Below are 47,951 nucleotides of genomic sequence, written 5' to 3' on the forward strand. Positions count from 1 at the left end.
AAATAAGGATACTTTTTTCCTCCCCGATTCAAACGGGGGTGTCTATTTTCGAAATAACGCCAGTTCATTTCGTATGGACGGTGATGGAATTTACAACTGGATTGAAAAATTAATGCCCATGTTTAGCGGTAATTACTCTTTAGCAGAAATAACCGACGGTCTCCCTCTCCCCTATCAAAATCGTGTATTTGAAATCGGAGAGATTTTATATGAAAATGGTTTCGTTCGAGATGTAAGTCAAGATGCACCTCATGAATTAAATAGCGCCTTACTTGATAGATACGCTTCACAAATTGAATTTTTAGAAGCTGATTCTCATTCAGGCGCTCTAAAATTCGAAACGTATCGCGGGGCAAACGTCCTTATCATTGGTTCTGGAGATATGCTTACTTCCTTAGTTGCTTCTTTATTAGAATCAGGATTACCTACCTTTCATTACCTTGTTACAGATTATGAGGAAACAAATTACGACCGCATTCATGAGCTAGTAGAACTTGCATATGAAGTTGATGATACTGTACTTGTTCAAGAAATTGATACGACAATTGATCGTCCCCTACATGAAGTGTTCGAGCCTTTCGACTGGATTTTGTACGTTTCTCAAAATGGAGATATTGAAGGTTTAAGAGCAGTTCACACGATTTGTAGAGAAATAGGAAAGAACTTCATACCAGCCGTCTGTTTATCAGCACTTGGTATAGCTGGTCCTATCGTAACAGCTACTCATGAAGAATGCTGGGAATCCGCATGGCACCGGCTACATGAAACGACTTTACAAAATGAACATTCATCAGCATCATTTTCACCACTTCCATCTGCAATGTTAGCAAATATAATTGTATTTGAATTACTTAAGCATGTCGCTGATGATTCTTACCGAGAAAAAGAACCACAATTCTTTTTATTAAATTACGAAACACTCGAAGGAGCATGGCATCCTTTTATAAAACATCCTCTCGCAACTGATGAAAGTTTTACAATTGATACGATAGAAAATCTTTCTGAACAACTTGAGCATCGGTCCAACCAACATACTTCAACTGATTTATTCCGCTTTTTCGACTCATTAACTTCTAAAGAAGCTGGTTTATTCCATGTATGGGATGAACAAGATTTATATCAATTACCGTTATCACAATGCAATATTCAAGTAGCTACTCCACTATCAGATGGTCCTGCTTCCCTCCTGCCTCTTATGACTTGCGGAGGTTTGACTCATAATGAAGCACGCCGAGAAGCTGGTTTAGCAGGAATTGAAACATATATAGCAGAAATTATGCACCGCCTTATTCCAGAACATAATGATATCGGTATTGGCGCTGGAGAAACGATGACAGAAGGTGTATACCGGGCGCTACAACAACATTTAAATAACAAATTGTATGAGCGACAATCACATATGCTAGAAGAAATTACGACGGTCGACTTAACCGAAATTCATGATAAACATTGTAGATTTTATTACGATGCTCTCGCTACAATTCATGAAACACCTAAAATAGCAGTAAGTGAAGAGATTCTCAGCTTTCCAGTCGTTTGGATCGGTATAAATGATCGATGGTACGGCGCATCTAATATTAATACAACGTTAGCGTTACGAAACGCACTACAACTATCCCTTCTTCATATTCAAAATGAAGAGACTCCATACCGAGCTAATATCTTGCCGGAATCCTCTATTATTTTATATGACACGGATTCTTTTAGGTTAGAAATACAAGCGGAAGAAGAAATTCCGAGCACACAATCTGTACAGCTTGCCTTGCAACATTTAGAAGAACATAATTTTTATCCATTCGTGTTTGATTTAGCTATTGAATCATTTTTGAAAGAGAACTTAGATGGTGTGTACGGAGTATTAATTGCAAAGGAGGACAGTCTATGACTCAAAATATATTGCTTATAGGAGATGGCTTACTTGCAAACTATGTACATGATCAACTATGCAAACAATATTCTATCATTCGTCAACATAGCCTTACAGAAGAACTCCCTGAACATATTCATCTCGCTCTCGTACTACATGATGGCTCTCCTTCTTCTCTTCATCATGATGCTGAGCTAATGTTTCGATCGAATCATATTCCATGGCTACGTGCATTCACTTCATTTGGTGAAGGTATTATCGGTCCTTACATTCATCCTCTTGCAACTGGCTGTTCCAACTGCTCTGATGGACGCCGGTTTATCGCTGGCTTTGATCAACAGGAAATGTGGGAACTACAGCGGAAATATGCGTTAAAGGCAGATAATGTCACAAGACGTGATGTACGTGCCACCCAAAATGGCATGTTACAAATGTGCCATCTTATTCGTGCAGAAACAGAGAAAATATTAACTCATCACCATTCTTCTTTAGAAAACGAACTCATTTTACTAAATTTACAAACACTGCAATGTACGCGGCATTCTTTTCTTCCCGATCCGCTCTGCCCTGTATGTAGCAATTTGCCTGACGATACGGCAGATGCCGCAGCAATTTCGTTACAACCGAGCTTAAAAACAAGCGAAGCAACGTATCGCTGTCGTTCCATTCATGAACTAAACACATTTTTAACGAGAGATTATTTAGATTATCGGGTCGGTATGTTAAACGGAAAAATGCAGCATTCTTTATTACCATTTGCTGACGTTATTATCAACATGCCATTAATGTTTGGAAATGAAGGTGTTGCAGGCCGAACTCATTCATTTGCAATGAGTGAAGCGACTGCTATTTTAGAAGGTTTAGAACGATATTGTGGTATGTCACCTCGAGGAAAAAAGACAAATGTACACGGCAGTTTTCGTGAGTTAGAGGATCATGCACTGAATCCCCTCTCACTCGGTGTACATACAAATGAACATTATAATCGGAATAGTTTTCCGTTTAAACCGTTTGATCCTGACTATGAACAAAACTGGGTATGGGGCTACTCTTTATTACAAAACCGGCCGATTTTAATTCCTGAATCAATCGCTTATTATAGCCTCGGTCATCGAGATGCTTACGTATATGAAACATCAAATGGATGTGCTATTGGTGGTAGTTTAGAAGAAGCAATTTTTCACGGCATTTTAGAAATTGTAGAGCGTGACGCCTTTTTGCTCACTTGGTATGCCGAATTACCTCTCCCCCGCCTTGATCTTAGTTCAGCAAATGATACAGAATTACAATTAATGATTCAGCGGCTATACACGATTACCGGCTATGAATTGCATGCCTTTAACGCAACGATGGAACACGGCATCCCAAGCTTATGGGTAATCGCGAAAAATACGCGTGAAAATGGAATGAACGTCGTTTGTGCGGGAGGCTCTCATTTAGACCCTGTCCGCGCTTTAAAGAGTGCCATCCATGAAATAGCAGGCATGTTACTAATAACAGACGATGAACTCGAACAAAAAAGAGAGCACTACGAAAACTGCTTACAAGATCCTTATCTTGTAAACAAAATGGAAGACCATAGTATGCTGTACGGATTGAAAGAAGCGGAAGAACGTCTTCACTTCCTTTTACGTGACGATGCACCGGTGCAAACGTTCCAAGAAATGAACGGGTTACAATCATTTGATCTAGATTTAACATCCGATCTTCATCAACTTTTAAACCGCCTAGAACAAGCTGGACTTGAAGTAATCGTTGTAGATCAAACAGTACCTCTTATAGAAAAAAACGGATTACATTGTGTAAAAGTCATTGTTCCAGGCATGCTACCGATGACGTTCGGTCACCATCTCACTCGTGTTACAGGGCTAGATAGAGTGTATACCGTACCCATGACGCTTGGATATAGTGCTGAGCCTTTAACGAATGAACAATTAAATCCACATCCGCACCCGTTTCCATAGTAAAGGAGGGGATTCTATGCAGCTGGGTACTTTTTTACATCATCTCCATTTTTCTATAGACGAAATTATGCCGAACCATGAAGTGGACTGGGAGGATGCACCACTTCCTTATAAACTATATCGAAACGTACCTGTCATCCCTCTCCCTTTAGAAATACCATTGTCTTTACCTAACTCTTCTACTACACCTACTTTGAAGGAGATTGGTCATTACCTTTGGGCCTCATTTGGTTTAACACAATTATGTCAGCTAAATAGCGAGAAAATTTTATTCCGAAGATCTATCCCTTCAGGCGGCGCTTTATATCCAAATGAATTGTATATATATTTAAAGATTGATGACTATCCAGACGGTATTTACCATTACGACGCTGCGCACCACCGACTTATTTTACTTCGCGAAGGAAATTTCGATTCTTATCTTTCGGAAGCACTCGGCAATCGTTGTAACATACAGTCTTGTTTTGGTGCTGCATTCGTATCCACTATGTTTTGGAAAAACTTCTTTAAATACAATAATTTTTCATATCGTCTTCAAGGACTAGATAGTGGTGTTCTCATCGGTCAATTACTTGCATGTGCCAAACAATTCGGTTACACAAATGGCGTATATTTTCAGTTTCTAGACCGTGCAATCAATCATTTACTCGGACTGTCAGAAGGCGAAGAAAGTGTGTATGCCATTGTTCCTTTAAGTACAGAACCGCAAAATGATTGGTTTCACAATGGTGATCATGATACTAACACGGTTACTTCTCATGAATTACTGCAGCAATTTCCGCCGTTAGCACACGAACATTTCGTTCGATCAAAGCAAGTAGATAAACATCCTATGATAACAAAAATAAATGAAGCTTCTATGATCGAATCGACAGCACACTTCCAAACACTACATCATGAAGAGCACTATCAACATCATGCGCACGCTGTACAGTTGCCGAAAGTAGAGCGATTATCGTATGATTTCTTACAACTTTGTAAAGAACGATATTCCCCTGACGCTGACTTTACTTTAACGAAATGGGATGCAGCAGAGCTCGCTACTTTACTACAAGAAGCGAGCCTCTCCTTCCCTTATTACAACGATCTTGATGGTCAGTATGTAAATGAAAATGCACGAGTCTCCTTATATGGATGTTTTTATAACGTAAAAGATATAGAAAACGGCGCTTATTCTTATAACAGTAAATCACATTCCATACAGCCACTTCGATATGGAGACCTTCGTTATCCCCTTCAATCCAGTATGACAATGGATAACGTAAATCTTTTTCAAGTACCACTTTGCCTACATGTGGTCGGAAAGAAAGATTACTATACACGTGCATTAGGCTATAGAGGATACCGTATTCACCAAATGGAAGCTGGTATACTCGTTCATAAACTCGTTTTCGCCGCAACCGCGATGGGAATGGGCGGGCATCCATTACTAAGTTTTGATACAAATTCATGTGATCAGTTGTACGGGATAGATGTGGAAAATGAAACGTCTCTCATTCAAATTCCTGTTGGAGCGTATCGGGCGCGGAATTGGCTAAAAGGGGATTTACGTAATTAGAAGCACGCCGGTGGACGGCGTGCTTTTTTACTAGATTAATTTAAAAATACTCTTAATTTGTCTCGCGAATAACCAATTTTTCGTACCGTAGTTATCATTTAAACTATCTAAATTGATAGATTGTCCGTTAGCAAACTTTAATTCTAACGTTGTGTTTTTGTCATTTGTTTTTAAGTTGCTATTTGTAATGGCATCATACTTTAGTTTTTCAATTTCAATATATTCGTCTTTTTCTTGTCCGATCACGACATGGTCTTGGAAGAAGAATAATACTTCTACTTTCTTACCGAAACAAAATACATTTTTCGTATAAATTAATGTCGCATTATCAAGTCCGACGCATACTTCTTTCATCTCTTCCACAACATGTCCAAAGTCTTCTTCTTGTCTTGCGTTTGATTCAGCAATCCATTCTTCGATTGTTTTCATGTTAATTGCCATACTGTGCCCCCTGGTTCGTTCATTGCTTTATTTAAAAATAAATACTATATGAAAATATAAGCGATAAGTACTATGTTTTCAAGGGCGAATGGTATATTCGAAATAAAGTTAAATTTCAAAGTAATATACTAGGAGCATCGATTTCATTATATTTTAAACGTTTGAACGAGACATTCTTCATCATCGATTAACTGTTTTTTCTCATCAAATTCGATGTTTAGCTCCCTATATACTTTCTTCCAAAAAGAAACTGCTGGTACATTTTTCACAAGTTCGATAACGAAATACTGCCCTCGTTTCTCTTTTAATACATTCTCAATAACTTGTTTACCGATTCCTTTTCCTTTGTACTGATTCAATATGAAAATGTCATTTATGCTAAAGTCGTTTTCCTTCTTCAAAAACGGGCGTTCCAACAATAATAAAAATCCTACAATACTATTTTCAGCTTTTATAAAATACGGAGTGATTCCATCATTTTCCCAAAACATGTGCAAATCTTCGTATTCAAAAAATCCATTTTCCCCAATCGTTATATTAAGAGTGAATGTCGAGAGGTCATGAAGATATAGTGCATACAAATTACGCAATATTTCTTTTTCTGATTCTTGAACTGTTTGCAGTGTTACAAACATTTTTAATGATCCCCTTCCTTGTACGTAACTATTTCCAATTCTCTTCATTCGACAAAAATAATGATTCCCCTTTAACGAAAAAAATAGCACTTAAAAAGTGCTATTCCGCTCGCCTTGCCGCTTGCTGAATTGGATCCCAAACGCTGTTATATGGTGGTGCGTAACTCAAATCAACATCTTCTAACTCGTGAATACTCATTTTATTAAAAAGTGCCATTGCGATCACATCAATTCGTTTATCTACACCTTCTTCTCCAATTACTTGTCCGCCTAATAGTTGTTTCGTATCAGAGCGATATAGTAATTTCAAATAAAGTGGTTTGGCATTTGGATAATAGCCCGCCATATTTGTAGAATCTACTTTGACTGTTTTATACGGGATATGTAACCCTTTTGCTTCTTTTTCATTTAAGCCTGTTCTTGCCAGCGTCAAATCCATAAATTTAATAATACCTGTACCTAACGTACCTTTAAAAGCCCTTCGCTTATCAAGCATATTCAGTCCAGCGAGTCGCCCTTGTTTATTCGCAGTCGTTCCTAGCGGGATATGGTCATGAATTTCTTTTATAACGTGGTAATGTGTTGCGCAATCACCAGCTGCATATACGTCCTGCACATTCGTTTGCATATATGCATTTACTTCGATTGCCCCTTTATAATTTGTACGTATATTTGTTCCTTCAAGAAAATCAGTATTTGGCTTCACTCCAACCGACACTAAAACAAGATCTGCTTTATACGTTCCTTTATCCGTTTCAATTTGTTCCACTCTTTCATTTCCTTTAAATGCTTTTACATTTTCATTCGTTAAAATTTCAATATTATGTTTCCCTGCTTCTTTATGTATATATGCAGCCATATCTGCATCGTAAATCGTACCGATATGATCATTTCGCTCAATCATTCTTACTTTCTTACCAAGTTCGACGAATGTTTCTGCCATCTCCAGCCCAATCGCACCGCCGCCAATAATGGTTACATCCTCAACTTTATTCGTTTCTAACGTTTTTAATATGCGCTCAGCATCCGGAATTGTTTTTAAAAGGTGAACGCCTTGCAAATCTCGCCCTTCCCATTCTGGCATAACAGGATGCACTCCAGTCGCAATTAATAAACGATCGTACGGAAATTCAAAAACATCTTTCGTCTTCGTATGCTCTGCGTACACCATTTTCTTTTCCGTATCTACTTTCGTTACTTCATGTCGTACTTTCGCATCAATCCCATATTTATCACGAAACGTCTTTACATTACGCGCAATTAATTTTTCCGTAGAAGCGATAGCACCACTAATGACATATGGTAAACCACACTGCGCGTACGAATAAATTTCACCTTTTTCTAACGTCACAACATTTGCAGTTTCATCGTTTCTAACAATTTGCATCGCTGCGCTCATACCAGCTGCATCTCCGCCAATAATGACATAGTTCACTTTACCACTCCTTCTTTTTTACATACTCTTTACGTTTTCCATATTTTATAGAAATAACACCTACTTCCATTGTAAAGAAAGAGAATTTCATCTTCAAATTTGGTGCACAAATCTATGCCTTACTAGGTAGCTGTCGTGTCTTATAAACAACATATTTAATATGCTATAACAGTAATAATCGAAAGTAGAGGTGAAACATGTATGTGTGCCGGCCTTCTCGCTCAAACTCCAGAGGAACCGCAAGAACCGAAACCCGCCGTCTCGCTTGATCAAGAATTTTCTATTAATGCAACATTATACAGCGCTCGCGCTTGGTTATCTAATGATGAGACTTTCGCACAAACGATTTGGAAAGGCTCTCACTTCGCTTCAGCATCACACGCTGGCAAGTCCATCTTACCAATCGGTACTATAAAAATTTTGAACTTATCTGATGATACAATAACAGTTACTGCATCATCAGAATCAGATGATGCCCTCAAAATAGTCGTACCGCCTCATTCTGAAGGTGTTTTAACATCTAGTGCATTATCTGATGTGCAAGCAAGCACATCAGGAGGAGCAAGTAAAGTCACATTCCTCTTTCATATCTTTTTCTCAAGGGATCCTGGTCCAGCTAAAAAACCATAGAAAAGGTACAGTTATGCACTGTACCTTTTTCACGTGTTTTATTCTCTTGATTTGATGAGTTCAGCATTATAAGATTCAATATCCGTTAGCTTTCCTGTAAAATACGGATTTTCCCTATACCAAGACTGGTTTGAAAAGTACGCTTGCATATCTTTCGTTTGAAACATATGTCCATGCCTTGCGTATATTTCGTTTCTAGCAATTTTCAACTGTTCTTTCGATAAATATGTTAAGTCTGCACTCGTTAATTTTCGAATATCACTATCCGGGAAGATGAAACCATTATATACATACCGAGTCGTGGGCGCTGGAGTAACATTATAAACAACTGTTTTTTCTGTACTTTGCTTTTGGAATGGAAGATTATAAGAAGGAAGTGCCGTTACCGTTTCTACCGTCGTCGTTTCCCTTCCATTTTCTCCATTTCGTTCTAAATAAATCGTCGCACTTCCATCAGTTGCTACCGGTCCCCACGTAATTTCTTCTCCCGCTAGCGCTGTGACTGGTTTTTGATTCACGTACAATGTTGCACCAGGTGCATTCGTTTGCACTGTAATATATTGCCCTTGCAACGTTAAATCTATCGTTACGTTATTTTGACCTTGTTTCATAAGTACAACCTTTTCTTCACGTGATAGTTTTACATAATCATTTTTATATTCTGATTGAAACACTTGAGCTCCTGGAAGAAACGGCCCATATTGCTTCTCAAACTTTTTATCATCTGTTTTATCAATTTCTTTTCCGTTCATTTTTAAAGATGTACCTTTTTCACTTGAAAGTAAAGTCGTATAGTATGTCTTCGCTTTCAATTTATACCGATCAAATAAAAAGAAATACTTCCCGTCTTTCGTTAACGAAAAATCTGCTCTTTCGGTTCCGTCCCCTCGTTTTTCACCTTGCCTCAAATATTCTTTCAATTCATTCACGTAAGATGGGTTTTCTTTTATATACGAAAATAGTGGCATTAAACTCTCTCTCGTTACAATAACTGATGGATCATCTGCCGTGACGATTTCAGCTAACTTCTCCCCGTCCCGCTCTTGTACAATAGTAATCATCCGGTCTACTTGCGCAGTCTGCGTATAATACGACGATCCATATACATACAAACCGACAATCGCTATAACAAGTAGTACTAAAAGTGTAATGCCAACTTTTGTACCGCTGCTCATTTTCTTCTTTATTACAGGGTTCTCCCTCTTCTTACCGCAGTTTTGACAAAATTGCACACCGTCTTCAAGCTGAGTCCCACACTTTGTACATACATTCATCCATTCAACCACCTTTTCGTTAGAAGCCAGTTAATCCTCCCGTAAATGTTTGAATTATCATGTTAAAGTAAGACCAGAATATAATCCATATTGCGATTCCGTTTAAAACATTTGCGATAAGAAGAGTGTAAACAAGATCTAATCCACCGTTATCTAGTTTTACTATAGCTACAATTATACTAATTGCCATATAAGTTGTAGCTACTGATAGAAATAGCGGTAAGAAAAAGATTAATAAAAAGCTAAAAAGAAAAGAAAGAACTAATATAGCGATAGCTGGTGTCGCTATCGTCCCCCATATACCGAATACTTCAAGAAACGAAAAAGATGATTTCATCATCTTCCCACTTACAAAAATAATAAATCCGACAAATAAAGTTAAAATTAGTAAAAATAAAAAGACTTTTATAGACTCTCCAAAGAAAGAAGGCGTAGATACATCCGGTGCAAATGTTCTTGTAACATTCGCCGCTGCGCTCATTATTCTATAAAAAATACACGCTCCTAAAAAACAAATAAGTACAAGGCTTGTAATTCCATTTCGTACTTCAACATTTCCACTTTTCATAATCGCTGTCGGTGTTTGTAATGCGTGTTTAAAGAACTGAAAATAGCCACTTGCAAACCGCTTCGCTTGCTCTACCGTTTCATTTGGTCGAGTTTCCTTTGCTTGTGTCGCGCGCGCTTGTTGCTCATCTTCTTCCTGTGCACCACTCGCTACTACTTCCTCCGTCAACGAATGTCCACAATTCCCACAAAACTTTGCCTCTGCTGCATTTTCCGTCTGACACGCCGGACATTTCATTCTCTTATCCCTCCTTGAGCATATACCATATAGGGTGTTACAAATTCAATATATGACTTTGTACATAAAACATGACTACAAGAAAAAGATTCTGAAATCCTTCTTTCAAAAGAAATATATGTGCTAGCAATCTTGAAAAATAATGCTATTATGAAACAGAACAAATAACATTTTTAACAGATTGGATGACTGGCAATGGAATTGGTAAACTCAATTTTTCAAATACTCCTTACAAGCGTAAGCCAATTATTTTCTTTAATTGGCGTTATCATTGTAATTGGATTTCTATTAGGCTATTTAGAATCTCTCACACGCATGTATTGGTCGAGAGCTTTCGGGAGAAAAGGATTCCTTTTAACAGCTTGGATTGGTGTCCCTATTCACGAACTTGGACATGCCATTATGTGTGTACTATTTCGTCATAAAATTGTAGCAACGCAGTTTTTCCCAACAGATACAAGTCAAGGTGCTTTAGGCTACGTACAACATCAATACAATCAAAAAAGTGTATATCAACGAATTGGGAACTTCTTCATTGGAATCGGTCCTATTATTTCCGGTATCACTGCATTAATCCTTTTAATGCGCTATTTCGTACCAAATTCATACTTTTTATTTAATACAACTCTCGAAAAAACAATTACTTCTACTTCTATTAATATAGAAATGGTTCAAAACATGCTCTTGTCGACGTTTGTATTATTGAAAAGCCTATTTACAATAAGTAATGTATTGAATCCTTCCTTTTGGCTATTTTTATTTATCGCCATTTGTATTTCTGCACATATCGCTTTAAGTAAACCAGATATTAAAGGATCAATAGACGGTGTGATCGTCATGTTTATCGTATTATTTTTATTCAATATAATCGCAGGACTATTTCAATACAACAGTAATCAGCTAATTGGCAAAGTGATGAAATATAATATGTACCTCATTGCATTTTCTAGTGTGGCACTGCTATTTTCTTGTATTTCTACACTTGTTAGTTTTGGATTTTATAAAATAAGAGGAGGGCGTTCGTTTTGAACGCCCTCCTCTCCTCAATTATTCCCCCTTATAATCACAATGCTCAACCGGAACACGAGCATGTCCCTCGTCATCTGTACACCATGACTGCGACTGGAAGGCAAGAAAGATACCAGCCCATTCTTCTTCCTTTTCAAAGTGAATGATTATTCCTCCGTCTTGCCATATACCATTATCACCTTTCCATTTCTCTACATTCCCTTGATTCATATGAATATCGTGTATACCGTTTCCTGGCTCGAAATGAAAGTAAGAATCAGGTGTATTTTCTTCTGGTCCCCATCTTTCACCGAACGCATAAATAATTGCCTTTTCTTCTATCGCTCGTTTTATATAACGTTCTATTTTTTCGTTTAAATCATTATCTGTTCCTGCTTTTTCGGGAGGTAAAGGAATCATTTGTGTTGAGTCAAATAGATTTCCTCTTACATAATCTAAAGCCACTTTCGGCTCATTATTTTTTACTTCCGTAAAACCAAATGGTAATGTCGGTAAAATATGAATCGCCTCTGACCTAATATTGTTACTCGCAAAATATAAAACTTCTGACGGATAACTTTGCGATTTTACGTTAATTGCAATACGATAATTTACTCCCGCTTCATCTTGTAAATGAACTTGATAATGAGGTGTTCTCCCTTTTCCAATCTTTGATTGTATAACTGTACCTTTTAACACGCCGTAGTTTTTTAGGGGCATACATTTCATCTCCTATTCATTTAGTAGAAGCTTTACATATTTAAAACATTATCCAACCATAAAAAAAATCCTCCTATGTTAGGAGGATTTTTAATTTCTCAACATATACCAAAAAATAACCTCTACCACTACAAGTAACACCGCACCAAAAATCATTAACGTCGTCTTCTTTAATAGTTCATTTTCACGATACGGGATGTTACATAAGTAAGCGCCAAGTGTAATCCTTGACGGGCAAGCGATTGTCGCTACCGATGATGCGGTGTTTTGCAATGTTGTGACGTATTGCCACGGAAGTGCTACGTTTTGCGCCGTTTGCATTTGTAGTTTTATAAACATCGCATTTGATCCTGCGTTACTACCTGTTAAAAAGCCACCGATTCCACCGATGAACGGAGCAACGAAAACGAAAAATGTACCGAATGTTTCACCAGCTGTTTTTGCCAGTAATGAATGCATGCCAGATGCACCCATTAGTTCTGAAATGGCGATAAACATTGTCGTTGTAATAGCAAATGGAATCCATTGTTTTATCGTTTGCGAGAGTGATTGTTTAATAGTATGAGATGGAATGCGGAAGAAAATAATAGTAAATAAGCAAGTCATACCGAGCCAAAATCCTGGTGAATACAGCATTTCTAATTTGTAAGAGTATGATTTTAAATCAAGGACTGCATATGATCTGGACAAGTCATGTAATGCAGGAACGAGGCGAGAAAGTAAAATACAAACGGTTAAGAATATATAAGGGCTAATAATTTTTATAATAGATACTTCTCTCTCCGTTGCCGCAGCATGTTCTGTTATTAGATTTTGTTCATTTTTCCCTTTTACTTTAATGATAAGAAAGCCAAATGTAATTGTAACGATAGAACTTAATATACCGGCTAGTTCAACACTTACGTATGCGTTAGAAAGATAGATTCCGAGAGAGAATAATAGAAAGAAACCAAATCCTTCCTTCCACTTTTCCATAACGGCCTGCCAGCCACCAACAACGTGCAAAGAAAGAATGACGAAATAAACAAACATCGGAATGCTTAGTAGTGCCGTATTTGTGCCAAGTGTTGTAAGCGGCATATTTATAAGCTGCGAACCGATAATCGTACCAGTTGCCATTGCGCCCCATGAACTAGCTAGTAAACCAATAAATGAAAGTAGTACAGCTTGAAACGGTTTATAGCCTAATGAGAGAAAGATAGGTGCTGCAACCATGAAACCAATTCCGAATCCACTTACTGATTCAATTAGTGGGCAAATACCAAAACACATAAGGAGCATTTGTAATAAACGATCGTGCGTCACTTCTTCTAAAAAACGCGCTACTTGATCGATGTACCCCATTTTGTTCATGAGGTGAAATAAAAAAATACCGAAAAACAAAACGTACCCGACAATAAAACAAATTAACCAACCTTTAATCGTTGCGCGCACAGTTTCACTTATCCCTAATTGAAACGTTGGCGAGAGTAAAACGATTCCAACAGACACAACGTAAGCAATTAACGAGGACCGTAACGACGTTTGTTTAAATAAAAATAAACAAATAAAAATCATCATAATTGGGATAAGTGCCAACAATATGGCCATGTTATCATCTCTTTTCATTAAAAATACAATTTTTAACTATTATATAACAGATTTCATATTTTTCAATTGTTTTTATAACAGATTCAAAAAAGGAGCCAAACGGCTCCTTTCACTCCCATTTTCTTTTATCCTGAAAAACGCTCTGCTGCCTGATTATTTTGTCTAACACAACAAACACAATATAAGCACATATTACTTGCAATACAACATTTCCAAATTTCATTAATTCAAATGAATGGATCCAGCGAAATAATTCGTTTAATAATACAATCGAAACGATACTAAATAGTTCTATACTAATCGAAAATATACATATTTCTAAAATAGATTGCTCTTGAATACGATTTAAGTTGGAAAAAATGAATACATATCCTAAAAATAGAGCCATCACCTCTATTTTCGTCATGCTAATGAGCCAAGCGTATAGTGGTACAGTTAAAAGAAGATATAGTAGTTTCCGTCTTAGCATGCTTTCTCACCCTCTAAGTTATATGTATTTTCTGTATATTTTAACATTTATTACGTAAAACAAAAAGAAGAGACTTATGCCTCTTCTTTTTGTTTTGTTGCCTGTATTAATTCACATATTTCTTCTCGCTTTTCATTTTCTAACAGCTCAATGACTTTACTTCCAACGACAACTCCATCACATATTGTAATCATTTCTTCTACATGTTCCTTTGTTGAAATACCGAACCCTGCCACGACCGGTAAATGTGTATGGGATTTTACTTTTTCTAAGTAACTATGAATCTCACCTTTAAAGTTTTGACGTACTCCTGTTACGCCCGCTACTGTAACGGCGTAGACGAATCCTTCTGATTCACTCGTAATTTTTTCGATTCGCTCAATTGGGCTCGTTACTGTAACGAGTGGAATTAGCGCAATGTTTGCCTCTCGAAGTAACGGTGCAATAATATTTTGTTCTTCATACGGTAAATCCGGAACGATCATACCGTCTACCCCTGCTTCTATACAGTTTTCGATAAATCGTTCTTTTCCGAATGCGAGTACTGGATTTAAATATGTCATGAGTACGAATGGAATTTGTACTTCTTTCCTTACCTCTATTAATGCTTGAAAAATGCCTTTTACTGTTACGCCGCTATCTAGCGCTCTTTTCCCTGCTCTTTGAATCGTTGGACCGTCTGCGACTGGATCTGAAAACGGAATACCGATTTCAACGATGCTTGCTCCTGCTTCGTCTAAAAAACGAATTCTTTCTTTTAATTTTTCAAGGCCACCATCTCCGCCCATTACGTACGGAATAAATGCTTTCTTACCATTTTCAAACGCTGCTGTAATTTTTTCTACTCCCATTTTTTACACCTCTTCCATATAACGTTTTATACTCTCTACATCTTTATCACCACGGCCAGATAAGCAAATGACAAGTCCTTCTTCTTTCTTCATTTGCGGCGCTAATTTTAATGCATATGCGACAGCATGCGAGCTTTCTAAAGCCGGAATAATCCCTTCTTTTTTCGTTAATAATTGAAATGCTTCTAACGCTTCATCATCAGTAATGGAATGATAAGAAACGCGGCCAATATCTTTTAGCAAGCTATGTTCTGGCCCAACACCCGGGTAGTCGAGTCCTGCTGAAATAGAATGAGCTTCTTGAATTTGTCCTTCTTCATTTTGCAGAAGGTACATCATCGATCCGTGTAAAACGCCAACGCTTCCTTTCGTTAAAGTCGCTGCGTGCTTTTCTGTATGAACGCCTTTTCCAGCTGCTTCGACGCCGTAAAGAGCAACTTCTTCATCGTGTACGAACGGATAAAACATGCCCATCGCATTACTACCACCGCCAATACAAGCAACGACTGCTTCTGGTAATTTCCCTTCTAACGCTTCATATTGTTTTTTCGTTTCGTTCCCAATTACACTTTGGAAATCACGAACAATTTGCGGGAATGGATGCGGTCCGAGAACAGATCCCATAATGTAGTGCGTATCGTGCACATGTGAAACCCAGTAGCGAAGCGCCTCGTTCACCGCATCTTTTAATGTGCCGCTACCTGCTGCTACACTTTCTACTTTCGCTCCGAGTAATTCCATTCGGAACACATTTAATTTTTGACGTCTCACATCTTCTTCTCCCATAAAGATGACGCATTCTAATCCGAGTAGGGCACATACAGTAGCGGTTGCCACTCCGTGTTGTCCTGCTCCTGTTTCAGCGACAACTTTTTTCTTGCCCATTCGTACTGCAAGTAGTGCCTGACCGATTGTATTATTAATTTTATGAGCTCCTGTATGGTTCAAATCTTCACGTTTTAAATAAATCTTTGCACCGCCGCAATACTTCGTCATATTTTCAGCGAAATAAAGCGGTGTTTCTCTTCCGACGTACGTTGTTAAATAATGATTTAATTCCTTTTGAAACGCTTCATCTTGCATCGCCTCTTTATATGCTTCTTCTAGTTCTAATACAGATTGCATTAACGTTTCTGGAACGTATCGTCCCCCGTATATACCGTAGTGACCTTTTTCATCTGGATATGCGTAGTTCATTTGGAACACTCCTTTGCTTTTATAATAAATTGTTTTATTTTCTTTATATCTTTCTTTCCTTCTGTCTCTACTCCGCTACTTACATCGACCATGTATGGCTGAATAGCTCGAATCGCTTCTTCTATATTAAGAGCGTTTAATCCACCAGCTAATATCGTTTTCTCTCGCAATTCTTTTGGCATATGCACAAGTAGTTCCCAGGAAAATGTCTTTCCATTTCCTCCGTGAAACTTTTCTTTCGGACTATCAAACAATATATAATCCGTTTCATATGTTTGAGCGTTTTTCATATCGTCCTCTGAAGTTACTCCGAGTGATTTTATAGACGGAATATTCAATCTTCTGATTTGATGATTATCTTCATCCCCATGTAGTTGCACATGCGTTAACCCGCATTCATCTGCAATTTTCTGGATCTCTTCTACTGATTCATTTACGAAAACACCGATTTTTAATACGGTTGCTGGAATCTCCTGAATGATTTCTTTCGCTAGCCTTGGAGTGATTTTCCGCTTACTCTCTGCAAAAACAAATCCAATTGCATCAGCTCCATATTCACAAGCACGTTTTGCCGTTTCAACATCAGTGATCCCGCAAATTTTCACTTTCATATGTTCACCTTACAATCTTCAAAAAAGGTACGAATAGAAGATGATGTCATAAGTGCTTCTCCAACTAATACACCTTTCGCTCCAGCTCGTTTGACACGAATAATATCTTCTTTTGAATGAATCCCGCTTTCACTAATCCAAAGTAATTTCTCCTCGTTTAATCGTTTCCCAAGCTTTTCTGTTTGGCTTAAATCGACTTCGAATGTTTTTAAATTACGGTTATTAATACCGATAACGTGCGGATTTAATTGGATCGCAATTTCTAATTCCTGTTCATCATGAACTTCAACTATTGCTTCTAACCCTTTTTCTATTACGTAGCTATACAACTCTTTTAACTTCTCTTTCGTTAACGCCGCTACGATTAGTAAAATAATATCTGCGCCAGCTTCATACGCTCTATCAATTTGAATCGTATCGATTATGAAATCTTTACATAAAAGCGGAATGTTACTTTCTACTCTTGCCGTTTGTAAATCATGAAACGACCCTTTAAAAAATTGACCGTCTGTTAAAACAGAAACTGCTCCTGCGCCGCAGTCTTCATATGTTTTTACTTGTTTTCGTACATCAACGTGTAAATTGATATCTCCTTTTGATGGTGATGCTCGCTTTACTTCTGCAATGACAGTAAACTGCTGTAATGCTTCTACAAGTGAATGTGTCTTTCTACTTTCTTTTAATGGTGTATATGTTTCATATAATGCCGCAACTTCCTTTTTCTTTTGGTCTACAATTTTGTCTAAAATCGTCCCCACTTTAATTCACCCTTTCTAATTTTTCATGACTTGCTGCAATTAATAAGTTTAGTTTGGCTAATGCTTTTCCAGAGTCAATACTATGTGCCGCTAGTGTAATTCCTTCTTCAATCGTTTCTGCTTTTCCATTTGCGAAAAGAGCTAGACCTGCATTTAATAAAACAGTATCGCGGTAGACACTCTTTTCTCCGCTTAACACGCCAAGCGTAATCTTTACATTTTCTTTCGAATCTCCGCCTCTAATCTCTTCGTTTTTTACTATTGAGAAACCATATTTCTCAGGTTCAATACTCGTTTCTACTATTTCATTATCTTTTAAAATGACAACATGATTCTCTCCTTGTAATGATGCTTCATCTAAAAATCCACTTCCGTTTACGACAAGCGCTTGTTTTCTGCCTAGTTTCTGTAATACTTGCGCAACTGGTAGTAACATATCTCGTTTATAAATGCCAACAAATTGTGTTTCTAAATTCACCGGATTTGTTAAAGGGCCAATTAAATTAAAGATCGTCGGTACATTTAATTCTTTTCTTATTTTCATAATGCGCCTTAGTGCCGGATGCATCGCTGGTGCGAATAAAAATGCAATGCCGACATGCTCTAATAAATAATCAATTTCGTTTGGCGTACTACTAATATTTACACCGAGTTCTTCTAATAAATCTGCACTTCCTGTTTTACTAGAAACAGCTCGGTTACCGTGTTTTGCAACCTTTACGCCAGCTCCTGCCAGTACAAATGCCGATGTTGTACTAATATTAAACGTTTGGGCACCATCACCACCCGTCCCGCAATTGTCCATTGCTCCTTGTATATGGTTCGAAAACGGTAATGCCTTTTCACGAAGAGCTCGAACGAGACCGTATATTTCTTCTGCCGTTTCACCTTTCGCTTTTAGTAAGACTAAGAAGGCTGCAATTTCACTTTCCAATATGTTTTCATTTAATAAAAGAAGCCCTGCTCTATACATCTCCTCTTCTGTTAAATGTTGTCCCTCCACTAATTTACGAAGATAGTTATTCATACTCTTTCCTCCTCCTTCACTTCTGTTAAAAAGGCACGTATTAACTTTCCGCCTTCTTCTGTCGCGATTGATTCCGGATGAAACTGTAATCCGAATAGCGGATAATAATTGTGACGAACTGCCATAATTTCTCCGTCATCCATCGCTGTCGCTAGTATGTCAAAACACTGTGGCAAACTCGTTTGCGCTGCAACAAGGGAATGGTAACGCATCGCTGTTAACGGCTGGGTAACGTATGAAAAAATTGACGTTCCGTTATGTTTCACACGGGATGTTTTTCCGTGTTTAATACGTTCTGCTCTTACAATGTCTCCTCCAAATGCTGATATAATCGCCTGATGGCCAAGGCAAATACCTAATATGGGAACGTTCTTATAAAAATGACGAATCACTTCGATACAAATACCAGCATCCTCTGGTTTTCCTGGTCCTGGTGAAAGTACAATTCCTGTTGGATCCATCCCTTCTAGCTGTTCTATCGTTATTTGATCATTCCTTACGACAATAATATCTTCTTCATATTCGCCTAACAGTTGATACAAGTTATATGTGAATGAATCATAATTATCAATTAGTACAATCATTTCATTACCTCCAATAGTGCTCTAGCTTTATTTAACGTTTCTTCATATTCAGCTACTGGGTCTGAATCATAAACAATTCCCGCTCCTGCCTGAACGTATGCTTTTTCATCCTTGACGACCATCGTTCGAATCGCAAGCGCCATATCAAGATTCCCTGAAAAACTAACGTATCCAACTGCACCCGCGTATACATTTCTTTTTTCATTCTCTAGCTCATTTATAATTTCCATCGCTCTAATTTTCGGAGCACCTGACACTGTTCCTGCTGGTAGGCAATACGCTAATGCATCAAATCCACTCATCTTTTTTCGTAATGTTCCGTAAACTTCAGATACAATGTGCATAACGTGAGAGTATTTCTCTACTTTCATATATTTATCTATCGTAACTGAGCCAATTTCACTCACTCTACCTATATCATTTCTTCCAAGATCCACAAGCATCATATGCTCCGCTCGCTCTTTCTCATTTTCTAACAGTTCTTTTTCAATCTCCTCATCTTCCTGCTTCGTTTTCCCTCTCGGCCTCGTACCCGCAATTGGATTCGTCATCACTTTATCCTCTCTTACCGATAACAAACTTTCCGGCGATGAACCGAGTACAACATAATCTTGAAAATCGATATAGAACATATATGGTGACGGATTTGCAATTCGAAGTTTTCGATATAACGCGAATGGATCACCAATACATTCACTTTGCAAACGCTGAGATAATACGACTTGGAATATGTCCCCGGCTCGAATGTATTCTTTCGCCGTTTCTACCATCACGCAAAACTCTTTTTCCGTTATAGAAGAAGTGAATGACAATGTTGATCTTATTTCAGTTACTTCGGCTTCTTCTCCCTTCAGCACTTCCTCTTTGTATACTTGCAATCTTTCATATACTTCTTCATAAGAAGCTGAATCGTCTTCCCTGCATACATATACAAATGATAATTTTTGGCGTAAGTGGTCATACACGATAAACTCACGGTACAGTAAAAGGTGTACCTCTGGAATATTCAATGGATCGTGTAAATCTGCGCCAATGTTTTCATACTGCCGAATGACGTCATAACCAATATAACCAACTGCTCCTCCGCAAAATGGAAATGGACTGTCTACGTGTGCTGACCGGGTTTCTTCTTCTAACACTTGTAGTACGTTACCTTGCAGCTTTTCTGTTTGACCGTAAATCGTTCGTTCCACTTCCGTACCAACGCTTTTCATTTCGCCATATGGATTATATCCTAAGTAAGAATAGCGCCCTTTATCTTGATGAAGCTGGGAGCTTTCTAATAAAAACTTTTTCTTTCCCTTCATACGTCTATATAAAGAAATTGGCGTAATGCTATCTCCTTCTTCTTCAGCGATTACTAAAAATGTTCTTCCCTTTTCTTTTTGCTTCATAAATTCCTCTTTTGTCATCATGCCTTTCACCTCAATCTGAAAAATAAAAAAAGTCCTCTACATATCGAAAATATGTAGAGGACGATAAATTTACCGTGGTACCACCTCATGTTGGATACAAAAGCATCCCGCTTTGTTCAGGTACAAAATATATACCTTATCCTTGTAACGGCGGAACCCGGGTTGCCTACTGAAATAATTGTTCAGCATACCTCTCGTAAGCCCATTCCGTATATGGCACCGCACCGGGCTCCCACCTATCCCCGGCTCTCTGTAACGTCTCCAATATACGTACTCTTCTTACTTAAACGATTTCATTTATTTAATTTTTTGTACACAAAAAGGGAGTACTCATCCTATAGAAAGGACGGGTACTCCCGTGGTGCCACCTTAATTCGTTACAAACGTAACGCACTTTACCGTATCAAAAACAATACGTGTCTCTTGTATCGATGAGATCATGTCGCCAAAGCCTACTTCTTTCGTTTCGGTTTGGAAGCTCCGAAGCCCATTCCACATCAATCCCATACTGATTCGCACCAACCATCAGCTCTCTGACATGTTCATCATGTGTACTCTTCTTCATCAACGCTTGCATTTTTTTAAGTTGCACTCATTATAGACCTAACTTTTTTCATAAGTCAATACTTTTAAAAGAATTTTATTTTTCTCTCCTTTCAATATTATATTGACAAAACAACCTCTTTTTATGTAAATATAATAAATACTCTATTAAAAATAAGGTTTTTTGCATGAATATTATATATTAAAAAAGTAAAACGATGTCAAAAAACGCTTACATTTCTGAAAATTCGTATTTCTGTATGGATTTTTCAGAATAATCATGATAGATTATAAATATGCATAACGCATCAAAAGACATGACAAAAGGAAGGGGAACTACATGAGTACGCAGATGTTAACTTTAACTTCTATCTCTATTTACATGCTCGGGATGTTAGTAATTGGCTATTTCGCCTATAAACGAACGTCCAACTTAACAGATTATATGCTTGGCGGGCGTACACTAGGCCCCGCAGTAACAGCATTAAGTGCTGGAGCAGCTGATATGAGTGGTTGGCTTTTAATGGGCTTACCCGGTGCAATGTTTAGCGTTGGATTAAGTAGTAGTTGGATTGCGATCGGCCTAACATTAGGCGCATACGCAAACTGGATCTATGTCGCTCCTCGCTTACGTACCTACTCTGAAATTGCAAACAACTCTATTACGATCCCAGAATTTTTGGAACACCGTTTCCACGACAAATCCCATATGCTACGCCTAGTATCTGGACTTGTTATTATGATATTTTTCACGTTTTATGTAGCTTCAGGATTTGTCTCTGGCGCTGTATTATTTGAAAATTCATTTGGACTCAATTACCATGTTGGTCTTCTTATCGTTGGTGGAGTTGTCGTAGCTTACACATTATTTGGTGGATTTTTAGCTGTAAGTTGGACAGACTTCGTGCAAGGAATTATTATGGTAGTCGCTCTTATTCTTGTTCCAGTCGTAACAATTATGCACGTAAATGGACTTGGTCCAGCATTTGAAACAATTAAATCTATCGATCCGGCATTATTAGATATTTTTAAAGGTACTTCTGTATTAGGAATTATTTCATTGTTTGCATGGGGCCTTGGTTATGTTGGACAACCACATATTATCGTACGCTTTATGGCGATTTCTTCTGTAAAAGAAATTAAAAGCGCACGACGTATTGGTATGAGCTGGATGATTTTCTCTGTTGTCGGAGCTATGTTTACTGGCCTTATCGGTATTGCATACTATTCAAAAGCAGGTTTAAAACTTTCTGATCCAGAAACGATTTTCGTTGAACTTGGCACTATTTTATTCCATCCACTTATTACTGGATTTTTATTAGCAGCTATTTTAGCAGCGGTTATGAGTACAATTTCATCTCAGTTACTCGTTACTTCTAGTGCTATAACAGAAGATTTATATCGTACCTTCTTTAAACGTTCTGCTTCTGATAAAGAACTTGTATTTGTCGGTCGTATGGCTGTACTTGTTATTGCATTAGTTGGGGGCGCATTAGCGTTTAAACAAAATGATACGATTTTAGCTCTTGTTGGATACGCTTGGGCTGGATTTGGTTCTTCATTCGGACCTGCTATTTTATTAAGCTTATATTGGAAACGTATGACGAAGTGGGGCGCACTTGCTGGTATGATTTCTGGTGCCGCTACAGTAATTATTTGGACTCAATTCGAATTCTTAAAAGAATTCTTATATGAAATGATTCCTGGTTTCACTATTAGTTTACTAGTAATCGTAATTGTTAGTTTACTAACACAACCTTCAAAAGAAGTTGAAGAACAATTTGAGGATTTCGAAAAACAACATAGTCATAATCTATAAAGGGAAAGCTCTGCTGTTATCGTATCAGCAGAGCTTTCTTTTTATCAAAGTTCGACAATCTTCTTCTCAAATTTAACAAATTCTTTATGTTTCGTTAAATTTAACATAACACTACTCCTTTATAGTATGAGTATCAGCACTTATACAGAAAGGGGACTCCAACATGTTAGCAGCTTTCCAGCAACAACAAACACGAAAATTTTCACCTATCACAAATACTTCTGCGTCTTGTTTAAACATACAACCTAATCCACCTAAAATTTCAATTGCTCCTTCTGTTATTTCAGTCATCGGTGTTCATATGGAAAAAAATAAGTTAAAAGTAAGAACTGGACAAAGCACTGAGTTATCAGCTTCCGTTTTACCAATGCAAGCGACGAATAAAGAACTTATTTGGACAAATATGAATGCTGATGTTATCACAATGTATCCAAAAGGTGATACAGTAACGATTACTGGAAAAAGTGCAGGAAGAGCAGTCGTAATTGTCACAACTGCTGAAGGAAAGTTCCGTGACCTATGCATGATTCATGTACAACCTTATATGACAAATCCAAAGTAAAAGAGTGGCTTCGTAGCCACTCTTTTACTTTGTTTCAATATGTGAATTTTTATTTGTAACGAGATTGATGAATTGCTCTTTATCTTTAGGAGAAATAATTTCTGTTTGATGTGATCCATAAATAATTTCAAGTCGATCAAATGATAAGGCATGAGCTGCTACTGGATTTTTCGTATTTGAAATTTGTTTTATATCCCGTATAAATATGCACTTTTTAACGAAACCAGATTTGATAGTAATTGTTTCTTCTCCGACGATATATCTTGTCGAAAACCAACTCCAAATAAATAATATCGCTAATGGAATTGTAAAAAATAAAAGAAAATACTCTCTCCCTACAAATATGGGAGCAAAACACGCTCCAATGACAACGAAAAAAATCGGATATAACCATATATCTTTTTTTGATGGAAATTCCACTACACTTCCCCTCTCTTGATTTAAGTCAATGAATCTCCTCCCTTTCCCTATTACAATGAAAACAACATTAGAATAGGAGGATTTATTATGACTGAACGAAAGTATGCCTTATTTGCTGGCTTTTCTCTTCTTGTTATGGCATTCATTGCACTTTTCTCTTACGGTTTTGTTCATGGAAATCTCGTTGTACAAGAAGGTGCGAGCGCGACATTCCATAATATCCAAACTTCACATTCACTTTTCAAAGCGGAAATCTTCGGTTGGATTATCATTTTCATTACTGATATTGTCGCCGCGTGGGCTCTTTATTTCTTTCTAAAACCAATTCATACTAGCCTCTCATTACTAGCTGCCTTGCTTCGTCTTATGTATACAGCGATACTTGGAATCGCTATATTCAATTTAATATTGGCATTGCTACTTTCAAGAAGTACGATTGCGAATCCAGAAACATATGTGATGTTGTCTCTCAGTGCATTCGAATACATTTGGTCTGTAGGGTTAATCATTTTCGGTTTACATCTTTTCGTTTTAGGTTATGTAGCTTTCCTATCTAAACATATACCGAAATGGATTAGTATACTACTATTCTTCGCGTCTATCGGTTATATCATAATTCACGTCATGAATACGATGTTTTCACAATACGATACGATGATCTCATTCGTACAAACACTGTTCCAATTGCCAATGATTGCAGGTGAACTCGGATTTAGTATATGGCTATTGATTAGAGGTGGAAAAAACGCTACTGTTTGAGTCTTTTCTTAATTCTGCTTAATGATTCTGGCGTAATACCTAGATAACTTGCCAATTGATATTGAGGAACACGATTGATTAAATGAGGTCGTTTTTGTAATAATGATTTGTAGCGCTCTTCTGGTGTAGATGCAATAAATAAGGAAAGTTCTTCTTGTACCTCACCGAAATTATATTCAATCATTTGACGTGTCATTTCTTCTAATTGTGAATATTTCTTGTACATGTCCTTTTCACTACGCAGGTCGCCAACTACAACTAGACAGTCTTCTAAACACGTTAACGTATGCGGAGATGATTTATCTTGTTTATGATGATTAAAATTTACGATTGCTTGTTCTTCTGTATAAAAATTTGATGTAACCTCTTTCCCTGTTTCATCTATACAATGTTGCCTAATGCACCCTTTTAATACAAAATAACATTTCGAAGGAACATCTCCTTGCCTTAGGAGCACTGTTCCTTTTTTATATTCTTCAATTTGTAATTCACTGAGGATCATGTGCTGCTCTTCTTCACTTAGTGTTGTAAGGTTCTGCATATACTGCTTTAATATTTCTTCCATTTCCCTCCCCCTTATACGCCCATATCTCTATAAAACAAAAAGAGAAGTATCACAACTTCTCTTTTCTCTTCTTAACATTATAATTCCTGTGTATACGCCGGCTCGTTTACTACATTTTTTGCTGTTCGTTTTTGTTGCTGTAGTAAGAAAACAGATACACCAAACAATACGAGCATGCTACCGATAATTTGCATTACATTTAGTCTTTCACCAAGTAAGAAGAACGCTAGTATAGATGCTCCGACGGGTTCTCCTAAAATACTCATTGAAATTGTTGTTGCATTTACGTAGTTTAATAACCAATTATTAATGACGTGTGATACTGTCGGTACAACCGCAAGTAAAAGAAAAACGGTCCAATCCCACTTCGTATAACCTGTAAAAGGCACTTGCAACACTATATTATAAATCCCCATAAAAATACCTGCGAATGCAAAAACTGTAAAGCTGTAAATCCAGTGTGATACTTTCTTTACTGTCGTTTGCCCGATAAATAAATAACCGACAACCGCTATTACACTTAAAAAGGATAATATATCTCCATAAATTGCTTGTTCACTTAGCCCTAAATCTCCCCAACCAATACACATTACGCCTAATATCGCAATTCCCATTGTTGCAATAGCTGAGTATGTTGTTCTTTCTTTAAATAAGAAAAAACCTCCAGCTAAAGATACGATTGGTTGAAGCGCTAAAATAATCGTCGAACTAGCAACTGTCGTATGCTTTAAAGATTCAAACCATAAAAGAAAATGAAGTGCTAAAAAGAAACCAGATCCAATTAAAAATCCCCAATCTTTTAGTTGAATCTTACTAAATTCTTCCCGTTTTTTCCAAACGATAGGCAGCATAATAAGTACGATAATCCATAATCGGTACATACTTAATATGGAAGATGGTGCTGAGGACATCTTTACAAAAACTGCTGCGAATGAAATGGCTATAATGGAAATGGCTAATGGTAGTGCGATCGATCTTTCTTGTTTCAAATTCCGTCTCCCCTCTCACCTGTCAAAAATCCCACTTCATTATATCTGTTTTCTTTCATAACTTAAATACTAATTTTTTAGATTCTTCGTACCATTATGGTAAAATAGAAACGAAAGCACCTATTAGTGAATATTTCTTTCTTTTTCACTACAAGCGTAGCTCTTACAATCATTACAGTAAATTTTTATTTAGGGGGATCTACATGAATCAAACAATCGGGAGAATTGAAGAAATTTCATTTTATAGTGCATCACTTCAAGAAGATGTTACACTTCTCGTTTACTTACCGGTAAATTACACACCACTGCACAAACATACAGTTGTAATTGCACAAGATGGTAGAGATTATTTTCAGCTTGGTAAAGCGCACCGTGTAATTGAGCGCCTTCGTGAAACTGAAGAAATTGACCGTACAATTATTGTCGGTATTCCATATAGAAATGTACACGATCGTAAAGAAAAATATTTCCCAAATGACGTAAAAAACGCTGCGTATATTCGTTTCCTTGCTCATGAACTTGCACCATATATCGATGAAAATTATCCAACGTACCAAATGGGAAAAGGTCGTGTGTTAATTGGTGATTCTCTTGGCGGAACAGTTTCCTTCATGACTGCACTTATGTATCCGCATACATTCGGTAAAGTCGTTATGCAATCACCATTTGTGGATGAAACAGTGATGAACTTAGCAAAAGACTTCAAAACTCCGGAGGCGCTAGACCTTTATCACGTCATTGGGACAGAAGAAACAGCTGTAAAGCGCACGGATGGACAAGTATCTGATTTCGTAGGGCCGAACCGTGAGCTTAATACGCTTCTGACAGATAGAAATTTCATCACATATTACGAGGAGTTTGAAGGTAACCACACGTGGAAATATTGGCAAACTGATTTACCGAAAGCTTTCTCTCATATTCTATCAATGAAATAATAAAGAGCAGTATTCAGAATAATTTGATATAATAGATAGAGAGATTTGTTTTTCTCAAAATCTAACTAGACTTACAAAGGGAGGAATTGGAACATGAAATTAGGCATTGTAATTTTTCCATCTAAAATGATTCAAGATAAAGCGAACGGATTGCGTAAACGTTATGATCCGCACTACGCATTAGTTCCGCCACACATTACATTGAAAACACCCTTTGAGACGCAAGATGAACACTTAGAATCGATTGTAAACGAGTTACATACAATCGCAAGTAAAACGAACCCTTTCACCCTTCACGTCGGAAAAGTTGGTTCATTCGCACCTGTTAATAATGTTCTTTATTTTAAAGTAGAAAAAACACCTGAACTTACTTTCTTAAATGAAGAAATGCATAGTGAATTCTTTACACAAGAACGCGAATATGCTTTCGTACCTCATTTAACAATCGGACAAGGCTTATCAGATGCAGAGCATGCTGATGTATTAGGTCGATTACGTATGAAAGATTTCTATTATGAACAACCAATTGATCGCTTCCATCTTCTATATCAATTAGAAAATGGAACATGGACTGTATACGAAACATTCCACCTTGGAAAGGGGAACAACTAATTTGCACGCACAGATCGTACAAACGGACGAACAACTAAGAGATGCATTCTCTGTACGTAAGCAAGTATTTGTGAATGAACAACAAGTTTCTGCTGAAGAAGAGTATGATGAATTTGAAGAAACTTCAACACACGTTGTTATATATGATAATGATGTTCCAGTTGGTGCTGGTCGTTTTCGAATACTGGATGGAATAGGAAAAATGGAACGCATTTGCGTACTAGCTTCCCATCGTAAAAAAGGCATTGGAAAAATTGTTATGGATGCACTTGAAGCGTATGCGAAGGAAAATTCGCTACCAAAATTAAAGCTGCACGCCCAAACACATGCTGAAGATTTCTATAAGAAACTTGGATATGTAACGAATTCTAATGTATTCATGGAAGCAAATATTCCTCACATCGTTATGATAAAAGAATTGTAATTTGAAAACAGGAGGTATCCCCTCCTGTTTTTTACATTGCTATTTTCTTTTTCTTCCGCTAAAGTTAAATGTTGATGCTATAGTTTTGAAGGTGAATATATGACACAAGAAAAATTTTCACAAAAATCATTAACACACGCTGATATTCCGCGTGCAACATACCATATTCCGAAAACATCTACCCATTTAATTATGGAAGAAGATGCTGATGCGGCGTATTTCCGCGCTCTCGAGCAACAAAATGTTTTTTTAAATGAAAAACAATTAGAAGCCGTACGAACGACAGAAGGTCCTGTTCTTACATTAGCTGGTGCCGGAAGCGGGAAAACATCTGTTTTAACAACCCGCGTAGGTTATTTAGTAAATGTAAAACAAGTTCATCCGCGAAATATTTTATTACTTACATTTACACAAAAAGCAGCTGAAGAAATCAGAAACCGTGTAGCAAATTTACCAGGTATGAATCGTGCAGCAAGTAGCTATGTTGTTGCTGGTACGTTCCACTCTGTCTTTTTAAAATTGCTTCGTAGTCAAGGATATAATCAGCAAATTTTAGCAAACGAAAAGCATAAGCAAATTATGATAAAGAAAATTTTAAAAGAGTTACGCTTAAAAGACGATTATGATGCTGAAACGATGCTGGCTATGATTTCACTTGAGAAAAACAAATTGAATCGTCCGAAAGATGTAAAAGCAAAAACACCCGTTGAACAAGAATTTAAAGAAGTATACGAGCGTTTTGAAGAAGTGAAACAACGATATAATTATATTGATTTCGATGACATCCTATTAGAAACATATTATATGTTAGAAAATAACGCTCCTTTGCTTACCCAATTACAACAACGTTTCCACTATATTGAAGTAGATGAGTTCCAAGATACATCGTATGCACAATATGAAATCGTAAAATTGTTAGCCACGCCAAGAAATAATTTATTTATCGCAGGTGATGACGACCAAGCGATATACGGCTGGCGAGGAGCAAGTCACCAAATTATTTTATCTTTTCCAAAAGAATTTGATAACACTACGATTATCGCACTGAATACGAACTATCGATCTAATCCTTTTATCGTCGGACTTGGAAATGAAGTTATCAAACTAAATCAAGAACGTTTTGATAAAGAGCTATATTCTGTGCGCGAAGAAGGTGTACAACCTTTTTACGCAAGACCTGCTACGACTCTTGATGAAGCAAATCAAATTTTGCAGCTCATTCAAGAAAAAGTAGATAGCGGCGAACGTAACTTTAAAGATTTTTGTTTACTGTACCGCACACATTCTGTAAGCCGTTCGTTACTTGATCAGCTTACCATTCACAAAATCCCGTTTATTAAGCACGGAGCGAGCCAATCATTTTATGAACATTCTTTAATTAAGCCTGTATTAGATCATTTAAGACTGGTAATTGAACCGTTTCGATTAGAATCACTTTCAAATATATTACCAACGATGTATATTGGGCGTGATGATTGTATTTCATTTATTGAACGTGAACAATGGAAATATGGTGAGGGACGCTTCCCTTCTCTTCTTCATTTCTTATTATTAAATCCGAGCTTAAAACCTTTTCAAGTGAAAAAGGTAAATGAGCGTATCGATTTTATTAAATTTATAAAAGAATTAGAACCGAAAAAAGCATTAAAAGAAATTATTCATGGTAAAGGAAAGTATTTAGAGTACTTACAAAGTAATGATCGCTCTTCCTTTACGATGCATAAAGATATACAAGAAGAAATGTTAGAAGAATTAATGGAGTCTGCAACTCGTTTCACCGATATTCCAGCATACTTACAATTTATTGATGAAGCAATTCAAGGTCAAAAAGAAATGGAAGCATTAAAAACAATGCCCGAAAAAGATGCTGTTTCGCTTATGTCTATCCATAACGCAAAAGGTCTTGAATTTCCATGCGTCTTTTTACTTGGAGCGAGCGATGGTATTCTCCCTCATACTTCTTCTTTAAAAGATGCAAATGATCGTGTTACAGAGACTTCTGAAGCTTTAGAAGAAGAACGTCGACTACTTTATGTCGCCATTACACGTGCGAAAGAAGAACTTTACATTTCCTCTCCGCAATTTTTTAGAGGAAAAAAATTAGATATCTCTCGTTTTTTATATACTGCGCGAAAAGATTTACCTGAAAAGACATCCACTAAATAAGGATGTCTTTTTTTCATATTGCATTATGTACATCCCTACTATATAAATTCCCTGTTTTTATCATAAGAATTAACGTAATATCAACCATATCCCATTCATATTGTAATAGTGTATGTCAGAACTCACGATAAGGAGTGAACATAATGAGCTGCAATTGTAACGAAGATAATCAACATGATTTTGATTTCAATTGTGTATCAAATGTCGTTCGTTTTATACATGAACTACAAGAATGTGCCACGACAACATGTGGATCTGGTTGCGAAGTTCCATTTTTAGGTGCACATAACAATGCATCAGTAGCAAATACACGTCCTTTTATTTTATACACAAAAGCAGGAACACCTTTTGAAGCCTTTGCACCATCTGCAAGCCTTACTAGCTGCCAATCTCCAATTTTCCGCGTAGAAAGTATAGATGATGATGACTGTGCTGTATTGCGTGTATTGACTGTAGTTTTAGGTGATGGTACCTCAGTACCACCTGGGGATGACCCCATTTGTACGTTTTTAGCTGTACCAAATGCAAGACTCGTATCAAGCTCCACTTGTCTTACTGTTGATTTAAGTTGCTTCTGCGCTATTCAATGCTTACGTGATGTTTCTATATAAAACTGAATACTAATTTAAGCATGGATTGGGTGGCAGAGTTTTCTGCCACCCAATCCATGCTTAAAAGGTATTATTATGTATTTTTCATAAAATTGGGAACTTGTCTAGAACATAGAACCTGTCCTTTTCATTAACTGAAAGTAGAAACAGATAAAGGAGTGAAAAACATGTTCTCTTCTGATTGCGAATTTCCTAAAATTGATTGTGAGGCGAAACCAGCTAGTACACTACCTGCCTTCGGTTTTGCTTTCAACGCTTCCGGCCCTCAGTTCGCTTCATTATTCACACCATTACTATTACCTAGCGTAAGTCCAAACCCAAATATTACTGTTCCTGTAATAAACAATACAGTAAGTGTCGGAGATGGCATTCGAATTCAAGTAGCTGGTATTTATCAAATCAGTTATACATTAACAATTAGTCTCGATAACGTTCCTACCGCACCAGAAGCTGGTCGTTTCTTCTTATCATTAGGTACGCCAGCTAACATTATTCCTGGATCAGGTACAGCAGTTCGATCTAACGTTATTGGTACTGGTGAAGTAGATGTATCCAGTGGTGTTATTCTTATTAACTTAAACCCTGGTGACTTAATTCAAATTGTACCAGTTGAACTGCTTGGAACTGTGGACATCCGTGCTGCAGCATTAACAGTTGCACAAATTAGCTAGTAAAAAGCGGTATTTCTCTTTTGAAATACCGCTTTTTATATATATAATAAAAACACTCACAGTAACATGAGTGTTTCATTCTTCATAGTGTTTTATTGCGTTCTTCTTTTTCCCACAATTACATCCTTTTTTCTTCACAAATCCTTGTTGCTGTAATTGTTCTTGATACGCCTGTTGTTGCGCTTGGTGTTGTTGCTGTATATGATACCATTGCTGCAGGTCATATGAATTTTGCCTTGGATTATTGCTCACAGCAAACATCTCCTCTACTGTCAATTCTGTCTATTTACTATATGAACAACTCTTTATTTCCGTTCCCTCATTCTTTTAAACTCCGCTTCCTCTCGTATTATAAAAATATGTTATTCTCCCATAAAATATCCTGTAATCGTTTCAATAATTGCTGCTGCACCTGCAATAGCTAATAATGCAAGTAACGGCTCTGCAACGATAGGGATCCAATTATATAAAACTAATAAAAAAGCACTAACCCATACACCTGTACACCAATAACAACTTAATAATTCACCAATCCACTTTCTTAATCCTTTACCTTTTACTTTTGTAAAAGTTGATACACTTCCATCCGGCTCTGTAATCTCTAATTCGTCAATAAACGGTCTTCGCAAAAAAGCTGTAATTTTATCATATACAATTAAACGAGTGAGCCTAAAAGCTGCTAAAGCGAAAATAAAAAATAAAAGCCAACTTGTAAACAGCATGATTCCACCTTCCCTTATCTTCTTTCGCCTATTTAAAAAAAAAGGTCTTGAGATTGTGACCAAATCTCCTCGACTCCAATATCTTATTAATGTAAATACAAACAAGAAGATAAGGAGTGACATTAATGAGTTGTAACGAAAATAAACACCATAGCTCTTCTCATTGTGTAGTTGACGTTGTAAAATTCATCAATGAATTACAAGATTGTTCTACAACAACATGTGGATCTGGTTGTGAAATTCCATTTTTAGGTGCACACAATACTGCATCAGTAGCAAATACACGTCCTTTTATTTTATACACAAAAGCTGGAACACCTTTTGAAGCTTTCGCACCATCTGCAAGCCTAGTTAGCTGCCAATCTCCAATTTTCCGTGTGGAAAGTGTAGATGATGATAGCTGCGCTGTACTAAGAGTACTAACTGTAGTATTAGGTGATGGTACCTCTGTACCGCCTGGAGATAATCCAATTTGTACGTTTTTAGCTGTACCAAATGCTAAATTAATAGCAACACCTACTTGCATCACTGTTGATTTAAGCTGTTTCTGTGCGATCCAGTGCTTACGCGACGTTTCTATCTAATAAATAAAGTGAACTAAAAAACTATTGGGGTGGTAGAAGCTTTCTACCACCTTTACATATTTAAAAGCCAGCCATATCAATCGATTTGATGTCTTCTATAGATAACCTAATATCTCTCATACTATTTGGTGGCATAATAGCTACAATTCCATTACGATACGAGATAATTGATCCAATATAAGAAACGGTAGCCGTTTTTATTCTGCACCTTACTTTCGGAATATAATGAGGGCGGTTTAATAAAAAATGAATTTTCTCTTCATTGTTCATATCCTTAAATGATTTATTATACGGGACTGTTCTCACTGGTTCTTGCTGTTCTTGTACTTGTTCCTCTTCTTCTATTTCTTCTATTTTCTGCTCTTGTTGTTCTTGTTCTTGCTGTTCTATTACCTCTTCCACAGCACTACTTACAGCATTTTCATTTTCATTTTCATTTCTATTACTTTCTTCTCTTCGATCCTCATTTTCAAAGTTTGTTAAGATAATCCTTTTTATTTTCGGTGCAGCAAGTTCCAAACTTACTTGCGCAATATATAACAACGGTTTTCCAACTGTTGAACTTTTATTTTTATTCTTCACACTCGTCCCTCCCACTTCCATACGTAGCTGAATAAATCGTGTACTATTATAGTTATATTCATAACGTGGTAAGAACTTTCGTTAAAAATCGTTCTTTCTAAGAACAAATAAAAGGACAATCTCAACATGTAGAGATTGCCCTTTTAAAATTACTATTATATTTATCCTAGGATATGATACCCTGAATCAACGTGAATGTTTTCTCCTGTTACGCCGCGTGCTAAATCACTGAATAAGAATACTGCTGTATCCCCAACTTCTTCTGGAGTTGTTGTACGACGAAGTGGTGCGCGCTCCTCAATTTCTCTTAAGATTGAGTTAAAGTCGCCTACGCCTTTTGCAGATAACGTACGAATTGGTCCTGCTGAAATAGCGTTAACGCGAATGCCATGTTGACCTAAATCGTTAGCCAAATATTTCACGCTAGCTTCTAATGAAGCTTTCGCAACACCCATAACGTTATAGTTTTTCACAACGCGCTCGCCGCCAAGGTATGTTAACGTTAAAATATTTCCGCCTTCTGTCATTACTTTCTTCGCTTCTCTTGCTACAGCTGTTAAAGAGAATGCACTAATATTTTGTGCAAGTAAAAATCCATCGCGAGAAGTATCTACAAATTCACCTTTTAAATCATCACGATTTGCAAAAGCAATACAGTGTGCAACACCGTGAATTGTACCAACCTCTTGCTTGATTGTTTCAAAGCAAGCTGTAAGTTCTTCATCATTTGTTACATCACAAGGTAATACAAGTGATTCTTGTCCTTCTAACGTGTCCGCTAATTCACGAACGTTTCTCTCTAAACGTTCTCCTGCATATGTGAATATTAATTTTGCACCTGCATTATGCAAAGAGCGAGCAATTCCCCACGCAATACTTCTTTGGTTCGCAACGCCCATAACAACAAATGTTTTCCCTTGTAATAGTTCCATGATATATCCTCCCAGAATTACTTATACTTGTTATTAGTACCTGATACTATAATTATAGTACCATAAAACCTCTTAAAGGCAAACAAAAAAGTCATTAACTTAAATTTTGTTAATGACTTTTTGTTTCTATAAAAAACTGCTCTAATCCTTCTTCCCAAGAAGGCATTTGTGAAAAACCATTTAATCGTAGCATGTTATGTTGAAAAACAGAATATTTCGGTCTCGCTGCCGCTGCTCCAAATTCTTCAGTTGAAACTGGTAATACATTCACTTTCATATTTGCATTCGAAAATATTTTCTTTGCAAATTCAAACCAAGAACACGAGCCTCTATTTGATACATGATACGTACCGTATAAAGAAGTATGAATGAGCTTATTAATCATCACATTTAAATCTGTCACATAAGTAGGAGAACCGATTTGATCCGCTACAACAGATACTTCTTCTCTTTCTTTACCTAATCTCATCATCGTTTTCACAAAATTATTCCCATACTTACCATATAGCCACGATGTACGAACGATAAAGTATTTATTATGTAGCTCTTTGACGAACTGCTCTCCCGCATACTTAGAAGCTCCGTATATATTTATCGGCGCTGGATTATGAAATTCACCGTACCCCTCCGGTCTGTCGCCCTGAAATACATAATCAGTACTAATATAAACTAATTTCGCCCCTACTAATTGTGAAGCAACCGCTACATTTCGAGCTCCTATTGCATTTATTACATAAGCGAGATCTTGTTCTTTCTCAGCATGATCAACCTTCGTATACGCTGCACAATGAATAATTATGTGTGGCCTTATTTCTTGTACCACTTGCTGCATTCGGGATATATTTGTTATATCTAGTAACTTTTTATCAAATGGATATATGTCATATTCTTCAGGATTTAACTCTTCTTGTAGTTGCTTTCCCAATTGACCATTTGCTCCTGTTATGATAATCCGTTCTTTCATTTATATGCCCCTTACTGTTTTAATGGTTTCCACCATTCCTTATTCTTCTCATACCATTGCACTGTTTCTTGTAATCCTTGCTCAAACGTATACTTCGGTTCCCAATCAAATTCATTCTTCATTTTCTCTGCATCAATCGCATAACGACGATCGTGTCCTAAACGGTCTGTCACATATTCAATATCTTTTTTCGTTTTTCCTAAGAGAGAGATGATTTGTTCCACAACATCTATATTTGTTTTTTCATTATTTCCACCTATATTATATACTTCTCCTATACGCCCCTCATGCAGAACGACGTCAATCGCACTACAATGATCCGTTACATGTAACCAATCTCTTACATTTAATCCGTCGCCGTATAACGGTAGCTTTTTTTCTTCTAGCGCATTCGTAACCATTAACGGAATTAACTTTTCAGGATATTGATACGGCCCATAGTTATTGGAGCAACGCGTTACTATAACTGGTAATTGATATGTTTTATAATAAGATAAAGCTATCATGTCGGCGCTCGCCTTACTTGAAGAATATGGACTATTTGGAGCTAACGGGGTTTCCTCGGTAAATCGCCCTGTTTTCCCTAAAGAGCCGTACACCTCATCTGTTGATACTTGCACGAGTTTAATATGTGGATATTTTTTTACTAATTCTAATAAGGTTACTGTCCCAATTACATTTGTATCATAAAAAGGAATCGGATTTTCAATGCTACGGTCCACATGTGATTCAGCTGCGAAATTGACAATTACTTGCACGTCACGCTCCTTAATAACATGCTCCAGCAGCTCTCCATTTTGAATTTCCCCTTTTATAAAAGAGTAATTCGGATGATCTTGAATAGACTTTACATTATTTAAATTCCCGCTATATGTTAATGCATCGAAATTAATAATTTTATATGTTTCATAGCTTTGTAACATGTAATGAACAAAATTACTTCCAATAAATCCGGCCCCACCTGTTACTAATATATTCATATAACAACTCTCCTACTCAAAAGCTATCTTCACATTCCTGAAGTAACGGTAATATTCGATCTTTATCAGACAAAATAGGACTTGTTACCGGCCATGGAATTGCTAATTCTTTATCTTCCCAAAGTAACCCTGAGTCATGCTCGGCGCTATAATACTCATCTACTTTATACATAACAATCGTATGCGGGACAAGTGTACAAAAACCATGTGCAAATCCTTTTGGCACTAATAATTGCCGATGATTATCCGCACTTAAAATATATCCTCTCCACTGCTTAAACGTTGGTGAATCTTTTCGCAAATCAACGATAACGTCATAGATTGCGCCTTGCATAACTTGAATAAGTTTCGTTTGTGCTTTCGGATTTTTTTGAAAGTGTAACCCCCGAATCGTTCCCGCTTCTGCCGAATAAGAAACATTATCCTGTACAAATGAATGCGTAACTCCTAATGTTTCTAGTACCTTCTTATTATAACTTTCTGTAAAAAAGCCACGCTCATCTCCAAATAACCTCGGTTCTAACAATTTTGCGTCGATAAAGTTTGTTTCTACAACTTTCATATTCTCACCTATTCTCCGTTAAACTGTTTCCCAAAGTTTATATCCCGTGCTAACGTATTCGCCCTTTGAAGAGAAATATGCGTTCCCGCATCAGTCCACCAACCGCCCATTTCATTATAAGTAAGTACCTCTCGTTTTAAATACCAATTATTGATATCTGTAATTTCAAGTTCTCCCCTTGCGGAAGGTTTTAATTCTTTTATATAAGAAAAGACTTTCGAATCGTACAAATAAATTCCTGTAACTGCATAGGAACTTTTCGGCTCTTTCGGCTTTTCTTCAATTTCAATTATTTTTCTGTTTTGAATGTGCGCTACGCCAAATCTCTCTGGATCATCTACAGATTGCAGCAGTACTTTCGCACCTTCTTTTTGATTTGCAAACTCTTCAACGTACGGAGCAATGTCATCTGAAAAAATATTATCTCCTAATATAACTACCATACGATCGTTCCCGACGAAATCCTCACAAAGCCCTAATGCTTGTGCAATTCCCCCGGCCTTATCTTGCACACGATACGTAAAGGACACGCCAAACTCTTGACCGCTTCCTAAAAAACTAACAACATCTCCCATATGCTCTTTCCCTGTAATAATCATAATATCTGTAATATCGCATTGTTTCAGCTTATATACTGCATGATAAATCATTGGATAACGTCCAACGGGAAGCAAATGCTTATTCGTTACTTTCGTTATTGGATATAATCTCGATCCAGTTCCACCTGCTAAAATAATTCCTTTCATCCTGCATCTCTCCCTTATGATGGAGATAGTATATCTTTGTAATGTTCTACAAATACTTTCCGATACTTCTCATATGTATCCGCATCAAACTCATCCCCGTTGTAGTGAATACACCATAAATTTGCTTGATTAGGGATACCAATTAAATAACCCGCCTTTTGAAATTCTAAAGCCTGCGACACATCATAAAAGTGGAACCCTTGAAACAAGTCTTCTCGCCACGGAATATCATATTGTGTGGCCATTAATAATCCATCAATTGCCTGAACTGACATAAATGATTGATTCCCATAAAACAGCTGATCTAAATTCAACAATTGATAATTTTGTCTTCTGTACTCAATCACTTTCCCTACTAAATTTTTCCCTTCCCACCATATCCCATTGCTCGGTAAAAACTGAGCTCCAGCTACGCCAATTAAACCAAGTTTTTCGTTATCTTTAAAAAGAGAAATGAGTGTATAAAACATCTCTCGATTAATAAGGTAAGTATCTTGATGTATATAAACCTTATACTTCGCGGGATAGGAAAGTGCTCGGTTATATGCACTTGCCATACTTTTCGCATCTCGTATCGGAAAAATTTGTACGACATAACCAGGGGGAACAAAAAGGTTTCTTATTTGTCTCTCGCATTGTTCAAATAGCTCTTCATTATTTATACAAACAACGACTAATATTGTATGATCCTTCATCTTGTAGCCCCTCTATTCGTCTTGATTTACATCTGACATATAGTGCTCCACAAATATCTTTCTATACTTTTCATAGTTGGTCATATTCACATCAATATGATAGTGAATGCACCAAGCATCACGCTGTACAGGAACCCCAACTGTATATCCAGCTTTTCTAAATTCAAATGATTGAGACACATCATAATAGTCAAACCCATCAAACAAGTCTTCACGCCACGGAATATCGTATTGCGTTGCCATTAATAATCCGTCAATACATTCTACAGGCATAAATGTTTTTGAGTCATGATATGGCTTTTCTTGACTTGCCATATAATATAAATCATTCATATAACCAATGACTTTTCCAACAACTCCTCTACCTACATTCCATATTCCATTTGGAGGAACATATTGGGCTCCAACCATACCAATCATTCCAAGATGTTCATGTTCCTGAAACAATTGAAGTAATCCGTATAAAAACCCCATATTTACAATGAAAACATCTTGATGTATATACACTTTATATTTCGCTGGATGCGAAATTGCTTTATTATATCCGCTCGTCATACTTTTTGCATTCCGAATCGGCATAAACTGTATCGTATATCCTGGAGGAACTGGCAATTGTAATATATGTCGCGCACATTGTGCATACATTTGCCGATCATTTATACACGTAACAAATAATATTGTTTTATCTGCCGCACTCATAATTGTGATTTTTCTGCTTCAATAATGTATTGAAATACAACCGTCTCAGCCATGAAGCCACTTCCAAGACGATATTTTTTACAAATCCCATATAATTCCTCAATAAGCGGTTCATACATTTTATGATCAACATATACACGATCTACTTTACTAATCGAATAACCTGCTTTTAAAAACATTCGCAGCATTTCATTAAATGTAAAGAAACGAATATGTGTTTTATCTAATAAACCATATTCTGTATACGTCCAATTTCCAGCGAGTAAGGGAGCTAATACTGAGATGTGAGAAACGTTCGGTATACTAGCCAAAATTACACCATTTTGCTTTATATATGGTTTTACTTTTTCTATTACAGCCCACGGATCAAATAAATGCTCTAATACGTCTCCAAATATAACGCAATCAAATTGCTCTTCCTCATACGGCATATCCATTGTTTCTATATCACCTAAAACAACATGATCTAGTTTTTCTTTCGCTTGTTCTGCCGCCTCTGGGAATGCCTCAATTCCTGATACACGTGTACCATTTTCTTTTATGACCGCCCCCAATGCACCACTCGAACAACCAATATCAAGAACTTCTTTCCATTCCTTTTTTATATGCTTTAATAAATTCGGATTCACTGCATTATAATAATGCCCAGACTTTTCTTCATATAAAGAATTTTTTGGAGAATTCATTTCACACACTCCTTATGCAAATTGAATTTGAAATATAAACCTCATATGAAGTCTATACATGTAACCAGTACACGGATACTTTACTATATAGCCAATCTATTATAGTTAGAATCGTAATAAGGCCATTTCTAAAAAACGCAACCTATAACGATTTATATTGTTCATCAAAAACACTCCGAAAATATTTGCGGTTATATTCAATTGCAGCATTATTCGGAACATAAGAAGCTGCTAATTCATTGTAATAATAAGCTTTATCTTGCTCGCCTAACTTGCTATAACAAATACACATTTGTAAATAAGGAATCCACGTGTAGCTAGCTGGACTGTGAAAAGGACTGTCTGTTGCCATTGTCACTTCTGTTGCAAGTTTAAACCAAAAAATTGCTTCATTATATTTTTGTTGATCCATATATATATATCCTATTCTTGTACAATTCTCTCCTCTAGGAACATCATATCGAAATGACTTTACACAAGATTCAACTGCCTTCTCCCACATTCCAAGCTTTGCATAGCAATCTCCTAATTTACCACATGCATAAATTTTCTCTTCATACCAACCTTCGTCTTGATTAAGAAATGTTTCATATAGCAGAACTGCATCATCATATTTTTGATTATCCATAGATTCATTCGCGTAATAAAACAAATCTCTCGGACTCAATTCTTCTCCAGCTGCTACAGCATCTTGAAAAATTTTCAAATTACGGTTCGTTACTTTCTTTTCTTTTTTATGTGTAATCGCCACATTACTATTAAAAATCTCACCAAAAATAGCTAAATACTCATGCACCTTTCCAAACCATTGAAATTCTTTTTCACGCTTTACAAGTCGATATCTTTTTGTACAATATAAAGGTTTCCCGTTAGAATCCATTACAAGATGATACGGCATCGAAACAGCATCAACATCAGGATCTAACTCTCTTTTTAATAGCTTCAATGCCTCTTGAGCTTCTTCTAATAACACATCATCAGCATCTAGCCATAATATATATTCTTGCGTTGCTTTCGAAAAAGAAAAATTTCTAGCTGCCGCAAAATCGTTAATCCATGGAAAGTCATATATGTTAGAGGTATATTGAGCTACAATTTCTTTCGTTCGATCAATAGAACCTGTATCAACTACAATAATTTCATCAACAATTTTTTCTACTGCGTCTAAACATCGACCGATTGTATCTTCCTCATCTCGAACAATCATACATAAACTAATTGTAATTCCTTGCTTGTTCAACATAATCACCCTCTTCCAAATCAATCATATGTTATACATACAATAAACTTTCCACTTTTTTAACTTGCACAAGCAGTTTAAGATTTCTTTTCAATAATTCAAATGTCCGTGTCATTTTCTTCCGGTTTTGCATCTACTATATAATGAACGCTTTATGGAGGTGAATTTATGTCAAATAATAATTATTCAGATGGATTAAATCCCGATGAATCTTTATCAGCTAGTGCATTTGACCCTAATCTTGTAGGACCAACATTACCACCAATACCACCGTTTACCCTTCCTACCGGGCCGACTGGACCGACTGGACCAACTGGCCCTACTGGCCCTACCGGACCGACTGGACCTACTGGGCCGACTGGACCGACTGGGCCAACTGGACCTTCTGGATTAGGACTTCCAGCAGGATTGTATGCCTTTAACTCAGCTACAGTTTCTTTGGCTCTTGGAATTAATGATCCAGTACCATTTAATACCGTTGGATCTCAGTTTGGTACGGCAATTTCTCAAATGGATGCCGATACTTTCGTAATTAGTGAAACTGGTTTCTATAAAATTACTGTTATTGCTTATACAGCGGCAGTAAGTTTATTAGGAAGTCTTGGAATTCAAGTTAATGGAGTTAATGTACCAGGTGCGGGCACAAGCTTGATTTCACTTGGAGCTCCTATCGTTATCCAAGCCATTACACAAATTACTACAACACCATCACTCGTTGAAGCAATTGTTACAGGAATTGGATTATCACTAGCTCTTGGTACAAGTGCATCAATTATTATTGAAAAAATCGCTTAATTTTGTACTTAGCAGTAAAACTGATATCAGTTTTACTGCTTTTTCATTGCTAAATTCAATCATGAAATCTTTCTTTTCTACATAGTCATAATGTTGTATGACATTCTGCAGGAGGCTCTTATATGGAAAATAAATCTGCTGTCCAGCTTTATCTCGAGTTATTAAAGAAAACCATTTTATTTGAAATATGGTTAGAATACGAACCATACTTACCTGCTTCTTTACATATATCTAAAGAGCTATCATATGAACCAGTTACAGTTCCACTTCCTTTATTTCTTAAGCAGTACGTAGAAAATCACAATTTAAAAATCGTTGATCCTAACGTTTCAAAAAGTGAGCGTCAAGGTGGAAAGGATTGGCCAAGAGCAGCACACAGTATGGTTGGGCGAAAACGTATGAATCAATTACATGAGGCTATGGAAACTGTTGTCAGGGAAAATATAGAAGGTGATTTTATTGAAACTGGTGTATGGCGTGGAGGATCATGCATTTTTATGAATGGTTTTTTACAAGCAAATAATATTACGGATCGTACTGTGTGGGTTGCCGATTCGTTTGAAGGTCTGCCCGCACCTAACTTAGAACAATACCCGAAAGATTACGGTGATTATTTGCATACATTCGATTACTTACGAGTTTCCTTAGAAACAGTGCAAGAAAACTTTAGAAAATACGATTTATTAAATGATCAGGTGAAATTTTTAAAGGGTTGGTTTAAAGATACTTTACCTTCCGCACCAGTAGAAAAAATTGCAATTGCTCGCCTTGATGGTGATATGTATGAATCAACAATGGATAGTCTTGTTAACTTATACGATAAAGTTTCAACAGGTGGCTATATTATTATTGATGATTACGGATTGGTAACATGCGCCGAAGCTGTAACAGATTTCAGAAATGAAAGAAACTTAAAAGCTCCTATTACTACAATTGATGATTTCGGTATTTATTGGCGAAAAGAATAGAATATAATTTTATTTTTTGAGGGGTTCTATTACACTATTTATTCATAAGAACGAATTGTGTAAAGTTCCCCTCACTATAAATGGACAATAGAAATCCCCTACTTTACTACAAGGACGGAGTGAATGTATGAACGAAAACGAGAAAAAAATCACATTAATTCCACCCCCAGAACTCGTTCAATATGTAGGTGGTAACTTTGAAGAAGTTGGAAAAGAGTTTATGCAGTACTTTATTGAAATTGGCAATTTAAAATCAAATGAAACAGTGTTAGATGTAGGTTGTGGCATCGGCCGAATGGCGGTTCCATTAATGAATTATTTAAGCGATGATGGTACTTATTATGGATTTGACTTATTTAATGCGGGAATTACATGGTGCAAAAGTAACATTTCAACACGCCGTAACAATTTCCATTTTGAACATGTCGATATATATAATCAGTTCTACAATCCCGATGGAAAAGAAGATGCCTCCCAATACAAGTTTCCATATGAAGATGAATCATTTGATTTTATTTTTTTAACGTCTGTATTTACCCATCTCCTTCCGAAAGAATTAGAACATTACGTACGCGAGATTGCACGAGTTCTAAAAAAAGATGGGAGATGTTTTATTACTTTCTTTTTAATTAATCCTGAATCATCCTATTACTTAAATGCCGGACTAAGTACGTTAGGTTTTTATCATCAAATTGATAATTGTTATGTTCTAAATAAAGATATTCCGAATTTCGCAGTTGCCTATCCTGAGGAAGATATTCGTACCCTATTAAATAAATATGGGCTAGAAGTACAGTCCCCCACTCATTATGGTTCATGGTGTAGCAGAACTGCACACACAAGTTATCAAGATATTATTCTTACACAAAAAACTTCTGAAAGGTAGTTGTATATGAATAATATAAAAAATCCGCCTCTCGTTTCCATTCTTATTCCCACCTATAATCGACCACATTATTTTAAAATTGCTTTAGAAAGTGCATTAGCACAAACGTATTCAAATATTGAAATCATTGTAGGGGACGATAGTACAAATAATGAAACAGAAAAATTAATATACAGACATTATTTACATAAGCATAAACATATAACATACATTCGAAACGCCTCTACGCTAGGACAATTTCATAACGCTCTTATGCTCTTAGAACATTCAAATGGAGAGTACATAAATTTCTTGATGGACGATGATACATTTTATAATAATAAAATCGAAAAAATGATGTTTTATTTCCAACAAGACTTAAATAAAAATCTCGCACTTATCACATCCTATCGCACTTGGATTGATGATAATGGAGATATAATTGAACAACATCCCTCCATGAAAAAATTATATGATGAAGATACGCTACTAAATGGGAAAGATTTTGGAAACCGTATGCTTATGGCAGGACAAAATATTATCGGTGAACCTACAATCGTACTCTTTAGAAAAAGCCTATTAACGGATCCTTTCGGCACTTTAAATGGCAGAAAATATGGTTGTAGTGTTGATATGGCCTCTTGGATAAGTTTACTTTCAAAAGGTGATGCGATGTATATCACTGAGCCTTTAAGTTCATTCCGCCTTCATACGGGACAGCAAGTACGTCACAAATTCCTTGAGGGCTGTGAAGATTTTTCTCAGCTCGTTTTAACCTCAAAAAAGTATGGTTTCTTACAAGACACTAAATATTATAAAAAGGGTTTGATAAGAGCTTACGGATGGTATAAAAATGCAGTCAAATTTTACAATTTATTCCCAAACCTCATTCCAGATATAAATACACATGCCCGCCTTTCCCATTGTTTACATATCATTACAAAAGAGCTCCGTGCAATATAGTCTATCACAAGGGAGGAGCTATTCCTTCCTCGTGATGTATGACTTCCCACAAAAAGTGGAATAAATGTATGCATAGTCTGCTTGTATATTATTTTTATCATGACATGATCCATATACTTACTAGGCGATAGAAAGGAATACATACATTGAAAGATCCAAATTCTCAATATCAAATAGACTACGTATTACTATTCATCTTATTTGCCATTGGGACTGTTAGTTGCTTTGCAATTGCAAGTGCACAAGCTTCTTTACCACCATTTTTGCAAAGCGTAAATTTTGTATTAAAGCAAATCCAATGGTACTTCATTGGATTTATAGCCATTGGTGTCATTATGATTATTGATTTCGATCGTTATCAAAAAATTGCTTGGTATTTATATAGCTTTGCATTGGTACTACTCATTGGACTAGAACTTCAAGTACCAGGTGCCGTCACAATTAAAGGCGCTACCGCTTGGTACAGGCTCCCAGGCATCGGAAATTTCCAGCCTTCTGAAATTATGAAATTGTTTTTAATCCTCGTCACCGGACGAATTATAGCAAATCACAATGAGAAATATTTTTCCCGAACAATACACGACGATTTTTTATTACTCGGAAAAATATGTGCAACAAGTTTGCCACCTCTGCTGCTTATTGCAAAGGAACCTGATTTAGGAAATACGATGGTAATTTCAGCTATGCTCGCAGCAATGATACTAGTTTCTGGTATACGTTGGCGTTTTATTTTCGGATTAGTTTCTGGCATTTCTGCAGCTGGCGTTACATTAACTTATATTTTTTTTACTCATACAAAATTCTTTAAAGCACACATTTTACAAGAATATCAACTAAATCGCTTTTATGGCTGGTTAGCTCCATACAAATATGATGCGCAAGGCTATCAATTAAGACAAGCTTTCTTAGCTACTGGATCAGGAGAAATGCAAGGTAAAGGTTGGGAAAATGGACAAGTATACTTTCCAGAACCACATACAGATTTTATTTTCACTAATGTCGCTGAACAATTCGGCTTTTTAGGCGCAAGTGTCATTATTGCACTTTTTTTCCTACTCATTTTCCGCATGATTCATATCGCTTTAGAAAGTAATGATCCTTTTGGTAGTTACATCTGCGCTGGTACAATCGGAATGTTTACTTTTCAAGTATTTCAAAATATCGGGATGACTATCGGGTTACTCCCTATTACAGGAATCACACTACCCCTTATGAGCTACGGAGGAAGTTCCTTACTCACATACATGATAGCGATTGGATTTGTTTTGAACGTTCGCTCAAGGACGAAAATTTTTATGTTTAAATGAAGTACAAAAACGGTATATTTTTATCAAGCTTTAATGGGCAGTAAGACCCCCACCTTAAAATTCAGCGAAAGCAAAGAAGTTAGGTGGGGGTCGGGCTGCCCATTAAAGTCCGATTGGTGAGGGCTAATAATCAGTGGGGGATGAAGAACACCCCCACTGATTAAAGTTTCACTTTATCTCTATCCTTTTTTAGATATACTAATGGAAAATATGATGGAGGTTTAAATATGAAATATGACATTATAGGGGATATTCATGGATGCTTCCAAGAGTTTCAAGATTTAACGACGAAACTCGGATATAAGTGGAATAGTGACCTACCGATCCACCCTGATCAACGTAAGCTTGCATTTGTTGGTGATATTACAGATCGGGGCCCTCATTCATTACGTATGATTGAAATTGTATGGGAACTTGTCATCAATAAAAAAGTAGCTTATTACGCTCCGGGAAATCACTGTAATAAACTATACCGATTTTTCCTTGGGCGTAACGTATCAATCGCTCACGGGCTCGAAACAACTGTTGCTGAATATGAAGCACTGCCTTCTCATAAACAAAATATTATAAAAGAAAAATTCATCACACTTTATGAACAATCCCCTTTATATCACGTACTCGATGAAAAAAGGTTAATTGTATGTCACGCCGGAATTCGGCAAGATTACATAGGAAGACAAGATAAAAAAGTACAAACCTTTGTATTATATGGCGATATTACAGGAGAAAAACATGCTGACGGCTCTCCTGTCCGTCGCGACTGGGCGAAGGAATACAAAGGAAAATATTGGATTATATATGGACATACACCTGTAAAAGAACCTCGCTTTGTAAATCATACAGTTAATATTGACACTGGTGCTGTATTTGGCGGGCGTTTAACTGGATTACGTTATCCCGAAATGGAGACTGTTTCTGTCCCTTCCTCCCTACCTTTTGTCCCAGAGAAGTTTCGCCCAATTTCATAACTTACGAGGGATTACCATATCATTTAGGCCGCTCTCATACCAAAACTAGGTAAAGTAATGAAAAAAAGATGCAATAAAGTGCATCTTTTTTTCATTACACGGCATATACTGTCGCAGGAGGTGACAGAATGAAGAAAAAATCTTCTAAACAAAAAAGAAAATGCCCGCCTTTTTATCTGCCCATGTACGGAATTAACAACTGGTGCAGCATCCGAGCTGCAGCTTTAGAAGAACTGGAAGGACAAGAGGCTTCCCCCAAAAACAAAGCCAGACCAAAATATGTCTCTTTAGAAAATGCTGTAATGAGCCGCATAATTGATAATAGAAAAACAAAGATGCAGCAAAAAAATAAACCTCTCTCTACTCATAATGAACAGATTGTGCCCTCTGAGCAAACAGAGAAAAATATAGAAGAAAATATACCTGTAGCAATAAATAAAAAAGCAGAAGCAGAAATTCCAGCTGCTATTATCAATCAAGTGAAGAAAATAAAAGAAGCATTAGCACCATCCAATGATATACAAACGGAAAAAACGATCATAATTCAAACCCCTACACCTGAAAATACAAAAGTGAAAAAAGGTGGGCGGTATGCACATGCAGAAGGGCTTCACTCTAATGCAGAGGGGACAGCTTCACATGCAGAAGGGCTTCTTACACACGCAAAAGCTTCTTTCTCTCATGCAGAAGGGTCAAAAACGAAAGCAACTGGACATAGTTCCCATAGTGAAGGAAGTGAAACGACAGCAGGCGGCTCTTATTCTCATGCGGAAGGTAA

General features: G+C 36.7%; 51 protein-coding genes, 1 pseudogene and 2 other annotated features. Of the genes and pseudogenes, 22 read left to right on the plus strand and 30 right to left on the minus strand.

Annotated features, from left to right (window positions below; genetic code table 11):
• The 3 genes from MR113_RS16240 to MR113_RS16250 all read left to right on the plus strand — a co-directional run.
• On the plus strand, positions 1–1,885 hold a 1,885-nt coding region (locus MR113_RS16240; protein WP_242255506.1), incomplete at its 5' end, for a putative thiazole-containing bacteriocin maturation protein.
• Positions 1,882–3,831, plus strand: a complete 1,950-nt coding sequence (locus MR113_RS16245) for a TOMM precursor leader peptide-binding protein (RefSeq protein WP_242255510.1) — start codon at positions 1,882–1,884, stop codon at positions 3,829–3,831. The genes MR113_RS16240 and MR113_RS16245, both read left to right, overlap by 4 nt.
• Positions 3,832–3,847: 16 nt before the next feature.
• Entirely contained in the window at positions 3,848–5,389 is a 1,542-nt protein-coding gene (locus MR113_RS16250; RefSeq protein ID WP_242255513.1) for a SagB family peptide dehydrogenase, read from the plus strand.
• 30 nt (positions 5,390–5,419) lie between these two features.
• On the opposite strand, the gene MR113_RS16255 is transcribed toward MR113_RS16250, so the two are convergent.
• From MR113_RS16255 to MR113_RS16265, 3 genes are all read right to left on the minus strand, one after another.
• A complete protein-coding gene (locus MR113_RS16255) occupies positions 5,420–5,830 on the minus strand; it encodes a DUF3908 family protein (RefSeq protein ID WP_242255515.1) in 411 nt (136 codons plus the stop codon).
• 146 nt (positions 5,831–5,976) lie between these two features.
• Positions 5,977–6,465: a GNAT family N-acetyltransferase gene (locus MR113_RS16260; RefSeq protein WP_242255517.1), complete on the minus strand. Its 489-nt coding sequence runs from the start codon at positions 6,463–6,465 to the stop codon at positions 5,977–5,979.
• A gap of 100 nt (positions 6,466–6,565) precedes the next feature.
• A complete protein-coding gene (locus MR113_RS16265; RefSeq protein ID WP_242255519.1) occupies positions 6,566–7,900 on the minus strand; it encodes an FAD-dependent oxidoreductase in 1,335 nt (444 codons plus the stop codon).
• A gap of 201 nt (positions 7,901–8,101) precedes the next feature.
• Between MR113_RS16265 and MR113_RS16270 the strand changes: the two genes are divergently transcribed.
• The gene (locus tag MR113_RS16270; protein ID WP_242255520.1) at positions 8,102–8,530 is read left to right on the plus strand and encodes a hypothetical protein; all 429 of its coding nucleotides are present in this window, start codon (positions 8,102–8,104) and stop codon (positions 8,528–8,530) included.
• Between the two features lie 38 nt (positions 8,531–8,568).
• Here MR113_RS16270 and MR113_RS16275 read toward each other — a convergent pair whose 3' ends face one another.
• On the minus strand, positions 8,569–9,804 hold the full coding sequence (locus MR113_RS16275; protein ID WP_242255522.1) for a TcaA 3rd/4th domain-containing protein: 1,236 nt from the start codon (positions 9,802–9,804) through the stop codon (positions 8,569–8,571).
• Positions 9,805–9,823: 19 nt separating this feature from the next.
• Positions 9,824–10,609, minus strand: a complete 786-nt coding sequence (locus MR113_RS16280; protein ID WP_242255523.1) for a zinc ribbon domain-containing protein — start codon at positions 10,607–10,609, stop codon at positions 9,824–9,826.
• Between the two features lie 195 nt (positions 10,610–10,804).
• On the opposite strand from MR113_RS16280, the gene MR113_RS16285 reads away from it, so the two are divergent.
• On the plus strand, positions 10,805–11,638 hold the full coding sequence (locus MR113_RS16285) for a hypothetical protein (protein ID WP_242255524.1): 834 nt from the start codon (positions 10,805–10,807) through the stop codon (positions 11,636–11,638).
• A gap of 18 nt (positions 11,639–11,656) precedes the next feature.
• On the opposite strand, the gene MR113_RS16290 is transcribed toward MR113_RS16285, so the two are convergent.
• The 10 genes from MR113_RS16290 to trpE form a co-directional block, all read right to left on the minus strand.
• Positions 11,657–12,337 (minus strand): DUF2278 family protein, encoded by a 681-nt coding sequence (locus MR113_RS16290; protein WP_242255525.1) that lies wholly within the window; start codon positions 12,335–12,337, stop codon positions 11,657–11,659.
• A gap of 90 nt (positions 12,338–12,427) precedes the next feature.
• Positions 12,428–13,927 carry an L-lactate permease gene (locus tag MR113_RS16295; RefSeq protein ID WP_242255526.1) on the minus strand — a complete coding sequence of 500 codons (1,500 nt, stop codon included), beginning with the start codon at positions 13,925–13,927 and terminating at the stop codon, positions 12,428–12,430.
• Positions 13,928–14,036: 109 nt separating this feature from the next.
• Positions 14,037–14,396, minus strand: coding sequence for a DUF4029 domain-containing protein (locus MR113_RS16300; protein WP_242255527.1), 360 nt, complete (start codon positions 14,394–14,396; stop codon positions 14,037–14,039).
• Positions 14,397–14,470: 74 nt separating this feature from the next.
• Complete coding sequence (gene trpA / locus MR113_RS16305) at positions 14,471–15,247, minus strand: tryptophan synthase subunit alpha (protein ID WP_061678772.1); 777 nt, start codon at positions 15,245–15,247, stop codon at positions 14,471–14,473.
• A gap of 3 nt (positions 15,248–15,250) precedes the next feature.
• Entirely contained in the window at positions 15,251–16,444 is a 1,194-nt protein-coding gene (trpB, locus tag MR113_RS16310; protein WP_097816632.1) for a tryptophan synthase subunit beta, read from the minus strand.
• Positions 16,441–17,055 carry a phosphoribosylanthranilate isomerase gene (locus tag MR113_RS16315; protein WP_242255529.1) on the minus strand — a complete coding sequence of 205 codons (615 nt, stop codon included), beginning with the start codon at positions 17,053–17,055 and terminating at the stop codon, positions 16,441–16,443. Before MR113_RS16315 ends, trpB begins: the two co-directional genes overlap by 4 nt.
• Positions 17,052–17,813, minus strand: a complete 762-nt coding sequence (trpC, locus tag MR113_RS16320; RefSeq protein WP_242255531.1) for an indole-3-glycerol phosphate synthase TrpC — start codon at positions 17,811–17,813, stop codon at positions 17,052–17,054. The genes MR113_RS16315 and trpC overlap by 4 nt, the downstream gene beginning before the upstream one ends.
• Before the next feature lies 1 nt (position 17,814).
• Positions 17,815–18,840: an anthranilate phosphoribosyltransferase gene (gene trpD / locus MR113_RS16325; RefSeq protein ID WP_242255533.1), complete on the minus strand. Its 1,026-nt coding sequence runs from the start codon at positions 18,838–18,840 to the stop codon at positions 17,815–17,817.
• Positions 18,837–19,424 (minus strand): aminodeoxychorismate/anthranilate synthase component II, encoded by a 588-nt coding sequence (locus tag MR113_RS16330; RefSeq protein ID WP_242255535.1) that lies wholly within the window; start codon positions 19,422–19,424, stop codon positions 18,837–18,839. The genes trpD and MR113_RS16330 overlap by 4 nt, the downstream gene beginning before the upstream one ends.
• The gene (gene trpE / locus MR113_RS16335) at positions 19,421–20,839 is read right to left on the minus strand and encodes an anthranilate synthase component I (RefSeq protein WP_242255536.1); all 1,419 of its coding nucleotides are present in this window, start codon (positions 20,837–20,839) and stop codon (positions 19,421–19,423) included. Before trpE ends, MR113_RS16330 begins: the two co-directional genes overlap by 4 nt.
• Positions 20,840–20,892: 53 nt before the next feature.
• Positions 20,893–21,136, minus strand: a binding site (T-box leader).
• Positions 21,137–21,178: 42 nt separating this feature from the next.
• Positions 21,179–21,416 (minus strand) — a binding site (T-box leader).
• A gap of 306 nt (positions 21,417–21,722) precedes the next feature.
• Between trpE and putP the strand changes: the two genes are divergently transcribed.
• On the plus strand, positions 21,723–23,201 hold the full coding sequence (gene putP, locus MR113_RS16340) for a sodium/proline symporter PutP (protein ID WP_242255537.1): 1,479 nt from the start codon (positions 21,723–21,725) through the stop codon (positions 23,199–23,201).
• Between the two features lie 163 nt (positions 23,202–23,364).
• Complete coding sequence (locus MR113_RS16345) at positions 23,365–23,763, plus strand: Ig-like domain-containing protein (RefSeq protein WP_242255538.1); 399 nt, start codon at positions 23,365–23,367, stop codon at positions 23,761–23,763.
• A gap of 24 nt (positions 23,764–23,787) precedes the next feature.
• Here MR113_RS16345 and MR113_RS16350 read toward each other — a convergent pair whose 3' ends face one another.
• On the minus strand, positions 23,788–24,183 hold the full coding sequence (locus MR113_RS16350) for a PH domain-containing protein (protein ID WP_242255539.1): 396 nt from the start codon (positions 24,181–24,183) through the stop codon (positions 23,788–23,790).
• Between the two features lie 87 nt (positions 24,184–24,270).
• Between MR113_RS16350 and MR113_RS16355 the strand changes: the two genes are divergently transcribed.
• Positions 24,271–24,942: a DUF4386 domain-containing protein gene (locus tag MR113_RS16355; RefSeq protein ID WP_242255544.1), complete on the plus strand. Its 672-nt coding sequence runs from the start codon at positions 24,271–24,273 to the stop codon at positions 24,940–24,942.
• Here the strand turns inward: MR113_RS16355 and MR113_RS16360 are convergent.
• Together MR113_RS16360 and MR113_RS16365 are read right to left on the minus strand one after the other, a co-directional pair.
• Positions 24,932–25,507, minus strand: coding sequence for a Crp/Fnr family transcriptional regulator (locus MR113_RS16360; protein WP_242255546.1), 576 nt, complete (start codon positions 25,505–25,507; stop codon positions 24,932–24,934). The genes MR113_RS16355 and MR113_RS16360 overlap by 11 nt on opposite strands.
• A gap of 77 nt (positions 25,508–25,584) precedes the next feature.
• Complete coding sequence (locus tag MR113_RS16365; RefSeq protein ID WP_242255548.1) at positions 25,585–26,496, minus strand: DMT family transporter; 912 nt, start codon at positions 26,494–26,496, stop codon at positions 25,585–25,587.
• A gap of 203 nt (positions 26,497–26,699) precedes the next feature.
• Between MR113_RS16365 and MR113_RS16370 the strand changes: the two genes are divergently transcribed.
• The 6 genes from MR113_RS16370 (at position 26,700) to exsF (ending at position 31,915) form a co-directional block, all read left to right on the plus strand.
• On the plus strand, positions 26,700–27,431 hold the full coding sequence (locus MR113_RS16370; RefSeq protein WP_242255549.1) for an alpha/beta hydrolase: 732 nt from the start codon (positions 26,700–26,702) through the stop codon (positions 27,429–27,431).
• Between the two features lie 93 nt (positions 27,432–27,524).
• The gene (locus tag MR113_RS16375; RefSeq protein WP_242255551.1) at positions 27,525–28,043 is read left to right on the plus strand and encodes a YjcG family protein; all 519 of its coding nucleotides are present in this window, start codon (positions 27,525–27,527) and stop codon (positions 28,041–28,043) included.
• 1 nt (position 28,044) lies between these two features.
• Complete coding sequence (locus tag MR113_RS16380; protein ID WP_073517523.1) at positions 28,045–28,467, plus strand: GNAT family N-acetyltransferase; 423 nt, start codon at positions 28,045–28,047, stop codon at positions 28,465–28,467.
• Positions 28,468–28,566: 99 nt separating this feature from the next.
• On the plus strand, positions 28,567–30,633 hold the full coding sequence (locus MR113_RS16385; RefSeq protein ID WP_242255553.1) for an ATP-dependent helicase: 2,067 nt from the start codon (positions 28,567–28,569) through the stop codon (positions 30,631–30,633).
• 143 nt (positions 30,634–30,776) lie between these two features.
• Positions 30,777–31,244, plus strand: coding sequence for a spore coat protein CotY (cotY, locus tag MR113_RS16390; RefSeq protein ID WP_061678757.1), 468 nt, complete (start codon positions 30,777–30,779; stop codon positions 31,242–31,244).
• A 167-nt stretch (positions 31,245–31,411) separates the two neighbouring features.
• Positions 31,412–31,915: an exosporium protein ExsF gene (gene exsF / locus MR113_RS16395; protein ID WP_073517525.1), complete on the plus strand. Its 504-nt coding sequence runs from the start codon at positions 31,412–31,414 to the stop codon at positions 31,913–31,915.
• 75 nt (positions 31,916–31,990) lie between these two features.
• On the opposite strand, the gene MR113_RS16400 is transcribed toward exsF, so the two are convergent.
• Entirely contained in the window at positions 31,991–32,176 is a 186-nt protein-coding gene (locus MR113_RS16400) for a cytochrome C oxidase subunit III (RefSeq protein ID WP_242255555.1), read from the minus strand.
• Between the two features lie 101 nt (positions 32,177–32,277).
• A complete protein-coding gene (locus tag MR113_RS16405) occupies positions 32,278–32,637 on the minus strand; it encodes a DUF1360 domain-containing protein (RefSeq protein ID WP_000899662.1) in 360 nt (119 codons plus the stop codon).
• 125 nt (positions 32,638–32,762) lie between these two features.
• Between MR113_RS16405 and exsY the strand changes: the two genes are divergently transcribed.
• Entirely contained in the window at positions 32,763–33,221 is a 459-nt protein-coding gene (gene exsY / locus MR113_RS16410; protein ID WP_098499954.1) for an exosporium assembly protein ExsY, read from the plus strand.
• Positions 33,222–33,281: 60 nt separating this feature from the next.
• On the opposite strand, the gene MR113_RS16415 is transcribed toward exsY, so the two are convergent.
• The 10 genes from MR113_RS16415 to MR113_RS16460 all read right to left on the minus strand — a co-directional run bounded on the left by MR113_RS16415 (position 33,282) and on the right by MR113_RS16460 (position 41,310).
• Entirely contained in the window at positions 33,282–33,824 is a 543-nt protein-coding gene (locus tag MR113_RS16415) for a CotO family spore coat protein (RefSeq protein WP_242255557.1), read from the minus strand.
• A 140-nt stretch (positions 33,825–33,964) separates the two neighbouring features.
• The gene (gene fabI / locus MR113_RS16420) at positions 33,965–34,735 is read right to left on the minus strand and encodes an enoyl-ACP reductase FabI (RefSeq protein WP_000421885.1); all 771 of its coding nucleotides are present in this window, start codon (positions 34,733–34,735) and stop codon (positions 33,965–33,967) included.
• Between the two features lie 109 nt (positions 34,736–34,844).
• Entirely contained in the window at positions 34,845–35,699 is an 855-nt protein-coding gene (gene rfbD, locus MR113_RS16425) for a dTDP-4-dehydrorhamnose reductase (RefSeq protein ID WP_097845354.1), read from the minus strand.
• 11 nt (positions 35,700–35,710) lie between these two features.
• Positions 35,711–36,679: a dTDP-glucose 4,6-dehydratase gene (rfbB, locus tag MR113_RS16430; protein ID WP_242255559.1), complete on the minus strand. Its 969-nt coding sequence runs from the start codon at positions 36,677–36,679 to the stop codon at positions 35,711–35,713.
• Between the two features lie 16 nt (positions 36,680–36,695).
• Positions 36,696–37,241: a dTDP-4-dehydrorhamnose 3,5-epimerase gene (gene rfbC / locus MR113_RS16435; protein WP_242255561.1), complete on the minus strand. Its 546-nt coding sequence runs from the start codon at positions 37,239–37,241 to the stop codon at positions 36,696–36,698.
• Between the two features lie 8 nt (positions 37,242–37,249).
• Positions 37,250–37,987, minus strand: a complete 738-nt coding sequence (locus tag MR113_RS16440) for a sugar phosphate nucleotidyltransferase (RefSeq protein WP_242255564.1) — start codon at positions 37,985–37,987, stop codon at positions 37,250–37,252.
• A gap of 14 nt (positions 37,988–38,001) precedes the next feature.
• Positions 38,002–38,682 carry a glycosyltransferase family protein gene (locus MR113_RS16445; protein ID WP_242255566.1) on the minus strand — a complete coding sequence of 227 codons (681 nt, stop codon included), beginning with the start codon at positions 38,680–38,682 and terminating at the stop codon, positions 38,002–38,004.
• 12 nt (positions 38,683–38,694) lie between these two features.
• Positions 38,695–39,381: a glycosyltransferase family protein gene (locus MR113_RS16450; protein ID WP_073517533.1), complete on the minus strand. Its 687-nt coding sequence runs from the start codon at positions 39,379–39,381 to the stop codon at positions 38,695–38,697.
• The gene (locus MR113_RS16455; RefSeq protein ID WP_242255568.1) at positions 39,378–40,067 is read right to left on the minus strand and encodes a class I SAM-dependent methyltransferase; all 690 of its coding nucleotides are present in this window, start codon (positions 40,065–40,067) and stop codon (positions 39,378–39,380) included. The genes MR113_RS16450 and MR113_RS16455 overlap by 4 nt, the downstream gene beginning before the upstream one ends.
• Positions 40,068–40,209: 142 nt before the next feature.
• Entirely contained in the window at positions 40,210–41,310 is a 1,101-nt protein-coding gene (locus MR113_RS16460) for a glycosyltransferase (RefSeq protein ID WP_242255569.1), read from the minus strand.
• A gap of 165 nt (positions 41,311–41,475) precedes the next feature.
• Between MR113_RS16460 and MR113_RS16465 the strand changes: the two genes are divergently transcribed.
• The 7 genes and pseudogenes from MR113_RS16465 to MR113_RS16495 form a co-directional block, all read left to right on the plus strand.
• Positions 41,476–42,102 carry a BclA C-terminal domain-containing protein gene (locus MR113_RS16465; RefSeq protein WP_242255570.1) on the plus strand — a complete coding sequence of 209 codons (627 nt, stop codon included), beginning with the start codon at positions 41,476–41,478 and terminating at the stop codon, positions 42,100–42,102.
• A 122-nt stretch (positions 42,103–42,224) separates the two neighbouring features.
• Entirely contained in the window at positions 42,225–43,070 is an 846-nt protein-coding gene (locus MR113_RS16470) for a TylF/MycF family methyltransferase (RefSeq protein ID WP_098109762.1), read from the plus strand.
• A 127-nt stretch (positions 43,071–43,197) separates the two neighbouring features.
• Entirely contained in the window at positions 43,198–43,956 is a 759-nt protein-coding gene (locus MR113_RS16475; RefSeq protein ID WP_242255571.1) for a class I SAM-dependent methyltransferase, read from the plus strand.
• A 6-nt stretch (positions 43,957–43,962) separates the two neighbouring features.
• On the plus strand, positions 43,963–44,898 hold the full coding sequence (locus tag MR113_RS16480) for a glycosyltransferase family 2 protein (RefSeq protein ID WP_242255572.1): 936 nt from the start codon (positions 43,963–43,965) through the stop codon (positions 44,896–44,898).
• Positions 44,899–45,044: 146 nt separating this feature from the next.
• Positions 45,045–46,205 carry an FtsW/RodA/SpoVE family cell cycle protein gene (locus MR113_RS16485; RefSeq protein WP_242255573.1) on the plus strand — a complete coding sequence of 387 codons (1,161 nt, stop codon included), beginning with the start codon at positions 45,045–45,047 and terminating at the stop codon, positions 46,203–46,205.
• Between the two features lie 227 nt (positions 46,206–46,432).
• On the plus strand, positions 46,433–47,173 hold the full coding sequence (gene prpE / locus MR113_RS16490; RefSeq protein ID WP_242255576.1) for a bis(5'-nucleosyl)-tetraphosphatase PrpE: 741 nt from the start codon (positions 46,433–46,435) through the stop codon (positions 47,171–47,173).
• Between the two features lie 128 nt (positions 47,174–47,301).
• Positions 47,302–47,951: pseudogene (locus MR113_RS16495) on the plus strand (peptidase G2 autoproteolytic cleavage domain-containing protein); the annotation flags it as partial.

Source organism: Bacillus cereus group sp. BfR-BA-01379 (assembly GCF_022663605.1).
GTDB classification, from domain to species: Bacteria; Bacillota; Bacilli; order Bacillales; family Bacillaceae_G; genus Bacillus_A; species Bacillus_A mobilis.

Bases quoted from the DNA above. Each gene is read 5' to 3' on its own strand.
- MR113_RS16260 (WP_242255517.1), bottom strand. From the start codon at position 6,465: ATGTTTGTAACACTGCAAACAGTTCAAGAATCAGAAAAAGAAATATTG.
- rfbC (WP_242255561.1), bottom strand. From the start codon at position 37,241: ATGAAAGTTGTAGAAACAAACTTTATCGACGCAAAATTGTTAGAACCG.
- MR113_RS16270 (WP_242255520.1), top strand. From the start codon at position 8,102: ATGTGTGCCGGCCTTCTCGCTCAAACTCCAGAGGAACCGCAAGAACCG.
- MR113_RS16400 (WP_242255555.1), bottom strand. From the start codon at position 32,176: ATGTTTGCTGTGAGCAATAATCCAAGGCAAAATTCATATGACCTGCAG.
- MR113_RS16250 (WP_242255513.1), top strand. From the start codon at position 3,848: ATGCAGCTGGGTACTTTTTTACATCATCTCCATTTTTCTATAGACGAA.
- MR113_RS16470 (WP_098109762.1), top strand. From the start codon at position 42,225: ATGGAAAATAAATCTGCTGTCCAGCTTTATCTCGAGTTATTAAAGAAA.
- prpE (WP_242255576.1), top strand. From the start codon at position 46,433: ATGAAATATGACATTATAGGGGATATTCATGGATGCTTCCAAGAGTTT.
- trpD (WP_242255533.1), bottom strand. From the start codon at position 18,840: ATGAATAACTATCTTCGTAAATTAGTGGAGGGACAACATTTAACAGAA.
- MR113_RS16255 (WP_242255515.1), bottom strand. From the start codon at position 5,830: ATGGCAATTAACATGAAAACAATCGAAGAATGGATTGCTGAATCAAAC.
- putP (WP_242255537.1), top strand. From the start codon at position 21,723: ATGAGTACGCAGATGTTAACTTTAACTTCTATCTCTATTTACATGCTC.
- MR113_RS16455 (WP_242255568.1), bottom strand. From the start codon at position 40,067: ATGAATTCTCCAAAAAATTCTTTATATGAAGAAAAGTCTGGGCATTAT.
- MR113_RS16300 (WP_242255527.1), bottom strand. From the start codon at position 14,396: ATGCTAAGACGGAAACTACTATATCTTCTTTTAACTGTACCACTATAC.
- MR113_RS16475 (WP_242255571.1), top strand. From the start codon at position 43,198: ATGAACGAAAACGAGAAAAAAATCACATTAATTCCACCCCCAGAACTC.
- MR113_RS16405 (WP_000899662.1), bottom strand. From the start codon at position 32,637: ATGCTGTTTACAAGTTGGCTTTTATTTTTTATTTTCGCTTTAGCAGCT.
- trpA (WP_061678772.1), bottom strand. From the start codon at position 15,247: ATGGGAGTAGAAAAAATTACAGCAGCGTTTGAAAATGGTAAGAAAGCA.
- MR113_RS16415 (WP_242255557.1), bottom strand. From the start codon at position 33,824: ATGGAAGTGGGAGGGACGAGTGTGAAGAATAAAAATAAAAGTTCAACA.
- MR113_RS16370 (WP_242255549.1), top strand. From the start codon at position 26,700: ATGAATCAAACAATCGGGAGAATTGAAGAAATTTCATTTTATAGTGCA.
- MR113_RS16275 (WP_242255522.1), bottom strand. From the start codon at position 9,804: ATGAATGTATGTACAAAGTGTGGGACTCAGCTTGAAGACGGTGTGCAA.
- rfbB (WP_242255559.1), bottom strand. From the start codon at position 36,679: ATGAATATATTAGTAACAGGTGGGGCCGGATTTATTGGAAGTAATTTT.
- MR113_RS16375 (WP_242255551.1), top strand. From the start codon at position 27,525: ATGAAATTAGGCATTGTAATTTTTCCATCTAAAATGATTCAAGATAAA.
- MR113_RS16290 (WP_242255525.1), bottom strand. From the start codon at position 12,337: ATGCCCCTAAAAAACTACGGCGTGTTAAAAGGTACAGTTATACAATCA.
- MR113_RS16345 (WP_242255538.1), top strand. From the start codon at position 23,365: ATGTTAGCAGCTTTCCAGCAACAACAAACACGAAAATTTTCACCTATC.
- exsY (WP_098499954.1), top strand. From the start codon at position 32,763: ATGAGTTGTAACGAAAATAAACACCATAGCTCTTCTCATTGTGTAGTT.
- MR113_RS16385 (WP_242255553.1), top strand. From the start codon at position 28,567: ATGACACAAGAAAAATTTTCACAAAAATCATTAACACACGCTGATATT.
- MR113_RS16285 (WP_242255524.1), top strand. From the start codon at position 10,805: ATGGAATTGGTAAACTCAATTTTTCAAATACTCCTTACAAGCGTAAGC.
- fabI (WP_000421885.1), bottom strand. From the start codon at position 34,735: ATGGAACTATTACAAGGGAAAACATTTGTTGTTATGGGCGTTGCGAAC.
- MR113_RS16440 (WP_242255564.1), bottom strand. From the start codon at position 37,987: ATGAAAGGAATTATTTTAGCAGGTGGAACTGGATCGAGATTATATCCA.
- MR113_RS16360 (WP_242255546.1), bottom strand. From the start codon at position 25,507: ATGGAAGAAATATTAAAGCAGTATATGCAGAACCTTACAACACTAAGT.
- MR113_RS16465 (WP_242255570.1), top strand. From the start codon at position 41,476: ATGTCAAATAATAATTATTCAGATGGATTAAATCCCGATGAATCTTTA.
- rfbD (WP_097845354.1), bottom strand. From the start codon at position 35,699: ATGAAAGAACGGATTATCATAACAGGAGCAAATGGTCAATTGGGAAAG.
- cotY (WP_061678757.1), top strand. From the start codon at position 30,777: ATGAGCTGCAATTGTAACGAAGATAATCAACATGATTTTGATTTCAAT.
- trpE (WP_242255536.1), bottom strand. From the start codon at position 20,839: ATGATGACAAAAGAGGAATTTATGAAGCAAAAAGAAAAGGGAAGAACA.
- trpB (WP_097816632.1), bottom strand. From the start codon at position 16,444: ATGAACTACGCATATCCAGATGAAAAAGGTCACTACGGTATATACGGG.
- MR113_RS16450 (WP_073517533.1), bottom strand. From the start codon at position 39,381: ATGAGTGCGGCAGATAAAACAATATTATTTGTTACGTGTATAAATGAT.
- MR113_RS16280 (WP_242255523.1), bottom strand. From the start codon at position 10,609: ATGAAATGTCCGGCGTGTCAGACGGAAAATGCAGCAGAGGCAAAGTTT.
- MR113_RS16245 (WP_242255510.1), top strand. From the start codon at position 1,882: ATGACTCAAAATATATTGCTTATAGGAGATGGCTTACTTGCAAACTAT.
- MR113_RS16460 (WP_242255569.1), bottom strand. From the start codon at position 41,310: ATGTTGAACAAGCAAGGAATTACAATTAGTTTATGTATGATTGTTCGA.
- MR113_RS16315 (WP_242255529.1), bottom strand. From the start codon at position 17,055: ATGAAAGTGAAAATTTGCGGGATCACTGATGTTGAAACGGCAAAACGT.
- MR113_RS16445 (WP_242255566.1), bottom strand. From the start codon at position 38,682: ATGAAGGATCATACAATATTAGTCGTTGTTTGTATAAATAATGAAGAG.
- exsF (WP_073517525.1), top strand. From the start codon at position 31,412: ATGTTCTCTTCTGATTGCGAATTTCCTAAAATTGATTGTGAGGCGAAA.
- MR113_RS16355 (WP_242255544.1), top strand. From the start codon at position 24,271: ATGACTGAACGAAAGTATGCCTTATTTGCTGGCTTTTCTCTTCTTGTT.
- MR113_RS16480 (WP_242255572.1), top strand. From the start codon at position 43,963: ATGAATAATATAAAAAATCCGCCTCTCGTTTCCATTCTTATTCCCACC.
- MR113_RS16330 (WP_242255535.1), bottom strand. From the start codon at position 19,424: ATGATTGTACTAATTGATAATTATGATTCATTCACATATAACTTGTAT.
- MR113_RS16295 (WP_242255526.1), bottom strand. From the start codon at position 13,927: ATGGCCATATTGTTGGCACTTATCCCAATTATGATGATTTTTATTTGT.